At 71.3% G+C, this 55875-nt stretch carries 54 protein-coding genes (2 of these 54 running past the window's edge); 35 read left to right on the top strand and 19 right to left on the bottom strand.

What is annotated here, in order from left to right; genetic code table 11:
- Positions 1-577, top strand: partial view of a TetR/AcrR family transcriptional regulator gene (locus OG507_RS07725; protein ID WP_327366393.1) — the 3' portion only. 56 nt of this gene lie to the left of the window's left edge; 577 of the gene's 633 nt are visible here — the last part of the coding sequence; the start codon falls outside the window, past its left edge; its stop codon occupies positions 575-577.
- Positions 578-648: 71 nt separating this feature from the next.
- On the opposite strand, the gene OG507_RS07720 is transcribed toward OG507_RS07725, so the two are convergent.
- The 4 genes from OG507_RS07720 to OG507_RS07705 all read right to left on the bottom strand — a co-directional run bounded on the left by OG507_RS07720 (position 649) and on the right by OG507_RS07705 (position 5413).
- On the bottom strand, positions 649-1092 hold the full coding sequence (locus OG507_RS07720) for an SPW repeat protein (protein WP_327366392.1): 444 nt from the start codon (positions 1090-1092) through the stop codon (positions 649-651).
- 87 nt (positions 1093-1179) lie between these two features.
- Entirely contained in the window at positions 1180-2172 is a 993-nt protein-coding gene (locus OG507_RS07715) for an ADP-ribosylglycohydrolase family protein (protein ID WP_442810954.1), read from the bottom strand.
- A gap of 4 nt (positions 2173-2176) precedes the next feature.
- On the bottom strand, positions 2177-3715 hold the full coding sequence (locus OG507_RS07710; RefSeq protein WP_327366391.1) for an amino acid permease: 1539 nt from the start codon (positions 3713-3715) through the stop codon (positions 2177-2179).
- A 165-nt stretch (positions 3716-3880) separates the two neighbouring features.
- A complete protein-coding gene (locus OG507_RS07705; protein ID WP_327371893.1) occupies positions 3881-5413 on the bottom strand; it encodes a molybdopterin-dependent oxidoreductase in 1533 nt (510 codons plus the stop codon).
- Positions 5414-5713: 300 nt separating this feature from the next.
- On the opposite strand from OG507_RS07705, the gene OG507_RS07700 reads away from it, so the two are divergent.
- From OG507_RS07700 to OG507_RS07690, 3 genes are all read left to right on the top strand, one after another.
- Complete coding sequence (locus OG507_RS07700; protein WP_327371892.1) at positions 5714-6376, top strand: PadR family transcriptional regulator; 663 nt, start codon at positions 5714-5716, stop codon at positions 6374-6376.
- Between the two features lie 215 nt (positions 6377-6591).
- Positions 6592-7605, top strand: coding sequence for an ATP-binding cassette domain-containing protein (locus OG507_RS07695; protein WP_327366390.1), 1014 nt, complete (start codon positions 6592-6594; stop codon positions 7603-7605).
- The gene (locus OG507_RS07690; RefSeq protein WP_327366389.1) at positions 7602-8381 is read left to right on the top strand and encodes an ABC transporter permease; all 780 of its coding nucleotides are present in this window, start codon (positions 7602-7604) and stop codon (positions 8379-8381) included. Before OG507_RS07695 ends, OG507_RS07690 begins: the two co-directional genes overlap by 4 nt.
- Before the next feature lie 9 nt (positions 8382-8390).
- Here OG507_RS07690 and OG507_RS07685 read toward each other — a convergent pair whose 3' ends face one another.
- Together OG507_RS07685 and OG507_RS07680 are read right to left on the bottom strand one after the other, a co-directional pair.
- Positions 8391-8861 (bottom strand): ABA4-like family protein, encoded by a 471-nt coding sequence (locus tag OG507_RS07685; protein WP_327366388.1) that lies wholly within the window; start codon positions 8859-8861, stop codon positions 8391-8393.
- A complete protein-coding gene (locus tag OG507_RS07680) occupies positions 8858-9823 on the bottom strand; it encodes a hypothetical protein (RefSeq protein ID WP_327366387.1) in 966 nt (321 codons plus the stop codon). Before OG507_RS07680 ends, OG507_RS07685 begins: the two co-directional genes overlap by 4 nt.
- Before the next feature lie 173 nt (positions 9824-9996).
- Here OG507_RS07680 and OG507_RS07675 point away from each other — a divergent pair, with 173 nt between their 5' ends.
- Entirely contained in the window at positions 9997-10698 is a 702-nt protein-coding gene (locus OG507_RS07675; protein WP_327366386.1) for a MerR family transcriptional regulator, read from the top strand.
- Positions 10699-10784: 86 nt separating this feature from the next.
- Here the strand turns inward: OG507_RS07675 and OG507_RS07670 are convergent, their stop codons facing one another.
- Together OG507_RS07670 and OG507_RS07665 are read right to left on the bottom strand one after the other, a co-directional pair.
- Complete coding sequence (locus tag OG507_RS07670) at positions 10785-11627, bottom strand: siderophore-interacting protein (RefSeq protein ID WP_327366385.1); 843 nt, start codon at positions 11625-11627, stop codon at positions 10785-10787.
- A 46-nt stretch (positions 11628-11673) separates the two neighbouring features.
- Positions 11674-12582 carry a 5'-3' exonuclease gene (locus tag OG507_RS07665; RefSeq protein ID WP_327371891.1) on the bottom strand — a complete coding sequence of 303 codons (909 nt, stop codon included), beginning with the start codon at positions 12580-12582 and terminating at the stop codon, positions 11674-11676.
- Between the two features lie 330 nt (positions 12583-12912).
- Here OG507_RS07665 and OG507_RS07660 point away from each other — a divergent pair, with 330 nt between their 5' ends.
- The 4 genes from OG507_RS07660 (at position 12913) to OG507_RS07645 (ending at position 18039) form a co-directional block, all read left to right on the top strand.
- Positions 12913-13977 carry a quaternary amine ABC transporter ATP-binding protein gene (locus tag OG507_RS07660; protein ID WP_327366384.1) on the top strand — a complete coding sequence of 355 codons (1065 nt, stop codon included), beginning with the start codon at positions 12913-12915 and terminating at the stop codon, positions 13975-13977.
- Positions 13970-16609, top strand: a complete 2640-nt coding sequence (locus OG507_RS07655) for an ABC transporter permease/substrate binding protein (RefSeq protein WP_327366383.1) — start codon at positions 13970-13972, stop codon at positions 16607-16609. Before OG507_RS07660 ends, OG507_RS07655 begins: the two co-directional genes overlap by 8 nt.
- A 159-nt stretch (positions 16610-16768) precedes the next feature.
- Positions 16769-17314, top strand: coding sequence for a helix-turn-helix domain-containing protein (locus OG507_RS07650; RefSeq protein WP_327366382.1), 546 nt, complete (start codon positions 16769-16771; stop codon positions 17312-17314).
- Between the two features lie 17 nt (positions 17315-17331).
- Positions 17332-18039 carry a helical backbone metal receptor gene (locus tag OG507_RS07645; protein WP_327366381.1) on the top strand — a complete coding sequence of 236 codons (708 nt, stop codon included), beginning with the start codon at positions 17332-17334 and terminating at the stop codon, positions 18037-18039.
- On the opposite strand, the gene OG507_RS07640 is transcribed toward OG507_RS07645, so the two are convergent.
- Complete coding sequence (locus OG507_RS07640) at positions 17978-19129, bottom strand: TDT family transporter (protein WP_327366380.1); 1152 nt, start codon at positions 19127-19129, stop codon at positions 17978-17980. The two genes, OG507_RS07645 and OG507_RS07640, sit on opposite strands and share 62 nt — an antisense overlap.
- Positions 19130-19199: 70 nt before the next feature.
- On the opposite strand from OG507_RS07640, the gene OG507_RS07635 reads away from it, so the two are divergent.
- Both OG507_RS07635 and OG507_RS07630 read left to right on the top strand, forming a co-directional pair.
- Entirely contained in the window at positions 19200-20123 is a 924-nt protein-coding gene (locus OG507_RS07635; protein WP_327366379.1) for a LysR family transcriptional regulator, read from the top strand.
- 106 nt (positions 20124-20229) lie between these two features.
- The gene (locus OG507_RS07630; RefSeq protein ID WP_327366378.1) at positions 20230-20568 is read left to right on the top strand and encodes a hypothetical protein; all 339 of its coding nucleotides are present in this window, start codon (positions 20230-20232) and stop codon (positions 20566-20568) included.
- Here the strand turns inward: OG507_RS07630 and OG507_RS07625 are convergent.
- Together OG507_RS07625 and OG507_RS07620 are read right to left on the bottom strand one after the other, a co-directional pair.
- A complete protein-coding gene (locus OG507_RS07625; RefSeq protein WP_327366377.1) occupies positions 20519-21268 on the bottom strand; it encodes a gamma-glutamyl-gamma-aminobutyrate hydrolase family protein in 750 nt (249 codons plus the stop codon). The two genes, OG507_RS07630 and OG507_RS07625, sit on opposite strands and share 50 nt — an antisense overlap.
- Positions 21269-21421: 153 nt before the next feature.
- The gene (locus tag OG507_RS07620) at positions 21422-22117 is read right to left on the bottom strand and encodes a FadR/GntR family transcriptional regulator (protein WP_327371890.1); all 696 of its coding nucleotides are present in this window, start codon (positions 22115-22117) and stop codon (positions 21422-21424) included.
- 118 nt (positions 22118-22235) lie between these two features.
- Here OG507_RS07620 and OG507_RS07615 point away from each other — a divergent pair, with 118 nt between their 5' ends.
- From OG507_RS07615 to OG507_RS07600, 4 genes are read left to right on the top strand one after another with little or no spacing between them, the layout of a single operon-like run.
- Positions 22236-23603: a glutamine synthetase family protein gene (locus OG507_RS07615; protein ID WP_327366376.1), complete on the top strand. Its 1368-nt coding sequence runs from the start codon at positions 22236-22238 to the stop codon at positions 23601-23603.
- 8 nt (positions 23604-23611) lie between these two features.
- Entirely contained in the window at positions 23612-24991 is a 1380-nt protein-coding gene (locus OG507_RS07610; protein ID WP_327366375.1) for an aldehyde dehydrogenase family protein, read from the top strand.
- 6 nt (positions 24992-24997) lie between these two features.
- Entirely contained in the window at positions 24998-25783 is a 786-nt protein-coding gene (locus tag OG507_RS07605; protein WP_327366374.1) for a 3-oxoacyl-ACP reductase, read from the top strand.
- 9 nt (positions 25784-25792) lie between these two features.
- A complete protein-coding gene (locus OG507_RS07600) occupies positions 25793-26728 on the top strand; it encodes a DUF2510 domain-containing protein (RefSeq protein WP_327366373.1) in 936 nt (311 codons plus the stop codon).
- A 2-nt stretch (positions 26729-26730) separates the two neighbouring features.
- Here the strand turns inward: OG507_RS07600 and OG507_RS07595 are convergent, their stop codons facing one another.
- Positions 26731-27933 carry an amino acid deaminase/aldolase gene (locus OG507_RS07595; protein ID WP_327366372.1) on the bottom strand — a complete coding sequence of 401 codons (1203 nt, stop codon included), beginning with the start codon at positions 27931-27933 and terminating at the stop codon, positions 26731-26733.
- Between the two features lie 469 nt (positions 27934-28402).
- Here OG507_RS07595 and OG507_RS07590 point away from each other — a divergent pair, with 469 nt between their 5' ends.
- Both OG507_RS07590 and mycP read left to right on the top strand, forming a co-directional pair.
- Positions 28403-29299 (top strand): hypothetical protein, encoded by an 897-nt coding sequence (locus OG507_RS07590; RefSeq protein ID WP_327371889.1) that lies wholly within the window; start codon positions 28403-28405, stop codon positions 29297-29299.
- Positions 29296-30495 (top strand): type VII secretion-associated serine protease mycosin, encoded by a 1200-nt coding sequence (gene mycP / locus OG507_RS07585; RefSeq protein ID WP_327366371.1) that lies wholly within the window; start codon positions 29296-29298, stop codon positions 30493-30495. The genes OG507_RS07590 and mycP overlap by 4 nt, the downstream gene beginning before the upstream one ends.
- A 39-nt stretch (positions 30496-30534) precedes the next feature.
- Here mycP and OG507_RS07580 read toward each other — a convergent pair whose 3' ends face one another.
- Positions 30535-31443: a serine hydrolase gene (locus tag OG507_RS07580; RefSeq protein ID WP_327366370.1), complete on the bottom strand. Its 909-nt coding sequence runs from the start codon at positions 31441-31443 to the stop codon at positions 30535-30537.
- Positions 31444-31528: 85 nt separating this feature from the next.
- On the opposite strand from OG507_RS07580, the gene OG507_RS07575 reads away from it, so the two are divergent.
- Positions 31529-32284: an SseB family protein gene (locus OG507_RS07575; protein ID WP_327366369.1), complete on the top strand. Its 756-nt coding sequence runs from the start codon at positions 31529-31531 to the stop codon at positions 32282-32284.
- Positions 32285-32409: 125 nt separating this feature from the next.
- On the opposite strand, the gene OG507_RS07570 is transcribed toward OG507_RS07575, so the two are convergent.
- Positions 32410-32772: a DUF1844 domain-containing protein gene (locus OG507_RS07570; protein WP_327366368.1), complete on the bottom strand. Its 363-nt coding sequence runs from the start codon at positions 32770-32772 to the stop codon at positions 32410-32412.
- Between the two features lie 304 nt (positions 32773-33076).
- Between OG507_RS07570 and infC the strand changes: the two genes are divergently transcribed.
- The 9 genes from infC (at position 33077) to OG507_RS07525 (ending at position 42953) form a co-directional block, all read left to right on the top strand.
- The gene (gene infC, locus OG507_RS07565; protein ID WP_442810953.1) at positions 33077-33814 is read left to right on the top strand and encodes a translation initiation factor IF-3; all 738 of its coding nucleotides are present in this window, start codon (positions 33077-33079) and stop codon (positions 33812-33814) included.
- 122 nt (positions 33815-33936) lie between these two features.
- Positions 33937-34131 (top strand): 50S ribosomal protein L35, encoded by a 195-nt coding sequence (gene rpmI / locus OG507_RS07560; protein WP_114243588.1) that lies wholly within the window; start codon positions 33937-33939, stop codon positions 34129-34131.
- Positions 34132-34240: 109 nt separating this feature from the next.
- Positions 34241-34624 (top strand): 50S ribosomal protein L20, encoded by a 384-nt coding sequence (rplT, locus tag OG507_RS07555; RefSeq protein ID WP_143625552.1) that lies wholly within the window; start codon positions 34241-34243, stop codon positions 34622-34624.
- 108 nt (positions 34625-34732) lie between these two features.
- Positions 34733-35566, top strand: a complete 834-nt coding sequence (locus tag OG507_RS07550) for a TrmH family RNA methyltransferase (RefSeq protein ID WP_327371888.1) — start codon at positions 34733-34735, stop codon at positions 35564-35566.
- Positions 35567-35655: 89 nt separating this feature from the next.
- Complete coding sequence (locus OG507_RS07545) at positions 35656-36825, top strand: sensor histidine kinase (RefSeq protein ID WP_327366365.1); 1170 nt, start codon at positions 35656-35658, stop codon at positions 36823-36825.
- A gap of 145 nt (positions 36826-36970) precedes the next feature.
- The gene (gene pheS / locus OG507_RS07540; RefSeq protein WP_327366364.1) at positions 36971-38098 is read left to right on the top strand and encodes a phenylalanine--tRNA ligase subunit alpha; all 1128 of its coding nucleotides are present in this window, start codon (positions 36971-36973) and stop codon (positions 38096-38098) included.
- Positions 38098-40611 carry a phenylalanine--tRNA ligase subunit beta gene (gene pheT / locus OG507_RS07535; RefSeq protein WP_327366363.1) on the top strand — a complete coding sequence of 838 codons (2514 nt, stop codon included), beginning with the start codon at positions 38098-38100 and terminating at the stop codon, positions 40609-40611. Before pheS ends, pheT begins: the two co-directional genes overlap by 1 nt.
- Positions 40612-40962: 351 nt before the next feature.
- On the top strand, positions 40963-42303 hold the full coding sequence (locus tag OG507_RS07530; RefSeq protein ID WP_327366362.1) for a transcriptional regulator: 1341 nt from the start codon (positions 40963-40965) through the stop codon (positions 42301-42303).
- Positions 42304-42422: 119 nt separating this feature from the next.
- A complete protein-coding gene (locus OG507_RS07525) occupies positions 42423-42953 on the top strand; it encodes an NUDIX domain-containing protein (protein ID WP_327366361.1) in 531 nt (176 codons plus the stop codon).
- 70 nt (positions 42954-43023) lie between these two features.
- On the opposite strand, the gene OG507_RS07520 is transcribed toward OG507_RS07525, so the two are convergent.
- A complete protein-coding gene (locus tag OG507_RS07520) occupies positions 43024-43884 on the bottom strand; it encodes a 3-hydroxybutyryl-CoA dehydrogenase (RefSeq protein WP_327366360.1) in 861 nt (286 codons plus the stop codon).
- A 189-nt stretch (positions 43885-44073) separates the two neighbouring features.
- On the opposite strand from OG507_RS07520, the gene OG507_RS07515 reads away from it, so the two are divergent.
- The gene (locus tag OG507_RS07515) at positions 44074-45369 is read left to right on the top strand and encodes a glycoside hydrolase family 10 protein (RefSeq protein ID WP_327366359.1); all 1296 of its coding nucleotides are present in this window, start codon (positions 44074-44076) and stop codon (positions 45367-45369) included.
- A gap of 108 nt (positions 45370-45477) precedes the next feature.
- Here OG507_RS07515 and OG507_RS07510 read toward each other — a convergent pair whose 3' ends face one another.
- Both OG507_RS07510 and OG507_RS07505 read right to left on the bottom strand, forming a co-directional pair.
- A complete protein-coding gene (locus tag OG507_RS07510) occupies positions 45478-45690 on the bottom strand; it encodes a DUF1918 domain-containing protein (protein WP_093896107.1) in 213 nt (70 codons plus the stop codon).
- Between the two features lie 86 nt (positions 45691-45776).
- Positions 45777-46715 carry a DMT family transporter gene (locus OG507_RS07505; protein ID WP_327366358.1) on the bottom strand — a complete coding sequence of 313 codons (939 nt, stop codon included), beginning with the start codon at positions 46713-46715 and terminating at the stop codon, positions 45777-45779.
- Between OG507_RS07505 and OG507_RS07500 the strand changes: the two genes are divergently transcribed.
- The 4 genes from OG507_RS07500 to OG507_RS07485 all read left to right on the top strand — a co-directional run bounded on the left by OG507_RS07500 (position 46714) and on the right by OG507_RS07485 (position 50508).
- Positions 46714-48186, top strand: a complete 1473-nt coding sequence (locus OG507_RS07500; protein WP_327366357.1) for an aminotransferase-like domain-containing protein — start codon at positions 46714-46716, stop codon at positions 48184-48186. The genes OG507_RS07505 and OG507_RS07500 overlap by 2 nt on opposite strands.
- Positions 48183-48617: a GNAT family N-acetyltransferase gene (locus OG507_RS07495; protein WP_327366356.1), complete on the top strand. Its 435-nt coding sequence runs from the start codon at positions 48183-48185 to the stop codon at positions 48615-48617. Before OG507_RS07500 ends, OG507_RS07495 begins: the two co-directional genes overlap by 4 nt.
- Before the next feature lie 62 nt (positions 48618-48679).
- A complete protein-coding gene (locus OG507_RS07490) occupies positions 48680-49255 on the top strand; it encodes a histidine phosphatase family protein (protein WP_327366355.1) in 576 nt (191 codons plus the stop codon).
- 101 nt (positions 49256-49356) lie between these two features.
- Positions 49357-50508, top strand: a complete 1152-nt coding sequence (locus OG507_RS07485; protein ID WP_327366354.1) for a serine hydrolase domain-containing protein — start codon at positions 49357-49359, stop codon at positions 50506-50508.
- Between the two features lie 93 nt (positions 50509-50601).
- Here the strand turns inward: OG507_RS07485 and OG507_RS07480 are convergent, their stop codons facing one another.
- Both OG507_RS07480 and OG507_RS07475 read right to left on the bottom strand, forming a co-directional pair.
- Positions 50602-51345 carry a Clp protease N-terminal domain-containing protein gene (locus OG507_RS07480; RefSeq protein ID WP_327366353.1) on the bottom strand — a complete coding sequence of 248 codons (744 nt, stop codon included), beginning with the start codon at positions 51343-51345 and terminating at the stop codon, positions 50602-50604.
- 332 nt (positions 51346-51677) lie between these two features.
- The gene (locus tag OG507_RS07475; RefSeq protein WP_327366352.1) at positions 51678-52175 is read right to left on the bottom strand and encodes a peptidylprolyl isomerase; all 498 of its coding nucleotides are present in this window, start codon (positions 52173-52175) and stop codon (positions 51678-51680) included.
- Between the two features lie 134 nt (positions 52176-52309).
- Here OG507_RS07475 and OG507_RS07470 point away from each other — a divergent pair, with 134 nt between their 5' ends.
- The 3 genes from OG507_RS07470 to argJ form a co-directional block, all read left to right on the top strand.
- Positions 52310-54178 (top strand): glycoside hydrolase family 15 protein, encoded by a 1869-nt coding sequence (locus tag OG507_RS07470; protein WP_327366351.1) that lies wholly within the window; start codon positions 52310-52312, stop codon positions 54176-54178.
- A gap of 93 nt (positions 54179-54271) precedes the next feature.
- On the top strand, positions 54272-55300 hold the full coding sequence (gene argC / locus OG507_RS07465; RefSeq protein ID WP_327366350.1) for an N-acetyl-gamma-glutamyl-phosphate reductase: 1029 nt from the start codon (positions 54272-54274) through the stop codon (positions 55298-55300).
- Positions 55297-55875 carry the 5' portion of a bifunctional glutamate N-acetyltransferase/amino-acid acetyltransferase ArgJ gene (gene argJ / locus OG507_RS07460; RefSeq protein WP_327366349.1) on the top strand. It continues 576 nt past the right edge of the window, so the window shows 579 of its 1155 coding nt (coding positions 1-579); the start codon lies at positions 55297-55299; its stop codon lies off the right edge, out of view. Before argC ends, argJ begins: the two co-directional genes overlap by 4 nt.

Raw genomic sequence — 55875 nt, 5'->3', positions numbered from 1 at the left:
CGGGCTGACCGCGCGCGACGAACTGCTCACCGCGGCCGCCGAGTTGTTCACCACGCGCGGATACGCCGCGACCACCACCCGGGCCGTCGCCGAGCGGGCGGGTATGCGTCAGGCGACGATGTACCACTACGTGGCGGGCAAGGAGGATCTGCTGGCCGAGCTGCTGGAGTCCACGGTCAGGCCGTCGCTGGCACTGGCGAGGCGGCTGCTCGCTGACGGGGCGACGGACGCGGAGGACCGGCTGTGGGAGCTGTGCCGCTCGGACGTGGCGCTGCTGTGCGGCGGTCCGCACAACCTCGGAGCGCTGTATGTGCTGCCCGAGGTGCGGGCCGAGCGGTTCGCGGACTTCCACCGCGTCCGGGCCGAACTGAAGCAGGCGTACGGGCAGTTGCTGGCGGCCACGGAGGCGGGCGCGGCCCTCGGCGAGGACGAGGCGTCACTCCGCACGGACCTGGTGTTCGGGCTGATCGAGGGCGTGATCCTGGTCCACCGGTCCGGTCCGGAGCGTGCGGTCGGCGCGTTCGCGGCGGCCACGGCGGATGCGGCGCTGCGGATCGTGGGCGTGGGGAAGGGCTGAGGTTCGGCGCAGGGGCGGGGCAACGGCCGTCGGCCGGTCCGCTCCATGCGGACCGGCCGACGGGCCTTGGCTCAGGTCGGGTGCTTGCCGCTCTTCATCGACACCCCTACGCAGGCCAACCCCAGCAGCACGGTCAGTCCGCCGATGATGACGTTGTTGAGGATGACGCCGAGGTCCGGGCTGCTGCCGACGACCCACGTCGAGATGATCATCCAGGCGCCTATGGCGCAGATGGCCCAGCTCAGGCCGTACATCCGCTCCGGCATCACGGTGAACCCGAGGCCCAGCGCCGCGATCGCGATACCCATGATCAGGTTGTGCGTCGAGAGCGCGGGCTGGCTCGTCGTGAAGTTGACCACCCAGGGCGAGATGGCGCAGTAGAGGCCGATGAGGAACACCGGTGCATCCACGAGGGCCACGTCACGGCCACCGAGTACGCGGTTGTAGCGATCGCGCATTTCGGAAACATCGGGGTGACTGGCGATGTCGCGGCCGGTGTGCGAGAGGTTTGACATGGGTTCGTCTCCTTCGCTCCTGCAGACCTGGTTGCCGTTTTTGTGCGATTTTCGGCCTGCTAAGCCCATTCTGCCCTTATCTCACCCTTATGTGTAGTTGCAGGGCGTGTGAATGTCCGCGGGAATCACATCACGCGAGGCACGGTCCAAGCGGCGGGCCAAACCCACCAGGTCGGACGTCCGCAGCACGCGGCCCCCGTATCCCGGCAGCGGCACGTGCAGGGGGTCTGTCCACCGCGGCGGAATCGCGTCGAAGCCGTACACCGCTCCTGCCAGACCGCCGGTCACCGCCGCGACGGTGTCCGTGTCCCCACCCACGTCGACCGCCGCGGCCAGTGCGTTCTCGTACGTACCTGTGGTGCGCAGCGCCCACAGTGCGGTGCCCAGACACGGCCACACCGCGCCGTTGAACTCCGTCGCCGCGTCGGGATGCCAGCCGGGCGCGAGGACGGCGGCCCAGCGCTTGCGGTGATTCTCGTGCACGCGGTCCAGGGCATCAGGGAGGGCGGCGAACGGATCGCCACCCTCCAGCGCCACCCGGATCAGCTCGTGGAACACGGCGGTGCCCTCCCAGGCGGCCCGGTCGCCATGCGTCAGCGCGGCGATGCGGCGGGCGGCGCCCATCGTCGCTGCCTGCCCCGCCCGTGCGAAGTACACGGCAGGCGCGGCGGCCCGCATCAGCGAACCGTTGCCCGCCGCACGCCCGTTGATCTGGAAGTGCAGCGCCGCCGCGAGGTCCCAGGGGTCACCGCTCGTCAAAACGGCCTCGGTCTGCAGCCCGATGTCCTTCGGTTCACCCGCCGCCCATCGGCGAAACCGTCCGAACATGTCGGGGAGGTCCAGGCCGCCCTGCTCCAGCAGGGACTCCGCGACCAGAACGGCCATCTGGGTGTCGTCCGTGGCCTCGCCCGGATCCCAGCCGCCGCCCCCGCACATCGTGCCGACGCCGTCCGGGAAGCGGGCCGCGTACACGCCGGCGGGACCGAACTCGAACGGCGCCCCCAGCGCGTCGCCGATCGCCGATCCGATGACGGCACCTGCCACCCGGTTCTGCCGGTCCATGACGCCTGGACGGTTCATCGGGTCAGCGTACGGAGCGCGATCTCCTCCCGTACACGCGATAGACCGCACCGAGCAGCACCGTCGCACCCAGGAACAGCACCGTGAACCACTGGAAGTACCAGTGGCCGCCCGCCGGGTCGTACACCGCGGCCCGTGGCCAGGCCAGATTGACCGTCATTGCCGTTCCGTACAGGAAGGCCAGGGCGTTGACCGGAAGTCCCAGGCGGCCCAGCGAGAACAGGGGGTGGCCCGACTCGTCGTGGGTCGTGGCGTCGGTGTCCGGGGCGAGTGGGATGCCGCGCAGGCGGCGCAGGAGCATGGGGCCCGTGACCATCGCGTAGGCCAGGTAGAGCATCGCGATACACGTGGTGCCGATCGCGAGGAACGCCTCCGGGGACGCCAGGTTGAGCAGTCCGAGAGCCGCTGCCGCCGCGCCCACCAGAAGCGCGGGGGCGGCCGGCATTCCGGTGCGCGGGGAGACCTTCGCCAGCCGGGTGGAGCAGGGCAGGACCCCGTCGCGGGCCATCGAGAACAGCATCCGGGAACCGGCGGTCTGGATGGCGAGCGTGGCCACGGCGACGGCGACCGCCACATCGGCGAGCAGCAGCCGTCCCACCCCGTCGCCCAGGCTGCTGGTCAGCACGTACGAGAGGCCCTCCGTGGCCAGTCGCCCGTCGGTGAGGCTCGGCGCGGCCAGCACTCCGCCCAGCACCAGCAGCCCGCCCAGCACCCCGGCCGAGGCGAGCGCCAGCAGGATCGTGCGGGGCGCGGTGCGGCGTGGGCTGCGGGTCTCCTCGCTCATCTCGCCCGCGCTGTCGAACCCGATCAGGACGTACGCCGCCGTGAACGAACCGACGAGGAGCGCTCCGATCGCGCCGCCCTGTCCCCCGGTGTGCAGGGTGACACCGGTGCCGCGCTCGACGTGCGTGAACAGGAGCACCACGATGAGTACGGCACCGATGATCTCCGCCGTGACACCGATCCGGTTCACGGCCGACATGACCCGGTTGTCGAGCAGATTCACCGTCGTGGTGAGTGCCAGCAGCACCACCGCGAGCAGCGCCGCGTTGCCCGCGCCCGTCGGCGTGGTCGGCGCCGGGTCACCGCCCAGCAGCTGGAAGCCCGACCAGACCGCGGGAAGCACCACCTGGAGCGCGAGCGCTGCCGCGGCGACCACCACGATCTGCCCGATCACCATGATCCAGCCCGCGAACCAGCCGAAGGCGGGCGTGCTCAGCCGGGTCGACCACTGGTAGATCGCCCCCGACAGCGGGTAGCGGGCGGCGAGTTCGGCGAAGCACGCGGCCACCAGCAGCTGGCCGAGCAGCACCGCGGGCCAGGTCCAGAAGAAGGCGGCACCGCCGAACGAGAAGCCGAAGGCGAAGAATTGAAAGACGGTCGTGAGGACGGAGATGAAGGAGAACCCGGCCGCGAACGAGGCGTACCGCCCCATGGACCGGCGCAGCTCCTGCCGGTAGCCGAAACCGGCCAGGGCTTCGCGGTCGGTCCGGCCGGGCTCGGGCGGGTCCGGTCGTACGTCGGTTGGTGCGGTGGCGGTCATGTCAGCCCCTGTCGCCGATTTCCTGTCGGGCGACAGAAATTAGGGACGGGCTGTTTCAGCTGAATGACGCATCCGTGTCCGTGCGGGGCCGAAGTGCTCACGTGGGGGATGGACGGACTCGCGCCGGGGGGGGCGGCTCGGGTGCCGTGCGGGCCGGGACCGGGGTCAGGGGACCTCGACCTCCACCGAGTGCCAGCCCGTCGCGCCGTTCGGCAGCGTGCCGGACTGCCGGCCGGTCTGGGTGGCGCCCGTGCCGTCGGTCGCGCGGACTTCGAGGGTGTGACGGCCCTTGGTGGCCGGCCACTCCCACACCCACTGGCGCCAGGTGTCGCGGCCGTCCTCGGCCGCCAGCCGGGCCTCGTGCCACGGGCCGCCGTCCACCCGGACCTCCACCCGCGAGATGCCCCGGCGCTGGGCCCAGGCGACCCCGGCCACCGGCACGGTGCCGGGCTTCGGGGAGGCGAACGGGCGGGGGGTGTCGATCCGCGACTCGGTCTTGATCACCGCCTGCTGTGACCAGCCCTGCCTGACCCAGTAGGCGTCGTACGCGCCGAACGTCGTCAGTTCGATGTCCTTGATCCATTTGCAGGCCGACACGTACCCGTACAGGCCGGGTACGACCATCCGGACCGGAAACCCGTGCGTGAACGGCAGCGGCTCGCCGTTCATGCCGAGCGCCAGCATCGCGTCGCGCCCGTCCATGACCGCCTCGACCGGTGTGCCGATCGTCATGCCCTCCACGGAACGCGCCACGATCTGGTCGGCGGGTCCGCCCTCCGACGGCGGACGCACCCCGGCCTCGCGCAGCAGATCGGCCAGTCGTACGCCGATCCAGCGCGCGTTGCCGATGTACGGGCCGCCGACCTCGTTGGACACACAGGCCAGCGTGATGTCGCGCTCGATGATCTCCCGGCGCAGCAGGTCGTGGAAGCCGACCGTGACGGGCCGCGTCACACCCCTGCCGTGGATCCTCAGCCGCCACTCGTCGGCATCGAGCTGGGGCACGACCAGGGCCGTGTCCACCCGGTAGAAGTCCTTGTTCGGGGTGATGAAGGGACTCAGCCCCGGAATCCTGAGTTCGGCACCGGCCGGTACGGCGGGCGCGGCGGAATCGGGTACCGGGAGGACCAGGTCGCGGCGTGAGGCGGAGGCTCCGGCCTGGATGGAGGAGGTGAGCCGCCGTCCCAGGTATCCCGCGCCGGCCGAGGCGGCCGCCGCCGTGGTCGCCGCGATCACAAAGCCGCGCCGGTCGAAGGTTTCGCAGGGCTCCCCGGCGGCCTCGGAGACGGGAGACGGGCGGGGAACCGGCGCGAGCCGTCCGGCCAGGAGATGCAGCACTCCCGCGCCCACCACGGCACCCACCACCGCGGGCAGCGCATCGGCGGGACCGCCCTCCGGTCGCCCCACCGCCGCCGCTGCCCCGACCGCCCCGAAGACCAGCACGGCCGCTGAGCCGGTCCGCCGGTGGTGCAGTGCCAGCACCCCGACAGCCAGGGCGAAGATCGCCAGCAGCACCACGATGCCCAGCTGCAGCGCCAGCTTGTCGTCGGTGCCGAAGTGCCGTACGGCGAACTCCTTGAGGGCCGGGGGGCTGCGGTCGATGACCGCCCCGCCGACCGCCGCGACCGGGCCCGCCTCGGGGCGTACGACGGCCGCTACCAGTTCGGCCACGGCCAGGGCGCAGAACCCGGCGATCAGACCGCCGAGCGCGGCCAGGGCGGTGCGGACCCGGCGCGATCGCCCGGCTCCTCCTGAGGCCCCGAGCCGCCGGTGATCGCCCCGCCCGTCGTCCCGGCCGCCGTACCGGTCCTCGCCCCTGTCCTCGTTCCGTTCCTCGTTCACTCGGCTCGCTCCCCGGTCGCACACATCCCTGCCTGCAGTGCGCGAGATCCTTCCACTCCTTCCGGAATTCGCGATACATCGTGGTTGACGCGTACAGGTGAACGCGATATGTTCGGCCACGAGTATTCGACGGCGAAGTGAAGGGCGGTGGAGGATGTGGCCAAGCGGCGCAAGCTCAGCAATCCGCTGGCGCTGACGGTCATGGTGCTGCTCGCCGAGCGCTCCATGCATCCGTACGAGATCGCCCAGACGCTCCGTCGGCGCGGCAAGGAACACAGCGTCAAGATCAATTTCGGCTCGTTGTACACCGTCGTCCAGAACCTGGAGAAGCACGGGTACGTCGAGGTCGCGGGGGTCCAGCGGCAGGGCAACCGCCCCGAGCGCACGCTCTACGGCATCACCGGGGCCGGGCGCACGGAGATGGTCGACTGGCTCTCCGATCTGCTCGCCGTCCCGGCCGCCGAGTACCCGGTCTTCGAGACGGCGCTCTCGCTCCTGCCGGTGCTGCCGCCGCAGGACGTGGCGGAGCTGATGGAGACCCGGGAGTCGGCGCTGACGGTCAAGGCCGCGGCGCTGCGGGGGATCCTCGGCCAGCTGGGCGAGAAACCGCCCCGCGTCTTTGTCGTCGAGACCGAATATCAGCTCCACATGATCGATGCGCAGCTGGAGTGGATCAAGAACTTCCACCAGGAACTCACCGACGCCACCATCAGCGGCATCGAGGAGTGGAAGTCCTTCCACGAGACAGGCGAAGTCCCGCAGGACTGGCAGGACCTGGACGAGCAGGAGATCGTCCTGGACCCGGAGCGGAAGGCGTAACGCAGGACCGATGAGAGCGAAAGACCCCGGTGGGAGCTGTTGGAGCAGCGGCCTCCGGGGTCTCGAACCCCGGACCGGCCATGCCGTGAAGGCGAGCCGGGCGATCGAGGTGCGGCACACCCAGGATAGCCCGGCGCTCTTCACGCGGATCGGCTCGGCATGCCCGAGTGCTCGGTGTACCCGAGCACCCCGCTGAATCACAGGAGAGCTCTGTCATGAGCACCCGTGCGCCCGCAGTGGCGGCGCGACAACTGATCAAGACCTATCCCGGCGATGTCACCGCACTGAACGGCATGGACCTCGACGTCGACGCCGGCACGGTCTTCGGACTCCTCGGCCCCAACGGCGCCGGAAAGTCCACCACCGTCAAGATCCTCACCACCCTGGCCCGCCCCGACTCCGGCACCGCGACCGTCGCCGGACACGATGTCCTGCGCCACCCCGACCGGGTCCGCCGCGCCATCGGTGTCGTCGCCCAGAAGTCAGGCGCCGACCCGGTCGCCACCGGCCGCGAGAACCTCCTGCTCCAGGGCAGGCTGTACGGGATGCGGGGCGCGGCCGTCCAGCGCCGGGCCGACGAGCTGCTCGACCGCTTCGACCTGGCCGGCGCCGCGAAACGCCAGGTGAAGGGGTACTCCGGCGGAATGCAGCGACGCCTGGACGTGGCGCTCGGGCTGGTCCACCGCCCCGAGGTGCTCTTCCTCGACGAACCCACCACCGGACTCGACCCGGAGGCCCGAACGGCCATGTGGGACGAGATCTCCCGGCTGGCCGGTGACGAGGGCCTGACCATCGTCCTCACGACGCACTATCTGGAGGAGGCCGACCGGCTCGCCGAGCGCATCGCGATCGTCGACCGCGGCCGGATCGTCGTCGAGGGCACACCCGACGCGCTCAAGGGCGAACTCCGGGGCGACGCCGTCCACATGGAGCTGCGCGCCGAGGGCGACACCGTGGCGGTCACCGCCGCGCTCACCGGACTGCCCGGTGTGTACGAGGTGCTGGTCGAGGGCCGCCGGGTGAGCGTCCGTGCCGAGGACGGCGCCGCGGCCGTCCCCGTCCTGCTCACCGCCCTGGAGCGGGCCGGTGCGGCGGTCGCCGCCGCCACCGTGGCCCGCCCCTCCCTCGACGACGTCTATCTGCGCTATGCCGGACGCCGCTTCTCCGAGGCCGAAGCCGCCGCCGCACGGCGGATCCCTGCCCCCACCCCTGCGGGAGCCACCCGATGAGCAGTCACGTTCTCGCCCAGACCTGGTACATGACCCAGCGGCAGCTCATGGCGATCATCCGGCAGCCGGTCTTCCTGGCGATCTCCCTGATCCAGCCGGTGATCTGGCTGTTCCTCTTCGGCAACCTCTTCAAGAAGGTCGTCGAGCTGGGCGGCTTCGGCACCACGTCCTATCTGGACTACCTGATCCCGGGCATCGTGGTGATGAGCGCCCTCGGATCGAGCATGTGGGCCGGAATGGGCACCCTTGAGGAGATCGAGCGGGGCACGCTCAACCGCTTCCTGACGACGCCGGTCAGCCGCAACGCGCTGATGAACGCCAACGTCGTACAGAACGGCATCAGCACCGCCGTGCAGTCGGTGATCATCGTGCTGCTCGGCTGGGCCGCCGGTGCCACCTACCCGGGCGGCGCGGGCGGGCTGCTGATCCTCCTCGTCGCCTCGATCCTGCTCGGTACGGTCTTCGGCGCGCTCTCCAACGCCCTGGGTATGCTGGTGCGCCAGCGCGAGTCCATCATCGGCATCAACACCTTTCTGCTGCTGCCGCTGACCTTCCTCTCCTCCTCCTTCATGGCCCCGAGCCAGATGCCGTCCTGGATGCGGCAGATCGCCGATTTCAACCCGGTCAACTGGGCGATGGTGGCGGGCCGTTCGGCGCTGAGCGCCGATCCCGACTGGGGTGTGGTGCTCGGCCGCGGGGGAGCCCTTCTGGTCCTTGCGGTGGCGGCGGTCTGGCTGTCGACCCGCACGTTCCGCTCGTACCAGAAGTCCGTCTGACGAGTGCGCCTACCGCGGTGACGCGTGGCCGGCCCGGTCCGGGAATCCGTCCCCGGACCGGGCCCTCGGCTTCAGCGCCGCCCGCAGTGCGAGGAAGACGAGCAGCCCGAACGGCGACAGCAGAATCGTCAGCACCAGCAACGGTCCCATCACCAGCGGGGAGATTCCCAGCCGGCGCCCCTCCAGGAACATCCACTGGCCCAGCAGCAGATCCCAGGCGATGACCTGCGCCCAGATCGCCCCCGCCCCGTTCGCCAGGGCGGCCAGATCGCGGAAGGTGTCGATGTCGGGGCTGCGCACCGCGTCCCAGAGTTCGGGGAAGACCGGCACGGCCATGACCAGATAGACCGCCAGCACCGGCAGGACGGTGAGCGGGGACGCGGCGATCCGCGCCGTGGGACGCCAGTTCGGCGCGAGGATCATGAGCAGCCAGAACGGGGCTGCCAGGAAGAACGAGATCTCGAAAAGTGCGCCGGTCATGCCACAAGCTCCTCGTCGCCGGAGTCGGATTCTCCGTGTTCTTCGTGTTCTTCGTGCTCTTCGTGCTCTTCGTGGGTGGTCGCCCTCTCCGGTACGGGAGCCGGCCTCAGTGCCCCATAGCCGCAGACGGCGGTCGCCACCACGATCAGGGCGGCGGCGCCGAGCGTCGCACCGTCCGGGTGGATCAGCGGCTGACCGCGCAGCGCCTGCCAGGTGAACAGCGCGAAGACCGCCGCGTACGCACCGGAAGCGACCAGTACCAGCCGCAGCCGGACCCGCGGGTCGCGCAGCCGGGGGAGGCGTGGGGCCAGGGCGACCAGCGCGAGCAGGAAGAGCGGCAGCAACTGGAGCGCGTGCATGCCGACGAAGTGCGGTACGCGCAGATCGCCGCCCGTCGTCGACCAGCCGGTGAGCGGCATCGACGGGCCCCCGTCCGGTACGCCGACGGAGTGGGCGCCGACCACATCGGCGGTGTCCAGGTTCCCGGCCGCCCGCTGCTCGGGCGTGGGCTGTGTCATCAGAAAGCCGAGTCCGGCACCCGCCAGGGCTGTCAGCACACCTGAGCGGATCGCCAACGCCGCTGCGCGGTCGGCTATCCGGGCCCGCAGCAGCAGGACGGCTATGACCAGCGTGCCGGCCCAGAGCACGACGATGGTGATGCCCATCGCGGCGAACAGCGCCTCGTCGAACGGGGTGGCGTGGTTGAAGTGGCTGCGCTTCCCGCGGATCACCTGACCGGTGATGATCACCATCTCGCCCAGGCCGGACAGCGTGACCACCGTCCCGGCCCACCAGCCGACCCGCCGGCCGCGGGTGACCAGCGTCAGCATCCAGGCCAGCGCGAGTGCGTACACGACGAGTGAGACCGAGAACTTGAACGGCTTGAACCAGATCGGCGCGCCCACCAGCTCCCGGTCGTCGACCACCAGTCCCACTGCGGAGACGACCGCCAGGACGGCCATCGCGGCCGCGAAGAGGACCAGTGGACGGTGCCAGGCACCTAATGGACGGTGCCAGGAACGCCATGACGACATGAGAACCCCTTGGTTATGGATAGCGGAACTCTCCACTATCCGATAGTGGAACTATCTATGATGGGGTCGGGGGTTGGCAAGCACGGAAGGGTGAACACGCGGTGCGCATTGGTGAGTTGAGCCGCAGGTCCGGGGTTCCGGTACCGACGATCAAGTTCTATGTACGTGAAGGGCTGCTGGCCGCAGGGCAGTTGACCAGTCCGAACCAGGCGAGTTACGACTCCGGCCATGAGCGCAGGCTGCGGCTGATCCGCGCCCTGCTCGAAGTCGGCGGGCTCTCGCTCGCGGCCATCGGCGATGTGCTCTTGGCGGTCGAGGACCCGGAACAGCCGGTGCACAAGGTGCTGGGCGTCACGACGGAGCGTCTCGCCTCGCCCCACCGGAGCGAGGCGGGGCCCGAGTTGGACGACGCCCGCGAGGAGGTGGCGGAGCTGCTGGAGCGGCGCGGCTGGCGGGCCGAGGCGCACGGGGTGGCCGGTGAGCGCCTGGCCGGGGTGATCGTCGCGCTGCGGCGGGCCGGGCACGGCGCGTATCTCGAACTGCTCGACGACTATGCGGCGGCCGTCGAACCGATCGCGCGGGCCGACCTCGACTATGTGGGGCGGCGGGTGGCGCGCGAGGACCTGGTGGAGAGCGTGGTCGTCGGCACGGTACTGGGAGAGGCGATGTTCAGCGCACTGCGACGGATCGCGCACGAGGACGCGTCCGCCCGTGTGTACGAGAGCGACGGTGACGGGCCGGGTGCGGACGGCGACGCGCCGGGCGCGGGTGGCGGGGCGGTGGTGCGGGCCGCCGGTGAGTGAGCCGGCGCCCGGGAGCGACTGCGCCCGGGAACGCGTACGCCCCGGTCGGGGACCGGGGCGAACGTAGGTGCATGTGTGGGCGGGTGCTATGCGGCGTTCTCCTGCTCGCGCTCCACCTGTTCGTTCCACTCGCGCTTGACCGAGCGCCAGGCGTCGTCGTTCTGGCCGAGCCGCCAGTAGCCGGAGATGGACAGCTGCGGGAGCGGGATCTTGCGGTCCAGGCGCAGATGGCGGCGGATCTCCTTCACGAAGCCCGCCTCGCCGTGGACGAACGCCCGGACCTCGCCCGCCGGGAACTCCAGCTCCGTAACAGCGGCCGTCAGCGCCTCGCCTACCGGGCGCTCCCCGCGGTGCAGCCAGGTCACCTCGACGCCGTCGGGCGTCACGATCTTCTGCTCCTCCGAGGCGTCCGCCACCTCGACGAACGCGTGCACCACCGCGCCCGTCGGCATCTGCTCCAGGGCGGCGGCGATGGCCGGCAGGGCGCTCTCGTCGCCCGCCAGGAGGTGCCAGTCCGCCGAGGCGTCCGGTCCGTAACCCCCGCCGGGGCCGAGGAAGGTCACCTGATCACCCGGGACCGCCCGCATCGCCCAGGGCCCGGCGAGGCCCTCGTCGCCGTGCACCACGAAGTCGATCGCCAGCTCCCGGGCGACCGGGTCCCAGGAGCGCACCGTGTAGGTGCGGGTGGTGGGCCACAGCTCCCGCGGCTGCTCCTCACGGATACGGGCCATGTCGAACGGGTGCGTGTACTGCGCTCCCTCGGGGGCGAAGCAGAGCTTGACGTAGTGGTCGGTGAAGCCGGAGAGCCCGAAGTCGGCGAGGCCGTCACCGCCGAGCACCACGCGCACCATGTGCGGGGTGAGCTGCTCGGTGCGCAGCACGTGGGCCCCCTGCGCCTTGGGTGCCTGCCGCGCCGGTCGTTCTGCCACGAGGTTCTCCCTGCTCCGATTGCTTAGGCTTACCTAAGCTAGCACTTCAGTCGCGGAGTGTGGAGAGCAGGCGCTGCAGGGCGCCGCCCAGTCCCCACTGCTTCGCAAGTGCTTCCAGGGCTGCGGGATCGCGGGGCCCGGTGGGCAGCGCGGGGTCGAACTCCGGCAGCGGTACGTCACCGGCGACGCGGACCACCGTCGGTGCGACGGCCACGTAGTCCCTGGCCCCGTCGAGCCGCTTGCGCTGCGAGGGCGTCAGTGCGGCGGAGGGATCGTCGACCGCGGCCATGATTCCGGCCAGATCGCCGAAGGCGTCCAGCAGTTTCGCGGCTGTCTTCTCGCCGATGCCCGGGACGCCCGGCAGCCCGTCGCTCGGGTCACCGCGCAGCAGCGCCAGATCGACATAGCCGGAGCCGTCCACCCCGTACTTCTCCCTCAGCCATGCCTCATCCGTCAGCTGGAGCGAGCCGACCCCCTTCAGCGGGTAGAGCACCCGCACCCCGCGGGCGTCGTCGACCAGCTGATATAGGTCCCGGTCGCCGGTGACGATGTCGACGGGGCCGGTGGCCAGGGCGGTGAGCGTGCCGATCACATCGTCCGCCTCGTACTGCGCGACGCCGACCCGGGCGATACCGAGTGCGTCGAGCACGTCCTCGATGATCGGCACCTGCGGGGCCAGGGTGTCGGGGGTCTCCTCCTCGTCCGGCAGGCCCTCGGCGGTCTCCACCGCGACGCGGTGCGCCTTGTACGAAGGGATCAGCTCCACCCGCCAGTGCGGCCGCCAGTCCGCGTCCATGCAGGCGACCAGATCGTCCGGCCGGTGGTCCTGCACCAGGCGCCCGATGAAGTCGAGCAGCCCGCGCGCGGCGTTGACCGGCGTCCCGTCCGGGGCGCGTACCGAATCGGGGATCCCGAAGTAGGCGCGGTAGTAGAGGGAAGCGGTGTCGAGGAGCATCAGGCGTCGCGTCACACCCCGATGATGCCGCACACCACTGACACCGGCTGTCGCGGACACCGCGACGAGGGGCGGGCCCCGACCGCGGCCGCTCATGCGTGAGCTGGGTCACTCCTGTGTTTGGCCTGTTCGCGCCGGGGCAGGCGCGCAGCCGGAGCGGATCACGTACCGGTTTCAACTGGTGTACGTGCCATGCGGACCGAATCCGCGCTGCTCCACGGTCTGCCGGAGGGGTGGCAGACCGTTTTCGGTTCAACCCGCGAGGTATATGTGTCAAGGCTGCAAGCCGAGCATTTGTACAAAGTGTTCGGCAGACGACCCGATCAAGCCGTGCAGAAGCTCGAAGGCGGCGCCGACCGCGACGAGCTGCGCGCCGACGGAACGACCGCAGCGGTGATCGACGCCTCGTTCACCGTCGAACCGGGGCAGATCTTCGTCGTGATGGGTCTGTCCGGGTCCGGAAAGTCCACGCTGCTGCGCATGCTCAACGGACTTCTGGAGCCCACAGCCGGACGCGTGCTGTTCGACGGCCAGGACCTGACCGCCCTGAGCCCCGCGGAACTGCGCCATGTCCGATCCTCCAAGATCAGCATGGTGTTCCAGCACTTCGCGCTCTTCCCCCACCGCAGCGTCCTGGAGAACGCCGCGTACGGCCTGGAAGTACAGGGCGTGCCGCGCGCCGAGCGCGAGAAGCGCGCCGCCGAGGCGCTGGAGATGACCGGTCTCGCCGGCTGGGAGAAGTCCTGGCCCGACGAGCTGTCCGGCGGCATGCAACAGCGCGTCGGCCTGGCCCGCGCCCTGGCCACCGACGCCGACCTGCTGCTGATGGACGAGTCCTTCAGCGCGCTCGACCCGCTGATCCGCCGCGACATGCAGGACCAGCTGCTCGAACTGCAGAAGCGGCTGAAGAAGACCATCGTCTTCATCACCCACGACCTCAACGAGGCCATGCGCCTCGGCGACCGCATCGCCGTGATGCGCGACGGGAAGATCGTCCAGCTCGGCACCGCCGAGGACATCCTCGTCACCCCGGCCAACGACTACGTCGCCTCCTTCACCCAGGACGTCGACCGGACCCGGGTGCTGACCGCGGGCGCCATCATGGCCGAGCCGCACACCGTCCTGGGCACCAGCACGGACGACGGCAGGGAACTGCGTACCGAGGACGACGTCCTCGCGGCCGCCCCGGCCACCGTCACCGAGTCCACGCCGATCATCGAGCTCTTCACGCCCTGCTCACGGAGCGGGGTCGCGGTCGCGGTGACCGACGCCGGGGGCAAGCTCGTCGGCGTCGTACCGCGCGCCCGGCTGCTCGCCGTACTCGGCGAGCCGATGACGCCCGTCGAGCCCCCGCAGGACATCACGGCCACCGCGAAGAAGGTGGCCAGTGTTTAGGCTCCACCTCGGCGACTGGGTCGACTCCGCGGTCGACTGGCTCCAGACCCACCTGTCCTGGCTGTTCGACGCGATCAGCTCGGTCGTCAGCGGCATGTTCGACGGCATCGCCGCCGTCCTCTCCGCCCCCGCACCGCTCCTCTTCGCGGGCATCGTCGCCGTCATCGCCTGGTGGCTGCGCGGCCTGCTCGCGGGTGTGCTGGCCTTCGCGGGCTTCGCCCTGATCGACTCCGTCGAGCTGTGGGACGAAGCGATGGACACCCTCACCCTGGTGCTCGTCGCCACCATCATCGCGCTGGTGCTGGCCGTGCCGCTGGGCATCTGGGCGTCCCGCTCCAAGACCGTCAGCGCGGTGACCCGGCCGGTCCTGGACTTCATGCAGACCATGCCCGCCATGGTCTATCTGATCCCCGGCGTCATCTTCTTCGGCGTCGGCGTGGTCCCCGGCATCATCGCCACCATCATCTTCTCGCTGCCGCCGGGCGTCCGGATGACCGAACTCGGCATCCGCCAGGTCGACGGCGACCTCGTCGAGGCGGCCGAGGCGTTCGGCACCACCCGGCGCAACACCCTGCTGCGGGTGCAGCTGCCGCTCGCCCTGCCCACGATCATGGCGGGCATCAACCAGGTCATCATGCTGGGTCTGTCCATGGTGGTCATCGCGGGCATGGTCGGCGGCGGCGGCCTCGGCGGCGCCGTCTACCGGGCCATCGGCAACGTCGACGTCGGCCTCGGCTTCGAGGCGGGCATCTCCATCGTCATCGTGGCGATGTACCTGGACCGGATGACCGGCGCGCTCGGCCGCGAGGTCTCCCCGCTCGCCCGCCGCGCCCTCGCCAGGGCGCAGTCGCTGGCCGGCGGACTCAAGGTCTGGAACCACCGTCCGCAGCCCCTCGTCGCGGTCGTCGGTGTCGTCGTCCTCGCGCTCGTCGCGGGCGGCATGGGCCTCTTCGGCTCATCCGGCCGGGACGACGGCTCCGCCACCACCGCCGACGCCTCGAAGATCGGTGCGGGCAAGAAGATCAGCATGGGCTACATCCCGTGGGACGAGGGCATCGCCTCCACCTTCCTTTGGAAGGAGATGCTGGAGCGGCGCGGCTTCGAGGTCGACGTCAAGCAGTACGAGGCCGGTGCGCTCTACACCGGTATGGCCAATGGCCAGATCGACTTCGAGACCGACTCCTGGCTCCCGGTCACCCACGCCAGCTACTGGAAGAAGTACCAGGACCGCCTGGAGGACATGGGCTCCTGGTTCGGCCCCACCTCGCTGGAGCTGGCCGTCCCCTCGTACGTGAAGGACGTCCGGTCGCTGGACGACCTCAAGGGGAAGTCCTCGCAGTTCAAGGGACGGGTCGTCGGCATCGAGCCGAGCGCCGGTGAGACGGGCCTGCTCAAGGACAAGATCCTGCCGGGCTACGGCCTGGACAAGGAGTACAAGGTCGTCGACGGCTCCACGCCGTCGATGCTCGCCGAGCTGAAGCGCGCGTACGCCAAGAAGGAACCGATCGTCGTCCCGCTCTGGTCGCCGCACTGGGCGTACAACCAGTACGACCTGACCAAGCTCAAGGACCCCAAGAACCTCTGGGGCAAGGGCGACGGCATCCACACCCTGGCCCGCAAGGGCTTCTCCGCCGACAACCCCGAGGTCGGCACCTGGCTGAAGAACTTCCAGATGACCGAGGAGCAGCTCACCAGCCTTGAGGCGGGCATCCAGAAGGCCGGCTCCGGCAACGAGCAGGAGGCCGTCCGCACCTGGCTGAAGGCCAACCCGGGCGTCGCCGACAAGTGGACCCCCGTCGCCGGGACCGGCACGTCCAAGGGCGCGGGCGGCAAGGACGAGCGGGACCGCGCCGTCGAGATGGCCTGGTTCCCGTGGGAGGAGGACATCGCCGCCACGTACCTGTGGAAGGCGGTCCTGGAGGAGCGCGGCTACAGGATCAACCTCAAGCAGTTCGAGGTCGGTCCGATGTACACCGCGATGTCCCGCGGCCAGATCGATGTGCAGTTCGACGGCTGGCTGCCGTACACCCAGAAGAACTACTGGGAGAAGTACGGCTCGCAGCTGACCGACATCGGTTCGTGGTACGGCCCGACGTCGATCGAGGTCGCGGTGCCCTCGTACGTGAAGGACGTCCGGTCCCTCGCCGACCTCAAGGGCAAGTCCTCCCAGTTCAAGGGCCGGATCATCGGCATCGAGCCGGGCACCGCCACGATGGAGAACCTCAAGACGAACGTGCTGCCGGCCTACGGCCTGGACAAGGAGTACGAGGTCGTCGACTCCTCGACGCCCGGGATGCTCGCCGAGCTGAAGCGCGCGTACGCCAAGAAGGAGCCGATCGCCGTGCTGCTCTGGACGCCGCACTGGGCGTACAGCGAGTACGGCATGACCAAGCTGAAGGACCCCGAGAAGGCCTTCGGCAACGGCGACCGGCTGCACACCATCGCCAGCAAGGACTTCCCCAGGACGTACCCGCAGCTGACGAAGTGGTTCAAGGACTTCGAGCTGAGCGAGAACCAGCTCGCCGGCCTGGAGAACCAGATCCAGAAGCACGGTACGGGCCACGAGGAAGAAGCCGTGAAGGCCTGGATGGAGAAGAACCCGGGCATCGCGGACACGATGGCCCCGCAGTAGGGCTCCGGGCAGGCCCGGAGCACGGGAAGGGGTGGGTGCCGCCGTCGGCGGACCCGCCCCTTCCGGCTGTCCGGACGTTCACGAACCGGCCGACCTTGCGCAATCGTGTGCGTAATGTGCTGCCAGCCGGAAGGATGACGAGTCGGGAGGGAGCCGGACATGGACGACAAGGAATCACTCCGCGTGGGCGCCGCGGTACGCCGGCGGCGCAGATCCCTGGGGCTCACACTGGCCGCGGTCGCGAGCCGCAGCGGTCTGTCCGTGCCGTTCCTCAGCCAGATCGAGAACGAGCGAGCCCGGCCCAGCGCCCGGTCCCTGGACCGCGTCGCCGACGCCCTGGAGACCACCACGGCACGGCTGCGCGCCGCCGCCGACTCGGCGCGCAGTGTCGAAGTGGTCCGGGCGGGCGAGGGGGACGGAGTCCGCAGGGTGGTGCGCGGACGCCACCAGCTCAGCGCCCTGGAGTTCACCGGTGAACTCGACCTCGGGCGCGAGTTCCAGCACCGCAACGACGAAGTGATGTACGTGGTGCAGGGCGCCGCGGAGGTGGAGGCCGAGGGACAGGCGTACCGGCTGGAGCAGGGCGACACCCTGTTCCTGTCCGGCGGGGTGCGACACCGCTGGCGGGCCACGATGCCCGGTACGAGACTGCTGGTCGTCGCGGTCGCCGAGCACGTGGACGCCACCTTCGACCCGCGTCGCTGAGAGAGGGGCTTTCCGCCGTGCGCGTCGTCTCCCTGGTTCCCTCGCTCACCGAGGCCGTCGCCGTCACCGCCCCCGGCCTGCTGGTCGGCGCCACCGACTGGTGCACCCACCCGGCCGGTCTGACCGTCGCCCGGATCGGCGGCACCAAGAACCCCGACGTGCCCGCGGTCCTCGCGCTCCGGCCCGATCTCGTCGTCGCCAACGAGGAGGAGAACCGCGCCCCCGACCTCGCGGCGATCGAGGCCGCCGGGATCGAGGTGCTCGTCACCGAGATCCGCACCCTCGACCAGGCCTTCGAGGAACTGGAGCGGGTGCTGGTCACCGCCTGCGGACGGACCAGGCCGCGCTGGCTGGACGAGGCCGAGGCCGCCTGGGTGGCGCTTGCGCGGCCCAGGGCCCCGCGCCGCGCGGTCGTGCCGATCTGGCGCAGGCCCTGGATGGTGCTGGGCCGCAACACCTTCGCCGGAGATCTGCTGGCCAGGCTCGGCGTCGACAACGTCTACGCGGACCACGCCGAGCGCTATCCCCGTATCCCGCTCGACGCACTCAACACGGCGGGCGCCGACCTGGTCGTGCTGCCCGACGAGCCGTACCGCTTCACCGCCGACGACGGACCCGAGGCGTTTCCCGCGCTGCCCGCCGCACTCGTCGACGGGCGGTTCCTCACGTGGTACGGGCCGTCACTGGCACAGGCACCGGCGGCGCTGCGAGCAGCACTCCGCTGAACAGCCCGCGCAGCGTCCGCAGCCCGGCCACCGCCCAGGCCGTCACCAGCAGCGCGTACAGCGCCACGGCCAGCCAGGTGTACGCCGTGAGACCGGTGTGCCGGGCCAGGCCCGCGGCGCCCGTGACACACGTGCCGACCGGGAAGGTGAAGCCCCACCACGTCATGCCGAACGTCATGCCGTTGCGTACGGCCCGCACCACCAGCGCGGCGGCCAGCGCCAGCCACAGCAGCGCGAAACCCATCACCGGCACCCCGTACAGCACGGCGAACACCCCGAGCCCCGAGACGTACGGCGCCCCGATCGCCCCCGGCGCCACATCGGCGAGCTGATTGACCGCGGTCGTCGACTGGCCCAGCGGGCCGAGGACCAGGAACAGCGTGGGCGTCAGCGCCAGAGGCAGCGGGCCCCGGTGTACGAGCCGGGCGAAGATCAGCGGCAGCATCACCAGCGTGGCCAGCAGACTCAGACCGAACATCGCGTAGCAGGCCAGCAGCAGCGCCTCGCGCCACTGACCGGCGGGCAGCTCCGGCACCAGCAGCGGACCGAGCGCCGCGGAGACCATCGGGGCCACCACCGGCAGCAGCCACACCGGCGACGCGGAGCCCGGCTCCACCCGGTGGCGTACGACCATCAGATACGGAATCGCGACCGCGCAGGCCAGACCGGTCACCGTGCCCGCCGAGTACAGCACCGCATCCAGGGCAAGGGCCGCCCGATGCCCGATGACATCCCGGCCGACCACCATCGACGAGCCGCCGACCGCCAGCAGCGCCATCGAGAGGCAGCCGTAGAACGGAGCCACGGCAGGATCCAGCAGATGGCTGCGGGCCTGGTCGCGATGGGCGATCCAGTGACCGGCACGGGCCGTGAGCACCGTGGCGAGCAGGACCGTCGCGAGCATCCACACCACCGTGCAGGCGGCCCTCAGTCCCGGGACGTGCACGGGCAGGGCGACACCCGCGCTGGCGACGATCGCGGTGCCCATGACGGTCGCGTACCAGTTGGGGCCGATGTACCGCAGATACGGGAGGCGCAGAGGAGCCGGGAAGGGGGCGGGGAACTGCTGCGTCCGCGGAAGGATGGCCATTGCACGATTCTCGGGTCGCGGTCCGGCCCCCACCAGGGACTTCGTATCTATGAGGTCATAAGGTGGCTTTATGACCGGTGAAGAACATGTTCCCCTCTCCCACCGGGTCCCCGACCTCGGTGCGCTGGAGCTGCTGCTCGCCGTCGCCCGGCACGGCAGCCTGGGGCGCGCGGCACGGGACGTCGGCGTCACCCAGCCCGCCGCCAGCAGCCGCATCCGGTCGATGGAGCGGCAGCTCGGCGTGGCCCTGCTGGACCGCTCGCCGCGCGGCTCCCGGCTCACCGACGCGGGCGCGCTCGTCACCGACTGGGCCCGCAGGATCGTCGAGGCGGCCGAGGCCTTCGACGCGGGCGCGCAGGCGCTGCGCGACCGGCGGGACTCCCGGCTGCGGGTCGCCGCCTCCATGACCATCGCCGAATACCTGCTGCCGGGCTGGCTGATAGCGCTGCGCGCCGAACGGCCGGACACCGCGGTCTCCCTGCTCGCCGGGAACTCGGCGGCGGTCGCGGAGCGGCTCCTCATCGGCGAGGCCGACCTCGGATTCGTCGAGGGCCTGTCCGTGCCGGAAGGACTCGACGGTACGGTCGTCGCCCACGACCGCCTGGTCGTCGTGGTCGCCCCGTCCCACGCCTGGGCCCGCCGCCTCACCCCGCTGACCCCGCAGGAACTCGCCGTGACCCCGCTGATCCTGCGCGAGCGCGGCTCCGGCACCCGCCAGGTCCTGGACGCGGCCCTGGCCGTGCACGGCGGCCTCGCCCAGCCCCTGCTCGAACTCTCCTCGACGACCGCGGTGAAGGGAGCGGCACAGAGCGGGGCGGGACCGTGTGTGCTGAGCGAACTGGCGCTGGGCGAGGAGCTGTCCTCCCGGCGCCTGGTCAAGATCCCGATCGCCGGGGTGCGGCTGCGGCGCCAACTGCGCGCGGTGTGGCCCGCGGGCCACCGTCCGGCGGGCCCGGCCCGCGATCTGCTGTCACTGACGGGGCGGGGCGCGTAGCGGGGGACCGGCGCGCCGAGGGTTTCGGACCGGTGCCGCGCGATGCCCGGGTGTGGCGAGAAGCCGCCAAGTCGCGAAGCCGACAGCGTGAGCCATTGATGCGCCGGTGAGCGTCGCACTGTATCGACGCGCATGTACAGATACTCGATATCGGCAGCGGCTGCCCTCGTGCTGCTCGCGTCCGCCGTTCCCGGGCACGCCGCCGCGGACCTTCGTCGACGCGGCCGCAGCCGCCGGCATCGGGCTGTCAGTGGAAGAGCGCTACCGCAACGTCGTCAACGGCCTTCCCGTGAAGCTGCCCGCCGACCAGGCCCGCCGGCCGGCCGCGCAGGTGAAGGTCTCGGCGCGCACCGTGCAGCGCCGCATCCAGGCCCTGATGGTCAAGGCGGGGGCCACTACGCGCATCCAGCTGGGGTGGTACGCCCGGCACCGCGGCTGGGTGTGACCCGGCGGCCGGCCTTCGACGCCGCCACCAGCGCCCGCGTCAGCCGTGGGTCCTCGCCCATCTCCGGATGCCACTGCACCCCCAGCACCCACTGAGGTCCCGGCAGTTCGACCGCCTCGACCGTGCCGTCCGCCGCGTGGGCCGAGGCCACCAGACCGGGCGCGAGCCGCAGCACGCACTGGTGGTGGTACGTCGGAACGGCGGACTCCGCAGGCACGATCGACGCGCAGAGCGTCCCCGGCACGGGCTTCACCGGGTGCGCGCCGAGGACTCCGCTCGTGTCCAGCGGCCCGGCGTGCCCGTCGAGGTGCTGGGTCAGGGTTCCGCCGAGCGCCACATTGAGCAGCTGCATGCCACGGCAGATGCCGAGCAGTGGGGTGCCGGACTCCAGTGCGGCCCCGATCAGCGCCAGTTCCCAGGCGTCGCGCTCCTGCGCGGGGGGACCGGTCCTGAAGTCGCGCTCCGCGCCGTACAGTCCGGGTTCCACATCGGCGCCGCCCGCGATGACGAGGCCGTCCAGCCGGGCCACCACGGCCGCGGCCCGGGCCGGGTCGTCCGGCGGGAGCAGCGCGGCCAGGCCGCCGGACCGCTGGATCATGCGCGGGTACGCGGCCGGGAGGAGGGCGGCGGGCAGCTCCCAGACGCCCCAGCGGGCCACGGGCTCCAGATAGGTGGAGACGCCGATGAGAGGTTCGGACACGGGGCGGTCCCTCCGGTCGGCCGCCTGGGCGGGCGGGCTCGGTTCCATGGTGCCAATGGTGGCAGAGAATACCTTTACGTTTCCGGCGCTCGGCACAGAAACGGAATCAACGGCCCCGCTCAGACCAGGAATCCGCTCAGACCAGGAATCCGCTCAGACCAGGAATCCGCGCAACAGCGCGGCCGTACCCGCACAGTGCTCGCGCATCACCGCACGCGCGGCCTCCGCGTCCCCGTCGAGAACCGCCTCGACGAGACTCGCGTGCTGATGCTGCGAATGCTCCAGGTTCCGCACGAGCAATGGTATGCAGTCCAGCAGATCGTTCACGGTGGCCCGGACGGCCGCGTACTGCGCGGTCAGGGACGCGGAGCCGGAGAGCTCGGCCAGGGTCAGATGGAACAGGGTGTCGCGCCTGCGGTACTCGGGCAGAGGTGCTTCGTGAGTCGCCGTCAGAGCCGTACGCAGCCGGTCGGCCCCCTCGTCCGTCAGCCCCTGCGCGGCGCACAGCTCCGCCGCCCCGGCCTCCAGTACCTCGCGGAAGCGCAGCACGTCCTCGATGTCGACGGACTCCACCCTCCGGCGCAGCTCGTCCTCGCCGGGGCTGCCGGTGCGGGGCAGCACGAACGTGCCGCCGTACCGGCCGCGCCTGCTCTCCACCAGGCCCTGGTCCTGCAGCACCTTCAGTACCTCGCGCAGCGTGACCCGGCTGATCCCCAGCAGCTCGGCCAGCTCGCGCTCGGCCGGCAGCCGCCCGCCACCGGGCACGAGCCCGAGCCTGACCACCTGGAGGATCTGCTCCAGCGCCTCCTCGAAGCCGTTCCCCGCCCGGACGGGGCGCAGAACGGGCATCAGACGGTCGATGAACTCGCTTTCCCCGACTTCCCCGGCCACGTCCCGATGTCCCTTCACAATTAATGGTTCTCTCGCATACCTTAAGCCTTCCGGCTGACCGAAGGAGGAGCATCCCGTGGCAGACCGCACACCACCGCTCGGGATCGAGGAGCTGCGCGTCCTCGTCAGAAGCGGTGAGATCGACACCGTCGTCCTCGCCTTCCCCGACATGCAGGGACGGCTGCAGGGCAAACGGTTCGCCGCCCGCCACTTCCTCGACGAGGTGGTGGAGCACGGCACCGAGGCCTGCAACTATCTGCTCGCCGTCGACACCGACATGAACACCGTCGACGGATTCGAGATGTCCTCCTGGGAGCGCGGCTACGGCGACTTCGCCCTGCACGCCGACCTCTCCACCCTGCGCCCGGTGCCCTGGAACGAGGGCACGGCCATGGTCATGGCCGACCTCACCCAGGAGGACGGCTCGCCCGTCACCGCCGCACCCCGCCGGATCCTGAGCCGCCAGCTGGAGCGTCTCGCCGAGCACGGCTACACCGCCCATGTCGGCACCGAGCTCGAATTCATCGTCTTCAAGGACACCTACGAGCAGGCCTGGGACCGCAACTACCGCGATCTGACCCCGGTCAATCAGTACAACGTCGACTACTCCGTCCTCGGCACCGGCCGCGTCGAACCGCTGCTGCGCCGCATCCGCAACGAGATGACCGCCGCGGGCCTGACCGTCGAGTCCGCGAAGGGCGAGTGCAACCCCGGCCAGCACGAGATCGTGTTCCGTTACGACGAGGCCCTGGTCACCTGTGACCAGCACGCCGTCTACAAGACCGGCGCCAAGGAGATCGCCGCCCAGGAGGGCGTCGCGCTAACCTTCATGGCCAAGTTCAACGAGCGCGAGGGCAACTCCTGCCACATCCACCTCTCGCTCCGGTCCACCGACGGGACCGGACGCAACGTCATGGCGGACGAGGACGGCGGCATGTCCCAGGTGATGCGCCACTTCCTCGCCGGACAGCTGGCCGCCCTGCGCGATTTCTCCCTCCTCTACGCACCCAACATCAACTCCTACAAACGCTTCCAGCCGGGCTCCTTCGCCCCGACCGCCGTCGCCTGGGGCCACGACAACCGCACCTGCTCGCTCCGCGTCGTCGGCCACGGCCGCTCGATGCGCTTCGAGAACCGGCTGCCCGGCGGGGACGTCAACCCGTACCTCGCCGTCGCCGGACTGGTCGCGGCAGGCATCCACGGCATCGAGAAGGGCCTCGAACTCCCCGAGCCGTGCGAGAGCAACGCCTACGCCGCCGACTACGACCACGTCCCCACCACGCTGCGCGAAGCCGCCGGACTCTGGGAGAGGAGCGAGATCGCCAGGGCGGCCTTCGGCGAGGACGTCGTCGCGCACTACCGCAACATGGCCCGCGTCGAACTCGAAGCCTTCGACGCCGCAGTGACCGACTGGGAGCTCCGCCGCTCCTTCGAACGCCTGTGAGGCACCCCGTGACCACGCACGACCACCCGGTGGAACACCAGGTGCTCAACCCGGCGACGGAAGAACTCCTCGCCACCGTCCCCTCCACCACCGCCGCCGAGGTCGACGCGGCCGTCGCCCGGGCCGCGGCCGCCCAGCGCACCTGGGCCGCCCTCGCCCCCGCCGACCGCGCCCGGCTGCTGCGCCGCTTCGCCACCGCCGTCGACGGCGAAGCCGAACAACTGGCCCGTCTTGAGGTCCAGGAGGCCGGCCACACCCTGGGCAACGCCCGCTGGGAAGCGGCCAACGTCCGCGATCTGCTCGACTACGCAGCCGGGGGAGTGGAACGCCTCTCCGGCCGTCAGATCCCGGTCCCCGGCGGACTCGACATCACCCTGCTCGAACCCCTCGGCGTCATCGGCGTGATCGCACCGTGGAACTTCCCCATGCCGATCGCCGCCTGGGGCCTCGCCCCCGCCCTCGCCGCGGGCAACGCCGTACTCCTCAAGCCCGCCGAGACCACCCCGCTGACCGCCCTGCGGCTGGCCGGGATCGCCCTCGACGCGGGGCTTCCCGAACACCTCCTCCAGGTGCTGCCGGGCGCGGGCGCGGTGACCGGCAACGCCCTGGTCGAACACCCCGGCGTCGCCAAGATCGTCTTCACCGGCTCCACCCGGGTCGGCAAACAGATCATGGCCAAGTGCGCCGACCGCGTGAAGCGGCTCACCCTCGAACTCGGCGGCAAGAGCCCCAACATCGTCTTCGCCGACGCCGACATCGAGGCCGCCGCGGCCGCCGCACCCATGGCGTTCCTGGACAACGCGGGCCAGGACTGCTGCGCCCGCACCCGCATCCTGGTCCAGCGATCCGCGTACGACCGCTTCCTGGAACTCCTGGCCCCCGCGGTCGAATCGGTCGTCGTGGGCGACCCGTCCGACGAGAACACCCAGATGGGCCCGCTGATCTCGCGGACACAACTGGAACGGGTGCGCGGTTACGTCCCCGAGGGCGCGACCGCCCTCCGCGGCAAGGCACCCGAAGGGCCCGGCTTCTGGTTCCCGCCGACCGTCCTCACCGACGCCCGCCCGGACGCGCCCGTCGCCACCGAGGAGGTCTTCGGGCCGGTCGCCGTCGTCCTGCCCTTCGAGGACGAGGCCGACGCCGTCCGGCTCGCCAACGCGACCGAGTACGGCCTCGCCGGCTCGATCTGGACCCGTGACGTGGGCCGCGCACTGCGCGCCTCGCAGGCGGTCCGGGCCGGGAACCTGTCGGTCAACTCCCACTCCAGCGTCCGCTACTGGACCCCGTTCGGCGGCTACAAACAGTCCGGTCTCGGCCGCGAACTCGGCCCCGACGCGCTCACCGCATTCACCGAGACCAAGAACGTCTTCCTCAGCACGGAGGCCTGAGCCACCATGACCACCACCGACAACATCTGCCGCCGCCTGGTCGGCCGCACCGCCGTCATCACCGGAGCCGCCAGCGGCATCGGCCTCGCCACCGCCCGCCGCCTGGCGTCCGAGGGCGCCCACGTCGTCTGCGCGGACATCGACGAGACCGCGGGCAAGGCCGCCGCCGAGGAGGCCGACGGCATCTTCGTACGCACCGATGTCACCGATCCCGAACAGGTCGAGGCGCTCTTCAAGGCCGCGTACGACACCTACGGCTCCGTCGACATCGCCTTCAACAACGCGGGTATCTCCCCGCCCGACGACGACTCCATCCTCACCACAGGACTGGAGGCCTGGAAGCGCGTCCAGGACGTCAACCTCACCTCCGTCTACCTCTGCTGCAAGGCCGCCCTGCCCTATATGCGCCGCCAGCGCCGCGGCTCGATCATCAACACCGCCTCCTTCGTCGCGATCATGGGCGCGGCCACCAGCCAGATCTCGTACACCGCGTCCAAGGGCGGCGTCCTCGCCATGTCCCGCGAACTCGGCGTGCAGTTCGCCCGCGAAGGCATCCGGGTCAACGCGCTGTGCCCGGGACCGGTCAACACCCCGCTGCTCCAGGAGCTGTTCGCCAAGGACCCGGAACGCGCGGCCCGCAGGCTCGTCCACATCCCGGTCGGCCGGTTCGCCGAAGCGACGGAGATCGCGGCGGCCGTAGCCTTCCTCGCGAGCGACGACTCCTCGTTCGTCAACGCCACCGACTTCCTCGTCGACGGAGGGATCTCGGGGGCGTACGTCACCCCGCTCTAGAGTGGCGGGATGAGCAACACGACACCGCCCGGCTGGTATCCGGACGCCGCGACACCGGGCGCCGAACGGTGGTGGGACGGGACGGCATGGACCGCGCACACCCGCCCGGTCCCGTCCATACCCCAGCAGTTCGGGCCGCCCGAGCCGGTCGGGTACGCACAGGGCAGCGGCAGCGCGGCGACCAGCGGTGGCAGCACCCGGATCGTCGCGCTCGCCGTGGCCGGACTCGTCGTCATCGGCGCGGCCGTCGCCGGAGCCGTCCTGCTGGGCAGGGACGGCGACGGCGGTACGCGGCCGAAGGCCGGGCCCAGCAGCTCCGCACCGCTCCCCACCACCGGCGACACCCCGTCACCGGGCCCGTCGGCGGCCGAGGACGACCCCAAGGTCCTCGTCGACCAGCTCAACGGCATCACCCTGCCGATCCCCGACGGCTGGGAGAAGCCCGAGAGGACCGTCGAAGAGGCCCTCACCATGCGCACGGCCGACTCCTACACCTGCCCCGGCGACTCCTCGGACTTCTGCTACCACGGCACGGTGACCAGCAGCACCGCGAGCGGCACGGACATCACCTCCGCCGAAGAACTCGCCGAGCAGGACATCACCGCCGCCGCCGGCAGCGCCTACGAGGAGAACATCGTCGGCGACCGCATCCACGGCGGCATCACGTCCCACAGGCAACTCGCCTCCGAGTCCGTGAGCGTCGCCGGGCGCACCGGCCATCAGGTGCGCTGGCGGGTCTCCACCGCCAAGGGGCCCGGCGGTTACGTGCAGCCGCTCGTCTTCCCCTCGACGGTCGGCAGCGAGTCACTGATCATCGTGCGCTACGCCTTCGACGCCGGTCCCGACGGCCCGCCGCTCTCCCTCATGGACACCATCACCAAGGCGATCCGGCCGATCGACGACAGCGCGGCGAGCGGCGGCGTCGGCAGCTCGGTCGCCCCCTGACCTCAGAGGAACGCAAGCCCCTCGCCCCGGTACGTCGGCACGGTCGCCGTCACCCGGTCGCCCTCGATCAGCCGCAACTCATCGAAGCGCTCGCACAGTTCACCGGCCTTCGCGTGCCGGAACCACACCTTGTCGCCGATCATCAGGTCGTCGGCCGGGGCGCCGAGCAGCGGCGTCTGTACCTCGCCCGGCCCCTCCTGCGGGTCGTAGCGCAGTCCCTCCGGCAGATACGGCACGGGCAGCCGGTCCGCACCCGCGGCCCCGGACGCCGGATAGCCGCCGCCGAGGACCGTCACGACGCCCACTCCCGGCCGGCGCACCACCGGCTGGGCGAACAGCGCCGCCGGACGCGCCGTGAACGACGTGTAGTTGTCGAACAGCCGCGGTACGTAGAGCCCCGAACCGGCCGCTATCTCGGTCACCGCGTGCTCCGCAGCCGTGTGCTGCACACTGCCGGTGCCACCGCCGTTCACGAACTCCAGGTCCGGTGCCACCGCCCGTACCGCCCGCACCACCTCGGCGCGCCGGGCGGCCAGCTCCTTGCGGCCCGCGGCCTGCATCAGCCGGATCGCCCGGGAACGCAGCGGCCGCCCCGCGACCGAGTCCCCGACCCCGGCGATATGCCCCTCGTACGCCATCAGACCCACCAGCCGGAAGCCGGGCCTGCGCGCCACCGAGCGTGCCAGTTCGGCGAGTTGGGCGGGGGAGCGCAGCGGGGAACGCAGCGCGCCGATCCTGACCCGGCCGCCGAGCAGCCGCAGCGAGGTGTCCAGCTCCAGACAGACCCGGATCTCCTCGCGGCCACCGGCCCGCGCCGCGTCGATCAGCTCCAGCTGCGCGTGGTCGTCCACTATCACCGTCACGGCGGCGGCCAGTTTCGGATCTGCGGCCAGCTCCGCGAAGGCGGCCCGGTCGGCCGACGGATAGGCCAGCAGTACGTCGTCGAAACCGGCCCGCGCCAGCCACAGCGACTCGGCCAGCGTGAACGACATGATCCCGGCGAACCCGGGCCGCGCGAGTACCCGCTCCAGCAGCGCCCGGCAGCGCACCGACTTGCTCGCCACCCGGATCGGCTTTCCCGCGGCCCGGCGGACCAGGTCGTCGGCGTTGGCATCGAACGCATCGAGATCGACGATGGCGATCGGGGCGTCCAGATGGGCGGTGGCCCGGTCGTAACGGGTCCGGTCAGCGGCGCGGACAGTCATGGCCGCAGCTTGCCAGACGTCCGTACCGCTGGGTAGGGGGATGATCTGCGCAGTTCGTCCAGGGGCTGGACGTCCCGCTCCCACCGGGGCCGTTCCACCCCGTAGAGTGACGGGCACGCGGCAACCAACGGGCCTGCCTGTGACGTCGATCCGCGCGCGGTACGGAACGGAACCAGGGGGGCGGATGAGTACCGAGGCGCAGCGCGCTCCTGTCCCGCCCCGGCCGACGGCCCCGCCCCCGATGCCGGGACCTGCCGCGAACGCACCCGTTCCCCCGCGCCCACAGACACCACCGTCCGTGGCCCCGGCCGCCCCGGTCCCCGCACCGCAGCGGCGAGCCCCGGACCGGCATCCGCAGCCGACGCCCGCACCCCCGCCCGAAGTCCCGCCCGTGGAGACCACCACGCGGCTCCGGCCGGTACCCCCCGCGCAGCCGCCCGCCGGGACCCGTCGGCGATCCGTCGGCGCCGTGGACCTCACCCCGCGCCCGGGAACGCCCCCGCCACCGCCGGGACAGGCGTACGCTCCGCACGCGTACCAGCCCCCGTACCACTATCCGCACCCCGAGACACCCGCCGAGACCACCACCCGGCTGCGCCCCATCCGCACCCGCCACCCCGCCAGGACCGCGACCGCCGCGGCCTGTGTCGTGCTCGGGCTCGGACTGATCGGCGGCGCGGCCACCGGCGCCTGGCTCACCAGCGACTCCTCCGCCGACCCCGCCGCCCACAGCGCCTACACCGTCGGCCGCTCCGCCTGGCACAGCGTCCCCGTGGACACCCTCTTCCCGCGCACCCTGAACGGCAACGGAGCCGGACCCGGCGGCGCCGACCGCGTCTGGACCCGTATCGCCGTCGCCCCGGACAGCGGCTGCAGGGCAGCCCTGGACCCGCTGCTGGCCAGGACGCTCGGCCCGGTCGGCTGCGCGCGCATGCTCCGCGCCACCTATACCGACGCCACCAGCAGCAGCGTCACCACGGTCGGGGTGATCTTCACCGAGGGCGACACCGAGGCCATGAGGGCGCTGAGCACCCGCTTCACCGACCAGCACCTCGACCGGCGCACCGACCTGATGCCCCGCACGTACCCCGCCAAGGGCACGGTCGCCGCCGGGTTCGGCGACCGGCAGCGCGCCAGCTGGAGCGTCCACATACTGACCGAGGCGCCCGTCATCGTGTTCGCCGTCTCCGGATTCGCCGACGGGCGCACGGTCACCGATCCGCAGCCCGTCAGCAAGGCCACGGCCGTGAACGCCACCACGGCCGCCGCCCAGGCCGGACTCGGCCACGAGGCCAAGGGAATCTCCGACCGGATAGAACGCGGGCTGCGCCGGACTATCACCGACCTCACGGAGAAGCCGGAATGAGCCGCCGCGCCCGCCGCCACCGCCGCGCCCTGGGCGCGGTCTGCGCCGCCACCGCGTTCGCGCTCCTGCCCGCGGCACCGGCCAGGGCCGATGCCATACGGGACCAGCAGTGGGGCCTGCAGGCGCTCCACACCGATCAGGCCTGGCGGACCACCAAGGGCAGGGGCATCACCGTCGCCGTCGTCGACACCGGGGTCGACGGCAGCCTCCCCGACCTGGCGGGCCAGGTACTGCCCGGCAAGGACATGATCGGCTTCGGCGCCGGCCGCGGCGACCGGTCCTGGGCCCGGCACGGCACCGCGATGGCCGGGATCATCGCGGGCCGCGGCCACGGCGTCGGCGGCGCCGACGGAGTGCTCGGCATCGCCCCCGAGGCGAAGATCCTCCCGGTCCGGGTGATCCTCGAAGCCTCCGACCCGGCCCGCACCAAGGCCCGGGAGTCCCGCGGCACGGCCCTCGCCGACGGCATCCGCTGGGCCGCCGACCACGGCGCCGACGTCATCAACCTCTCGCTCGGCGACGACAGCGAGTCGGCGCACCCCGAACCGGGCGAGGACGCCGCCATCCAGTACGCGCTGAAAAAGGGGGCCGTCCTCGTCGCCTCGTCGGGCAACGGAGGCGAGAAGGGCGACCACATCTCGTACCCCGCCGCCTACCCCGGCGTGATCGCGGTCGCCGCCGTCGACCGGTACGGCACCCATGCCGCGTTCTCCACCCGCCGCTGGTACGCCACCGTCAGCGCCCCCGGGGTCGACATCGTCGTCGCCGCCCCCGACCATCAGTACTACGTGGAGTGGGGCACCTCCGCCGCCTCCGCGTTCGTCTCGGGCGCCGTCGCGCTGGTCCGCGCCGCGCATCCGGGGCTGACGCCCGCCCAGATCAAGCAGCTGCTCATGGACACGGCCCGCAGCGCTCCGGCATCCGGCCGGGACGACGCCCGGGGCTACGGCATCGTCGACCCGGCTGCGGCGATCAAGGCCGGAGCCGCGCTCCGCCCCGCCGGCCTGCGCGCCGACTCCGCCGAGGCCGGTTACCGGAAGCGGTATTTCGGCCCCGGCCCCACCCCCGAGCACCACGACGGCACCCCCACAGGCTGGCTGGCCCCCGCCGCAGGCGGCCTGGGAGCGGCCTTGCTCGCACTGGCCGTGGTCCTGTGGCGCGGCAGACCCAGCAAACCACCCACTACGCGACGCTGACCACGCCTGCCGACTCACCCCGCGGCACCAACCACCCATTCATCCCGCGGCACCGAGCACGCCCACCGCCGCCTTCGCCGCCGACTCGACGCGTGCGATCCCCGTCTCCTTCGTCCGGTGTCCGCCCGAGAGCACCGCCACCAGATAGACGCGGCCGCCCGACCTCACCCGGCCGATGCTGTTGATGTCCCACAGCCCGGTCGTCGTCCGGGGCATCCAGCCGTTCTTCAGGGCCCAGCTGCTGCCCGCCGCCGACACCCCCCACTGCTGGTCGGCCTCCACCTGGCCCATCAGCCCCTGCAGATACGTACGGGAAGCCTCGCTCAGCTCCGATTCCGTACCGAACACCGCCTTCAGCAGCGTGAGCTGATCCGCCGCCGTGGTCCGGGTCAGCCCCCAGGCGTGCGCCGCCGCCGTCCCGGTCAGGCCCAGGCGTTCATTGGCCGCGTCGAGTGCCTCCGGCCCGCCGATCGCCCGCAGCAGCGCGGTGGCGGAGGCGTTGTCGCTCCGCTCGATCATGGCGGTCGCGTAGCCGCGCTCGACGGCGGTGAGCGCGCGCTTGTCGTCCTGCGCCCCGAGCAGCAGGGCCGCGAGTATGTCGACCTTGACGATGCTGGCGGTGTCGAACGCCCCGTCCCCGTAGACCGCCCGCGCCCCGCTCCCGGTGTCCAGCACCGCGACGGACAGCTCCGCGTCACCCGCGTCGGCCAGCAGCGGTTCCACCGCCGCCGCCAGCGCCGCGTCGAGATCCACCTTCGGCTCCTCACTCGTCGTCGCCGGGACCGGAGCGGCCCCTGCTGTCCGCATCGACGGTACGGACGATACGGAGGCCGAGGCGCGGGGAGAGTGATCGCCGGACCGGCCGGCCGAACCCGTCAGCAGGATCACGGCCGCCACGGCCGTCACGGACGCGGACAGGGCGGAGCCGCGGAATCTGTTTCGGGACATGCCCGGACGCTAGGAACGGCACCTGAGAACCGGCTGAGCCCGACCTGTTGCCAGGCTGAGAAACCCCAGGGACTACGCTCGCCCCGTGGCGCTGAAGAACATTCCGGACCCCGGTTACTCCGACGACGACGGCACGGCCGACCCGTCCCTGGCCGCGGCACTCGCCGCCTGGGCCGAGGACCGCAAGGCCGTCGGCCCGGTGCTCGAAGCACTCAAGGGCGCCCGGCTCCTGGTCCCCGTCGTCGCCGTGCTCGGCGAAGTGGAGGAGGTCGCTCAGGAGGGGCACGAAGCTCATCGCAAGGGCGGGCTGCGCCGCGAGAAGACCAGCGACATGGCCGTGCCCACCCTCCAGGCCGGGGACCGCCGCGCCCTGCCCGCCTTCACCTCGACCGCCTCGCTGGCCCGCTGGGACCCGCAGGCCCGCCCCGTCGCCGTACCCCTGCACCAGGCGCTGCAGGCCGCCGCGCACGAGAAGGCGGACACGGTCGTCCTCGATCTCGCAGGACCGGTCGCGTTCGAGCTGACCGGCTCCGCACTGCTCGCCCTCGCCGAGGGCCGCACCAGCGCCGACCCGCTGGACGACCCGGCGGTCACCGGGGCCGTACGGGACGCGGTCGCCGCCGAGCCCGCGGTGGTGCGCGCCCACCTCGGCCCCGGCCGGGCGGACGGCACCCTCGCCCTCGTCCTGGCACCCGGCGCGGACCCCGCCCACGCGGCCCGCCGGGTCGCGGAACGGCTGGCGGCCGATGAGGTCCTGCGCGCCCGCCTGGTGCGCGGCCTGGACCTGGCGCTGCTCCCGGCCGGTGCGGCCACGCCGGGCGAGGCCCTGTTCACGCGCTGATCGCCCGACGACATGAGCCCCCTGCCCACGAAGGGCAGGGGGCTCAGTTCTTGTACGAGGCAATTACGAGGCAATTACGAGGCAATAAGGGGCAGGGGGTAGAAGGGCAGGCGCGCGGCGCGGGCTCAGCCGAAGACGGGGCCGGTGTACTTCTCGCCCGGGCCCTGGCCGGGCTCGTCCGGTACGAGCGACGCCTCGCGGAACGCCAGCTGCAGGGACTTCAGGCCGTCACGCAGCGGAGCCGCGTGGAAGGAGCTGATCTCGGTGGTGCTGGCGTCCAGCAGACCGGCCAGCGCGTGCACCAGCTTGCGGGCCTCGTCGAGGTCCTTGTGCTTGTCGCCGTCCTCGGTGAGTCCGAGCTTCACGGCGGCGGCGCTCATCAGATTGACCGCGACCGTCACGATCACCTCGACCGCGGGGACCTCCGCGATGTCGCGGGTCATGTCGTCGAAGCCGGGGGAATCGTTGGTGGGGGTCGCGTCACTCATGCGCCATACGATAGGCCCACCCCGACGCCGCCCCGTCTGCGGGAGCGGTGCACGACGGCCGGTTAGCGTACGCCCGGGGGAGCTGCTAACCTTGTGTAACGACCGGCTGGGCAGCTATGTGCCCGGCCCACAAGTGGAGGCTCCGATCTCCCACCTGGCTGTCCTTTCGGACGGCGGGTCACCGGTCAGGTGGCGCCCATCGTTCCGTACGGACGATGGAGCCGCCCGATGCGCCCCGCGGTTGACCGCGGCGGTGTTCCGGTTTGCCAGGAGCCCCGCCTGTGTCCCGTCCGGGGCATTTTTGATGTGCTGGTGCGGTTGGTCTCAGGAAAACAGACGTTACGTGGCTGTCTGCCAGGCGGCCGCGTGGTGCTACCGAGGAGGATCCATCAGCGCCGAGCCCCGCATCAACGACCGGATTCGCGTTCCCGAGGTGCGACTTGTCGGTCCCAGCGGCGAGCAGGTCGGGATTGTTCCGCTTGCCAAAGCCCTGGAACTCGCACAGGAGTACGACCTCGACCTGGTCGAGGTGGCGGCGACCGCCCGTCCGCCCGTGTGCAAGCTCATGGACTACGGGAAGTTCAAGTACGAGTCGGCCATGAAGGCCCGTGAGGCGCGCAAGAACCAGGCGCACACGGTCATCAAGGAGATGAAGCTCCGGCCGAAGATCGACCCGCACGACTATGACACCAAGAAGGGTCACGTCGTCCGGTTCCTCAAGCAGGGCGACAAGGTCAAGATCACGATCATGTTCCGTGGTCGTGAGCAGTCACGCCCCGAGCTGGGCTTCCGACTGCTCCAGCGTCTCGCTTCGGACGTGGAGGAACTCGGCTTCATCGAGTCCAACCCGAAGCAGGACGGCCGGAACATGATCATGGTTCTGGGCCCGCACAAGAAGAAGACCGAAGCCATGGCCGAGGCCCGCGAGGCCCAGGCCGCCCGCAAGGCGGAGCGTCAGGGTTCCACCCCCGACGCCGACGCCGCGGACCAGGCCGCCGAAACGCAGCCCGAGGCTCCGGCCGATACACCTTCCGAGGCCTGACCTCAAGGGGGCCGCCATCCAGGCGGCCCCGGGTCTCCCCGGAATTCCCACCAAGATCTGACGCCCCTGCTGTCCGGTGCCCGCACCGAGAGGGGCGCCACTGACGAGGAGAGAACGGCGCGATGCCGAAGAACAAGACGCACAGCGGTGCCAGCAAGCGCTTCAAGATCACCGGCTCCGGCAAGGTGCTCCGTGAGCGCGCCGGCAAGCGCCACCTTCTTGAGCACAAGTCGTCCAAGAAGACCCGCTCGCTGACCGGCACGGTCGAGCTGGCCCCGGCCGACGCCAAGAAGGTCAAGAAGCTTCTCGGCAAGTGAGTCGGCGGCCCTCGGAGCATCCGGGGGCGGCGACCTCGACTCAGACCGGGACCAATTCGTTTCCGGGCCGTGTGAGTCCAACCACGGCCCCGCTACAAGGAGTTAAAAAGTGGCACGCGTCAAGCGGGCAGTAAACGCTCACAAGAAGCGCCGGGCAATCCTCGAGCAGGCCAGCGGTTACCGGGGCCAGCGCTCCCGCCTGTACCGCAAGGCGAAGGAGCAGGTCACCCACTCCCTCGTCTACAACTACAACGACCGCAAGAAGCGCAAGGGCGACTTCCGTCAGCTGTGGATCCAGCGCATCAACGCCGCTGCCCGCCAGAACGGCATGACGTACAACCGCCTCATCCAGGGTCTGAAGGCCGCCAACGTCGAGGTGGACCGCAAGATCCTGGCCGAGCTCGCGGTCAACGACGCCAACGCGTTCGCCGCCCTCGTCGAGGTCGCCCAGAAGGCCCTCCCGAGCGACGTCAACGCCCCGAAGGCCGCCTGATCCAGGTCGCACTTCTCGGTTTCTGAGCCGGACCCGCAGGCGCTCGCCGTCTGCGGGTCCGGTGCGTTGCACGACATGTTCCGTACGCAGAGAGGCTCGCCGCCGACCATGGGCACCCCCGAACTGATCTCCCCGCGATCGCCGCGCGTCACCGCCGCCCGGCGGCTGGCAAAGCGCAACTTCCGCGGCAAGGAGCGCAGGTTCATCGCCGAGGGGCCGCAGGCCGTGCGCGAGGCCGCCGAGCACCGCGGCAGCGACGGCGAACCGACGCTGATCGAGCTGTTCGCCACCGTCGAGGCGGCCGAGCGGTACGCCGACATCGTCGACGCCGCCCATGCGGCCGGCGCCCGGGTCCACCTCGCGGACGGCGATGTCCTCGCCGATGTGTCGCAGACCGTCACCCCGCAGGGACTGATCGGTGTCTGCCGTTTTCTCGACTCGCCGTTCGACGCCATCCTCGCCGCGCGGCCGAAGCTGGTCGCCGTCCTCGCTCACGTACGCGACCCCGGGAACGCCGGTACGGTGCTGCGCTGCGCCGACGCCGCGGGAGCCGATGCCGTCGTGCTCACCGACGCCTCGGTGGACCTCTACAACCCCAAGTCCGTCCGGGCCTCCGTCGGCTCGCTCTTCCATCTGCCGGTCGCCGTCGGCGTCCCGGTCGAGCGGGCCGTGCAGGGGCTGAGGGAGGCGGGCGTACGGATTCTCGCCGCCGACGGCGCGGGCGACGACGACCTCGACGACGAGCTCGACGCCGGGACCATGGGCGGGCCGACCGCCTGGGTCTTCGGCAACGAGGCCTGGGGCCTGCCGGAGGAGACCCGGGCACTGGCCGACGCCGTCGTCAGGGTGCCGATCCACGGCAAGGCGGAGAGCCTCAATCTGGCCACGGCCGCGGCCGTCTGTCTGTACGCCTCCGCACGGGCCCAGCGCACCCGCCGCTGAGGCCGTCGCCCGCAGGGTGTCGCTCCGTCACCGACGACTAGTAGGGTGACGAACTCGGGGGCCCACTGCACCGGTTCGAGAGGTGGGACATGGCTGTCGGCATGAGCAGGCCGCGCGGGACACACGCGGCCGTCGTGCGCGCCTGCGAGAGCCCGGACACGGAGGGCGAACCGGCCGACGGCCGGGACATCGGGCCCGTCGACGCGACCGTCGACCCCGACGACCTCCCCGACGGCCTGGTCATCGCCGACGAGAACGGCCGGGTCGTCTGCTTCAACTCCGCGGCCTCCCGGATCACCGCCGTGCCCCGCGCCGCCGCCCTCGGCCACCCCCTGGAGCACGCGCTGCCGCTGGAGGACCTCAAGGGCCGCCGCTGGTGGGCCCTGACCGATCCGTACGGCGGCCTCGCCACCCGCGTCGGCCAGCCGGAGCGCAATCTGCTGCTGCCCGGCGGCCGCGAGGTCCTGGTCTCCGCACGGTACGTACGCGAGCGCCCGACCGGTCCCGTGCGCCGCCTGGTGATCTCGCTGCGTGGCACCGAGGCCCGCCGCCGCACCGAACGCAGCCACGCCGAGCTGATCGCGACGGTCGCACACGAGCTGCGCTCCCCGCTGACCTCCGTCAAGGGCTTCACCGCGACCCTCCTCGCCAAGTGGGAGCGGTTCACCGACGACCAGAAACGCCTGATGCTGGAGACCGTCGACGCCGACGCGGGCCGGGTCACCCGGCTCATCGCCGAACTGCTGGACATCTCCCGGATCGACTCCGGCCGGCTGGAGCTGCGGCGGCAGCCCGTGGACCTCTCCGCCGCCGTCGAGCGCCACGTCCAGGCCCTCACCGCGAACGGCCAGACCCCCGACCGCTTCCTCGTGCGCACCTGCCAGCCGCTGCCCGTGGTCTGGGCCGACCCGGACAAGGTCGACCAGGTGCTGGGCAATCTGCTGGAAAACGCGGTGCGCCACGGCGAGGGAACCGTCACCATTGCAGTCGCACCCGCATCCGTACCCGCGAAGAGCGACGAGAAGGGAACGGCCGTCACCGTGAGCGACGAAGGCCCCGGCATCCCCGAGGAGTCGATGGGCCGTGTCTTCACCCGCTTCTGGCGGGGGAGCAAGCGCGGCGGCACGGGCCTGGGCCTCTACATCGTCAAGGGCATCGTCGAGGCGCACGGCGGCACGATCACGGTCGGCCGCGGCCCCGGCGGCGGCGCGGAGTTCCGATTTATTCTGCCCGTGAGCACGCCGGCCTACCTGGTCTGAGCAGCCCACGGGCCTCCCACACATCCCATGACCCTTAGACTCGACCTTTGGCACCTTTGCGTCCTCCAGTCGTCGAGCGGGGCCATGGGGGTCCCGGGTATGCCCCGGTAAGCGCAGTTCCAGCCAATCGGAAGCACGGGAAGAGATGTCGGCACCGAACAAGTCGTACGACCCAGTAGAGGTCGAGGCACTGAAACCGGAAGAGATCGAGCGCATGCGGGACGAGGCGTTCGCCGCCTTCGCCGCCGCCGGTGACCTCGACGCGCTCGCCCAGGCGAAGACCGCGCACACCGGTGGTACCTCGCCCCTGTCGCTCGCCAACCGGGAGATCGGCGCTCTGCCGCCGCAGGCCAAGGCCGAGGCGGGCAAGCGCGTGGGCCAGGCCCGCGGCGCCGTGAGCAAGGCCCTCGCCGCCCGCCAGACGGAGCTGGAGGCCGAGCGGGACGCCCGCGTGCTGGTCGAGGAGGCGGTGGATGTCACGCTGCCCCACGACCGCATCCCGGCCGGGGCCCGCCACCCGCTGACGACCTTCATGGAGCGCGTCGCGGACGTCTTCGTGGCCATGGGCTACGAGGTCGCCGAGGGCCCCGAGGTCGAGGCGGAGTGGTTCAACTTCGACGCCCTGAACTTCGTGCCCGACCACCCGGCCCGGCAGATGCAGGACACCTTCTTCGTCCAGGGCGCCGACGGTGCCAGGAACGACGAGTCCGGTGTCGTCCTGCGTACGCACACCTCGCCGGTCCAGGCCCGCACCCTGCTCGACCGCGAGCCCCCCGTCTACGTCGTCTGCCCCGGCCGCGTCTACCGCACCGACGAGCTCGACGCGACCCACACCCCGGTCTTCCACCAGATCGAGCTGCTCGCCGTCGACGAGGGCCTCACCATGGCCGACCTCAAGGGCACCCTCGACCACATGGTCCAGGCGCTCTTCGGCCCGGACATGAAGACCCGGCTCCGGCCGAACTTCTTCCCGTTCACCGAGCCGTCCGCCGAGATGGACATGGTCTGCTACGTCTGCCGCGGCGCCTCCGTCGGCAACCCGGACCGCCCCTGCCGCACCTGCGGCAGCGAGGGCTGGATCGAGCTCGGCGGCTGCGGCATGGTCAACCCCAAGGTGCTCATCGCCTGTGGTGTCGACCCCCAGAAGTACAGCGGATTCGCCTTCGGGTTCGGCATCGAACGGATGCTGATGTTCCGCCACAACGTCGAAGACATGCGAGACATGGTCGAGGGTGACGTCCGGTTCACCCGGCCGTTCGGGATGGAGATCTGATGCGCGTCCCGCTTTCCTGGCTGCGGGAGTACGTCGACCTGCCGGCGACGGAGACCGGCCGAGACGTACAGGCCAAGCTCGTCGCCGTGGGCCTGGAGGTCGAGACCGTCGAGCAGCTCGGCGCCGGCCTCAAGGGCCCCCTGGTCGTCGGACAGGTATTGACCATCGAGGAGCTGGAGGGCTTCAAGAAGCCCATCCGCTTCTGCACGGTCGACGTCGGCAACGCCAACGGCACCGGCGAGCCGCAGGAGATCGTCTGCGGCGCCCGTAACTTCTCCGTCGGCGACAAGGTCGTCGTGGTCCTCCCGGGCGCCGTCCTGCCCGGCGACTTCGCGATCGCCGCACGCAAGACGTACGGCAAGACCTCGCACGGCATGATCTGCTCCACCGACGAGCTCGGCATGGGCGACGACGGCACCCACGGCATCATCGTGCTGCCGCCGGAGCACGAGGCGGGCTCCGACGCGATCGAGCTGCTCCAGCTCGTCGACGAGGTCCTCGACATCGCCGTCACGCCGGATCGCGGCTACTGCCTGTCCATGCGTGGCGTCGCGCGCGAGACCGCCATCGCGTACGGGCTGCCGCTGCGCGACCCGGCGCTCCTCGACGTGCCCGCGCCGAACGCGTTCGGCTACCCGGTCAAGGTCGCCGACCCGATCGGCTGCGACAAGTTCACCGCGCGCACCGTCGTCGGCCTGCAGCCCGAGGCCCGCTCCCCGATCTGGCTGCAGCGCAGGCTGCAGAAGGCCGGGATGCGCCCGATCTCGCTCGCCGTCGACATCACCAACTACGTGATGCTGGAGCTCGGCCAGCCGCTGCACGCCTACGACCGCACCCGCATCGACGGGCCGATCGGGGTGCGCCGCGCCCAGCAGGGCGAGAAGCTCACCACTCTCGACGGCACGGTCCGCGTCCTGGACGCCGAGGACCTGGTCATCACCGACAACCGCGGGCCGATCGGCCTCGCCGGCGTCATGGGCGGTGCCAACACGGAGATCGCGGACGTCCAGGAAGGTGCGCACAGCACCACCGAGGTCGTCATCGAGGCCGCGCACTTCGACGCGATCTCGATCGCCAGGACCGCACGCCGCCACAAGCTGTCCTCCGAGGCGTCCAAGCGCTTCGAGCGCGGCGCCGACCCGCAGGCCGCGGCCGCCGCCGCACAGCGCACCGTCGACCTGCTGGTGCTGCTCGCCGGCGGCACCGCCGAGGCCGGGGTCACCGAGGTCACCGCCCCGTCCGCGCCCCACACCATCGCGATGCCCGCCGACCACCCCGACCGGGTGGCGGGTGTCGGCTACGGCCGCGAGGCCGTCGTACGCCGCCTCCAGCAGGTCGGCTGCGACGTCTACGGACAGGACGAGCTGCTCGTCACCGTGCCGTCCTGGCGGCCCGACCTGCGCGAGCCGAACGACCTCGCCGAAGAGGTCATCCGGCTGGAGGGCTACGAGAACCTCCCCTCCACCCTCCCGACGCCGCCGTCCGGCCGCGGGCTCACCGACCGCCAGCGGCTGCGGCGCAAGGTCGGCCGGGCGCTCGCCGGAGCCGGCTACGTCGAGGCGCTGAACTACCCGTTCATCGGCGACGCCGTGCTCGACCAGCTCGGGATCGACGCCGACGACGCCCGCCGCCGTACGGTCCAGCTCGTCAACCCGCTCTCCGACGAGGAGCCGGCGCTGCGCACCACGCTGCTGCCGGGCCTGCTCGGCGCACTGCGGCGCAACGACGGCCGCGGCAGCCACGACCTCGCGCTCTTCGAGACCGGCCTGGTCTTCAGGCCGACCGGCACCGAGACGAAGGCCGCACGGCTGCCCGTCGACCGCCGTCCCACCGACGAGGAGATCGCCGGGCTCAACGCCACGCTGCCGCGTCAGCCGCGCCGCGCCGCCGTCGTCCTCGCGGGCGCCCGCGAGCAGGCCGGCTGGTGGGGCAAGGGCCGCCCGGCCGACTGGGCGGACTCCATCGAGGCCGCCCGTACGATCGCCCGCGAGGCCGGTGTCGAGGTGACCGTCCGCAGCGACCAGCACGCGCCGTGGCACCCGGGCCGCTGCGCCGCGCTCTACCTCACGGTGAACGGCGAGGAGACCCTCTTCGGACACGCCGGTGAGCTGCACCCGCGTGTCATCAAGGAGCTCCACCTGCCGGAGCGCACCTGCGCCATGGAGGTCGAGCTCGACCTCCTGGAGCAGGCCGCCGACGGCGCGCTCCGGGCGCCCCGGATCTCCGCCTTCCCGGTGGCGACCCAGGACGTCGCGCTGGTCGTCGCCGAGGGCGTTCCCGCCGCCGAGGTCGAGCAGGCGCTGCGTGCCGGTGCGGGTGAACTCCTCGAATCGCTGCGGCTGTTCGACGTCTTCACCGGCGATCAGATCGGTGCGGGCCGCAAATCCCTGGCGTACGCGCTGCGTTTCCGCGCGGCGGACCGCACGCTGACGGTCGACGAGGCCTCGGCCGCGCGCGATGCCGCGGTGGCCCTGGCCGCCGAGCGGACGGGCGCGGTGCTGCGGGGCGCATGACGCGCCGCACATCATGAAGGAGGGGCGTATCCGACGACCGGATACGCCCCTTCCGTGCTCGCCGTGCGGCACAGAACCGCACCCGGGCGATCCCCGCACCGTCCGCGCCGCCACGGAGTGTCGGGCAGGTCGGCGGAACGGACGGTGCGAGTGCGGGTCGTCGACTGTACGAGGGGGAGCGGACGACCCGGCCGCCTCTTGCGAGAGGACTGATTCAACCGATCCGTGCACCGGCGCGACAGAGCGCGCGGCGGGACGGTTCGGGCATTCCGTTCACACCCCGTGTGAATCGTGCTCCACTGGTGCGACACGCCTCGGCGTGCCGAACCACCGGAGGGGCACATGGGGGCAATGGAGCCCAACATTCTGCTGGCGTCCCTGATCGAGGAGGCGGGCGTCTCCCGGGCGGGCCTTGCCGCGCACATCAACCGGGCCGGCCGCTCCCGCGGACTGTGCCTGCGCTACGAACACACCGCGGTGTCCCGCTGGCTGAAGGGGCAGCGTCCGCGCGGCCAGGTGCCGGACCTGATCTGCGAAGTGCTCGGAAACCGGCTGAACAGGCCTCTTTCGCTGGACGACATCGGCATGGCGACCGCGGGCCCCGGCGTGCCCGCGCCCGCGTCCACGCTCGGCGGATTCGTCGAGCGGGCCACCGCGCTGTGGCGCTCCGACGATCAGAAGCACCCGCACATCCTCGCCTCGCCCGCCGTCACGGGCACCACGGCGGTGATGCCGGTCTGGGAGTGGGAGAACCCGCCCGAGGACACCGATGTCTCCCGCAGCGGCACGACCCGGGTCGGCATGGCCGACATCGTGACCCTGCGGGCGGCCCGTGCCCACTACGAACTGATGTACCGCAGGGCAGGCGGAATCGCGACCCGTTCCCGCATCGTCGGCTTCCTCAACGCCGAGACCGCCCCGCTTCTGCGCGGTGGCTACAGCGATGCGATGGGGCGCCAACTGCACCGGGCGACGGGCGGGTTGGTCGCGGTCGCGGGCATCTGTGCCTACGACTCCGATGCGCACGGGCTCGCCCAGCGCTACTTCCACCAGGCGCTGCGGCTGGCCAAGGCGAGCGGGGACCGGGGGCTCGGCGGCTATGTGATCGCCCTGTTGGTCAACCAGTCGCTGTTCCTCGCCGACTACCGGCAGTCGGTGGCCTTCGCACAGGCGGCGCTGCGGGCCGCCGGCCGGCACATCACTCCCGCGCTGGCCGCCGACCTGTACGCGATGCAGGCCAAGGCGTACGCCCGCATCGGCGACTCGGCAAGCGCCCTGGAGTGCATCCGGCGCGCCGAGGCGCAGGCCGAACGCATCCGGCCGGGCCATGAACCGGACGAGACGGGGTACGTCCAGCCGGGCCTGGTCGATGTGCAGGTGGCCGAGGCCCTGCTAGCCCTCGGAGATCTGCCGGGGGCCAGGGAGCACGCGGCGACGGCCGTACGGACCCCGGCGCACGACCGGGGCCGGGTGCACCGGCTGGCCATGCTGACCCATATCGAGCTGCGCCAGGGCGAGGCGGACCGGGCGGCGGCCACGGCCGTGGAGATGGCGGAGCGGGCCAGGGGGATGGAGTCGCAGCGGCTGCGCGACCGGCTGCGTGCGGTGCGCGAGGATCTGATCGCGAGCGGCTGCGCGGATGCGGGGCGGGCCGCCGAACTGATCGACGGGGCGCTGCGCGTACCGCTGTGATCCCGTACCGCTGTGACTCCGTACCGCTGTGATCTCGCACCCGCGGGTATCGGTATGTTCCCCTCCGGTCCCACTCCTGCTGCGATGTTGCCACCTACTTGTCGGAAGGTGGCAGAACTGTGCAATGGGCGAATCTGAACGAACAAACCGTGTATGAAAACCGCTGGTTCCGGGTCAATCTGGCGGATGTGCTCATCCCCGACGGCCGCCGTCTCGACCACTACCTCATCCGGCTCCGCCCCGTCGCGGCGGCCACCGTCGTCAACGAGGCCAACGAGGTGCTGCTGCTGTGGCGCCACCGGTTCATCACCGACAGCTGGGGCTGGGAACTCGCCGCGGGCGTCGTCGAGGACGGCGAGGACATCGCGGCCGCGGCCGCCCGGGAGATGGAGGAGGAGACCGGCTGGCGCCCCGGCCCGCTGCGTCCGCTGCTGACCGTGGAGCCGTCGAACGGCCTGACTGACGCCCGGCACCACTTCTACTGGTCCGAGGAGGCCACCTGGACCGGCCACCCGAGCGACGACTTCGAGTCCTCGCGCCGCGAGTGGATACCGCTCAAGCTGGTGCCCGACATGATCGCCCGCGGCGAGGTCCCGGCCGCGGGCATGGTGGCCGGGCTGATGATGCTCCATCACTTACGGCTGGGCTGAGGCGACTCGGAACGCGTACGGGGCCGGTCGGGGGTTGCCCGGCCGGCCCCGTACGGGCACGAGCGACGGATCAGGAGTACGGGTAGAAGCCCGAGCCCGTCTTGCGGCCGAGCCTGCCCGCGTCCACCATCCGCTGGAGCAGCGGGGGAGCGGCGTACAGCGGCTCCTTGAACTCCGCGTACATCGAGTCGGCGACCGAGGCCACGGTGTCCAGGCCGATCAGGTCGGAGAGCTTGAGCGGGCCCATCGGGTGGGCGCAGCCGAGCTCCATGCCGTTGTCGATGTCCTCACGGCTGGCGATCCCCGACTCGAACATCCGGATCGCGGAGAGCAGATACGGAATCAGCAGTGCGTTGACGACGAAGCCGGAGCGGTCCTGGGCGCGGATCGGGTGCTTGCCGAGCACGTCCTGCACCAGGGCCTCGGCGCGCTTCACCGTCTCGTCGGACGTCGTCAGCGCGGGGATGAGCTCGACGAGCTTCTGCACCGGCGCCGGGTTGAAGAAGTGGATGCCGATGACCTGGTCCGGTCGAGAGGTGGCCACGGCCAGCTTCACCAGCGGGATGGAGGAGGTGTTCGAGGCGAGGATCGCGTCCTGCCGGGTCACCACCTGGTCGAGCACCTGGAAGATCTCGGTCTTGACCTGCTCGTTCTCCACGACGGCCTCGATGACGAGATCGCGGTCGGCGAACTCCCCGAGGTCGGTGGTGAAGCTCAGACGAGCCAGCGTCTCGTCGCGCTCCTGCGGAGTGATTTTGCCGCGTTCGGCGGCCTTCGAGAGGGAGTTGTGCAGCCGGGTGCGGCCGATCTCCAGCGCCTCGCCTGTGGTCTCGGCGACCCTGACCTCAAGACCGCTGCGGGCGCACACCTCCGCGATCCCCGCGCCCATCTGGCCACAGCCCACCACTCCGACGCGTGCAATGTCGGCCATAGAGTCCGTCACCTCGTGCCTTTCGCTGTTCTCCGTGTCGCAGGTTCCCGTCTGATTCCGGTGCCCGCCCCGACCCCCCGACGTTACTCCGCGACATGCGGGTCATCGTGGGCCGGGGCGGGCATGCTCTGCGTTACGCCCTGATACCGGGGCGACGGACGAGGGCAGAGAGACGGCAGGTGCAACGAAATGCGGCAAATGGCCAGAAGAGGCTTCGTGGTGGGTGCGGCCGGGGTGGTCGCCGGGGTGGTGGGCACCCTCACCACGGCCGGTGAAGCCGTCGCCGCCCCGTCCCGGCAGGCCGGTTCCGGGCGGGCGGGCGCATTGCCGCGCAGGGGCGGCGGTCACGCGGTGGCGCGGCGCGAGCTGCGCGGCATGTGGGTCGCCACCGTCGCCAACATCGACTGGCCCTCGGCGCCCGGTCTGACGGCGGCCGCGCAGAAGGCCGAGCTGATCGCGTACCTCGACGAGGCCGTCGACCGGCGGCTGAACGTCGTCATCCTCCAGGTCCGGCCGACCGCCGACGCGCTGTGGCCCTCGCCCTACGAGCCATGGGCCCAGTACCTCACCGGCGTCCAGGGCAAGGACCCCGGCTGGGACCCGCTGGGCACCGCCGTCCGCGAGGCGCACCGCCGCGGCCTGGAACTGCACGCGTGGTTCAACCCGTACCGGGTCGCCAACCACACCGACCCGTCCCGGCTGGTCGCCACCCACCCCGCCAGGCTGCACCCGGACTGGGTCCTGCCGTACGGCGGGAAGCTGTACTACAACCCAGGAATCCCCGAGGTCCGCCGCTTCGTCCAGGACGCGATGCTCGACGCTGTCCGCCGCTACGACATCGACGCCGTGCACTGGGACGACTACTTCTACCCGTACCCGGTGGCCGGGCAGGTCTTCGACGACGACGCCACATACGCGAAATACGGCGCGGGCTTTCCCGACAAGGCCGCCTGGCGGCGGGACAACACCGACAAGCTGGTGCGCGAGACCGCCGAGCGGATCAAGAAGATCAAGAGGGACGTCCAGTTCGGGATCAGCCCGTTCGGTGTGTGGCGCAATGCCGCGACGGATCCGCTCGGCTCCGACACGAAGGCGGGTGTGCAGACCTACGACGATCTGTACGCGGACACCCGCGGCTGGGTCCAGAAGGGCTGGATCGACTACATCTGCCCGCAGATCTACTGGAACATCGGCTTCGCCGCCGCCGACTACGCCAAGCTGCTGCCCTGGTGGGACGGGGTCGTACGGGGCACGGGCGTCGATCTGTTCGTGGGCGAGGCGCTCTACAAGGCCGGTGACCCCGCCCAGCCCGCCGCCTGGCAGGACCCTGCCGAACTCTCCCGCCACATCGACTTCGCCGCCGCCTACGACCAGGTGCGCGGCCATGTCTACTTCTCCGGCAAGGACGTGGTCACGGACCGGATCGGAACCATGGACCGGCTGGTGGCCGACCACTACCGCAACAGGGTGCGCCCACCCCGCTGACAGAAGAAGCGGAGTGGACGCACCGGGTGTTGTCGGCGGGCCGCCGGGAATCCGCCGGCCCGCCCAGGGCCCGGGGGAGCGAAGAGCAGTGCCGTCCGCCGGAGGCCGCTACGGGGTCTCCGGTGCCTGCTTCCGGACGACGGTGTGCTGTACGACGCTGTCGGGACCGGGCGAAATCAGGTGTTCGTGTCCGTCCTCGAAGCGGACGCGGTACGGGGGAGTGCCCCCGGCCCCGAGCACTTCGACGATCTCTGCGACCCGGTCGTGCTGTCCCACGGTCCTGCCGTGCGTCAGCAGCCGGTCGCCCGCGTGTGCCTCCATCGGGAGTGACCTCCTCACGGGTGGCGGTCCATGTCGACAAGTCTATGACCGAAAGCCGACTTCGCCCGGTGAGAAGGTGCGGGTCCTCATCCCGGGCGCCGGGCACGCCCCGCCCGCTGGGTGGCCGCGATGCAGACGAGCACCGCGATCGCCGCCACCGGGGCCGCCGCCGAGACCTCCTCGCCGAGCAGGAAGAACGACCACACCAGAGTCAGCAACGGCTGCGCGAGCTGGAGCTGGCTGGCCCTCGGCACCCCGATCTCCGCCATCCCGCGGTACCAGACGTACAGACCGAGGAAGGTGGACCCGGCCGCCACCCAGACCAGACCGATCACTCCGTGCACGGTCGGCCGCACCGGCTCCAGCGGCAGCGCGATCGCCGCCCCCGCCACCGCGAGCGGCAGGGAGAGGATCAGCGCCCAGCCGACCACCTGCCAGCCCGGCATGACGTCGGCGAGCCTGCCGCCCTCGGTGTACCCCGCCGCACACACCAGCAGCGCACCGAACAGATACAGATCACCGCCGGACAGCACACCACCGCTCTCCCGCACGGTGAACACGATCACCACCGCCGCCCCGGCGAGCGCCGCGGCCCAGAAGGCACGGGACGGCCTCGCCCCGGTCCGCAGCGAGGAGAACACCGCGGTGGTCAGCGGCAGCAGCCCCACCACCACGGCCGCGTGCGAGGTCGTCGACGTCTGCAGCGCCAGCGTCGTCAGCAACGGAAAGCCGGCCACCACGCCCGCGGCGACGACGACGAGCCCGGCCCGGTGCCGGCGGTCGGGCAGCGGTACGCGCCCCGCCAGCAGTGCGCCGCCCGCGATCGCGGCGGCGAGCAGGGTGCGCAGCGCCACCAGTGACCAGGGGCCGAAGCTCTCCAGCCCCCAGGCGGTGGACGGGAACGTCAGCGAGAAGGCGAGGACACCGAGCCCGGCGAGGACCACGCCACGCCGGCTCGCCGTACCGCCTGCTGCCCTGTCGACCGCTATCGCGCTGCCGTGAGTAGCGCTATCCTTGACTCTCATGCAAGAGCGTAGCAGTGTTACTGAACTCGTCGAATCCCTCCGCGGCGAGTTGAACCGCTACTCACCGGGTGGAAAGCTGCCGTCCAGCCGGGCTCTCGTGGAGCGCTTCCGGGTCAGCCCCGTCACCGTCTCCCGGGCCATCGCCCAGCTCGCCGCCGAGGGCCTGGTCGTCACCAGGCCGGGCTCCGGCGCCTTCCGGGCGCAGCCGCGCAGCGATGTGCCCGCGCCCGGCGACACCTCCTGGCAGGAGGTCTCCCTCAGCGGCGACGGCGGCCCCGAAGCGGTGCCCCGCACCGTCGACGCCTCCGGTGTCCTGGTCACACTCGCCGCACCGCCGCCCGGCGTCATCGAGCTCAACGGCGGTTACCTCCACTCCTCGCTCCAGCCCGAGCGGGCGCTCGCCGCCGCCCTCGCCAGGGCCGGCCGCCGCCCCGGTGCCTGGGACCGCCCGCCCACCGACGGTCTCACCGAACTGCGGGCCTGGTTCGCCCGGGAGATCGGGCTCGCGCTCACCGCCGCCGACGTACTGATCACCGCGGGCGGCCAGAGTGCCCTGGCCACCGCACTGCGCGCCCTCGCCCCGCCCGGCGCCCCGGTCCTGGTCGAATCGCCCACCTACCCCGGCATGCTGGCCGCCGCCCGCGCCACCGGACTGCGGCCCGTGCCGGTACCCGTCGACTCCGACGGCGTACGGCCGGAACTGCTCGCCGCCGCATTCCGGGCCACCGGCGCCCGGGTCTTCGTCTGCCAGCCGCTCTTCCAGAACCCGACGGGCGCGGTCCTCGCCCCCGAACGGCGCGGCGAGGTCATCCGGATCGCCCGCGCGGCGGGAGCCTTCGTCATCGAGGACGACTTCGCCCGCCGCCTCGTCCACGACGATGCCGGGCCGTTGCCCGCACCCCTGGCCGCCGACGACCCCGACGGCGTCGTCGTTCATGTCTGCTCCCTCACCAAGATCACCTCACCCAGCCTGCGGGTGGGCGCGCTCGCCGCCCGCGGTCCGGTGCTGGGACGGCTGCGGGCCATCCAGATCGTCGACAGCTTCTTCGTCCCCCGGCCGCTCCAGGAGGCCGCGCTCGAACTGGTCGGCTCCCCGGCCTGGGGCCACCATCTGCGATCCGTGTCGACGGAACTGAGGAACCGGCGCACCGCCATGACGACAGCCCTGCGCCAGGAGCTGCCCGCCCTCACACTTGCGCACATCCCCGCGGGCGGCGGCAGCCTGTGGCTGCGCCTGCCCGACACGGAAGGCGGCACGGACGAGTCCGCGGTGGTCTCGGCGGCCCTGCGCGCGGGCGTGGCCATCGCACCCGGCCGCCCGTACTTCTGCGCCGAACCCCCCTCCCCCCAGGTCCGGCTGAGCTTCGCCGCGGTCGCCGGGGCGGCTGAGATCGCCGAAGGGGTCCGCCGCCTGCGCACCGCCTGCGACGAAGTCCTGACCGGCGGCGTGGAGAGTAACCTCCGGCCATGAACGACGACATGCCCCAGCGGCGTTACGAGATATCGTCCGACCCCGCCCGCCTGGACGCGGCCCGCATCCACCACTGGCTGTCGACGGATGCCTACTGGGCCCTCGGGCGCACCCGTGAGCACCAGGACCGGGCCATCGCCGGATCGCTCAACTTCGGTGCCTACGACGTCATCTCGGGCGAGCAGGTGGGCTGCGCGCGGGTGGTGACCGACCACGCCACCTTCGCCTGGCTCTGCGATGTGTACGTCGACCGCTCGGCCCGCGGTCACGGCATCGCCACACGGATGGCCGCCGCCGCGCGCGACCACCTGGCTCCCACCGGCATCCGCAGGTTCCTTCTCGCCACCGACGACGCCCACGGGGTCTACGAGAAGGTGGGCTTCGAGCCGCTGAAGGACCCGCACAAGTGGATGTCGCTCCAACTCGGCTGAGCCCGGCAGCGCCGGCCAAGGCCCTCTTGACCCGCGCGGCGCCGGGACCCACGATCACGGCCATGACTGTTCGAGTCTCGCTCGTCGCCGCGGCGCGCAGCTCTGCCCTGCTTGCCGAGCGCTTCGACGACGACCGGCCGCTCGACCACGCCGGCTGGCACGAGGTGCAGCTCGCCGCGAACGCCCTGGTCCCCCTGGGCGCCGCCGAGCTGCGCTACTGCTCGCCGACCCCACGCAGCCGCGCCACCGGCGAGGCGCTCGGCTACGCCCCGCTCGTCCAGCCCGCCCTGCGCGACTGCGACATGGGCCGCTGGCGCGGCCACACCCTCGCCGAGGTCGCCGCGGCCGAACCCGCGGCCGTCGACGCCTGGCTCGCGGACCCGCGCTCCGCACCGCACGGCGGCGAACCGCTGCTCGCCTTCATCTCCCGCATAGGGGGCTGGCTGGACACCCGTCCCGCGTACGACGGCGCCATCGTCGCCGTCGCCGAACCGGCGGTCGTCCGGGCGGCCCTCGTCTATGCGCTCAAGGCCCCGCCGTCGACATACTGGAACGTCGACGTCCGGCCGCTGTCCACGGTCACGCTCACGGGCCTGCCCGGCCGCTGGAGCCTCCGGCTCGAAGCGGGAGTCCGCTGAACGGGTGCGGGGTCTTCCCGCCGGTCCGACCAGTCGGTACGTTGCGTACTGATCGAGTTCCACCGAGTCCCACCGGCGCGTCCCGGGCGAGGGAGGCCAACATGCCACAGATCCACGGCCACTGCGACGACCGATTCTCCGCGGTACGCACCGCGTTCGAGGCGAACTTCCGGGAGCGCGACGAACTGGGCGCGGCCGTGACGGTGCTGATCGGCGGGGAACCGGTCGTCGACCTCTGGGGCGGCTGGGCCGACCGCGCCCGCACCCGCCCATGGGAGCGCGAGACCCTGGTCAACGTCTGGTCCACGACCAAGGGGCCGACCGCCCTCTGCGCCCACATCCTGGCCGACCGGGGCCTGCTCGACCTCGACGCGCCGGTCGCCGCGTACTGGCCGGAGTTCGCCGCGGCGGGCAAGGAGGCCGTGCTGGTACGCCATCTGCTCTCGCACCGCGCGGGGCTGGCGGGGCTGCGCGAGCCGCACGCCCTGTCCGAACTCTACGACTGGGATCTGACCACCGCCCGTCTGGCGGCGACCGAGCCCTGGTGGGAGCCCGGCACGCAGTCCGGCTACCACGCCCTGACGTACGGCTTCCTGGTCGGTGAGGTGATCCGGCGGATCAGCGGTCTGCTGCCGGGGGAGTTCCTCCAGCGGGAGGTGACCGGCCCGCTCGGGATCGACTTCACGGTGGGGCTCCCCGAGAAGGAGGCGGGCCGCGTCGCCGAACTCGTCGTCGCGAGTGCCGACGCGCGTCAACAGGCGGAGATCTTCGCGCAGATGGACCCCCTGGCCGTCGCCGCGCTCCTCAACCCGCCGACGGGCGCCTCTGCCGCCAACACCCCGCAGTGGCGGGCGGCGGAGATCCCCGCGGCCAACGGCCATGGCACCGCCCGCGCCGTTGCCGCGCTGTACGGGATCTTCGCCGGACGGGGCAGGTCGGGCGAGCGCCGGATCCTCTCCGAGGAGGCCGCCGAGCTCGTCCGCGAGGGACAGGGCTCCTGCCGCGACCTGGTGCTCGGCGCGGGCATCGGCCATGACACGGAGATCGCGCTGGGCCTGTGGCTGAGCGGCCCGGACGGTTCGTACGGCCCCAACCCGCGCGCCTTCGGCCACGACGGCGCAGGCGGTTCCTGCGGCCTGGCCGACCCGGAGGCCGACCTGGCACTGGGTTACGTGATGAACCGGATGGGCCCCGGCATCTGTGACGACCCGCGGAAGATGACGCTGATCGAGGCGGTGTACGAGGCACTGTGACGGGCGGGCGGGCGCGCGGGCCGGCCGGCGTGACCGGCGCCGGATGGCCGGCCTTTGCCGCCCACGCATCCCCGGCCGGGGATGCAGCCCGCCTCATGCCTCCTTGTTCGCGGCCGCGGCGATGAGTGTGACGGCCTCGGCGATGCCCGTCTCCGCGGTTGCCTTGTCGATGCCGAGTCCGGTCAGTACGCCCTCGCCGTCCTCCTGCTCCAGCAGGGCGAGCAGGATGTGCTCGGTGCCGATGTAGTTGTGGCCCATCCTCAGGGCCTCCCTGAACGTCAGCTCCAGCGCCTTGCGGGCCCCGGCGTCGAACGGGATGAGGTCTGGCAGTTCGTCGACCGCGGCCGGCAGCGCTTCGGTCGCGGCCTGGCGGACGGCTTCCAGCGTGATGCCCTGGGCCTTGATGAACGCGGGGCCGAGCGCCTCCGGCTCGGCGAGCAGCCCCAGGACCAGATGCTCGGTGCGCACCTCTGCGTTGCCTGCCGCGCGGGCCTCGTTCTGTGAGGTCATCACGACGTTCCTGGCTCGCTCGGTGAAGCGGCCGAAGCCCTGGCTGGGGTCGAGGTCCGACGGCTCGCCGGGGTCCTTGGTGACGAACCGCTTCTGGGCCGCCTGCCTGGTCACCCCCATGCTCTTCCCGATCTCCGTCCAGGAGGCGCCCGAGCGCCGGGCCTGGTCCACGAAGTGCCCGATCAGATGGTCGGCCACATCGCCGAGGTGGTCCGCGGCGATGACCGCGTCGGAGAGCTGGTCGAGGGCGTCGGTGTGGACCTTCTTGATGGCCTCGATCAGGTCGTCGAGGCGTACGGGATTGGTTGGGCGTACAGGATTCACCATGTGTCAACCTTAGGTTGACAGTCGGGGCGTGTCAACCATCAGTTGACAGTGCGGATCGCTGGAGCCCGTACAGAAGACGCATCCCTCCCAGTGCACCGGCGCGCGCAGAACGCGGTGCCGTACGCACGAGGCCATCGCGGCCTCCTCCGGGCCGGGAAAGGGGAGACCATCACTTCGCCCCCGGGTGCCGGCCGGATCGAACACCTCGACCAGTCGATGTCCTCCAGACCGAACCCGACCGCCCCGCGCCCCAACTGATTCAGGTACGACGGAGCGCGCCGCCCGACACGGTCCGTCGGGCGGCGCGCTCGTTCAGCGGTTCGGTGTGCGGGTCAGAGGACGCCGCTGTCCGCGATGGTGATCTTCGCCGAGGGACGGCCGCTCTGCGAGCCGAGCGCCTCGATCTTCCTGACCAGGTCCATGCTTTCCTGGTCGTCGACCTCACCGAACACCACGTGCTTGCCGTCCAGCCACGACGTCACGATCGTCGTGATGAAGAACTGGGAGCCGTTGGAGTTGGGTCCGCTGTTGGCCATGGAGAGCTGGCCCGGCTTGGTGTGCGCGAGCTTGAAGTTCTCGTCCGCGAACTTCGCCCCGTAGATGCTCTTGCCGCCCGTGCCGTCGCCCCGGGTGAAGTCGCCGCCCTGGAGCATGAAGTCGGGGATGATCCGGTGGAAGGACGATCCCTTGTAGCCGAATCCCTTCTCGCCGGTCGCCAGCGCGCGGAAGTTCTCCGCGGTCCTGGGAACGACGTCGTCGAACAGTTTGAACGTGATCCGCCCAGCGGGCTCGTCATTGATGGTGATGTCGAAGTAAACCTTGCTCGTCATGGAACCATCCTGACATCGGCACGCCCGGAGCCGACGGGCGGGAGGCCCCGGCGCGTCCGCTCCCGCTGTCCCGTACGCCGAGGACTGGTTAGCCTGAGGTGTGGGTGCGGCGGCTCAGGGAGGTCGGATGTGCCATGGATGCCAATGCGAGCGCCGGGGTGCTGCGTGATCCGGGCGTGTCCCCGGACGTCGGGGCGATCCGCTATCCGCCGATCGCCGAACACGGTCTGATCGGCGATCTGCGCAGCGCGGCGCTGGTGGACACCCACGGCACCATCGACTGGTACTGCTGCCCGCGCTTCGACGCGCCCAGCATCTTCGCCTCGATCCTCGATGCGGACCGGGGCGGGTTCTTCGAGCTCGCCGCAGATGCCCCGACACGCACCAAACAGTTCTACTTCCCCGACACCAACGTGCTGATCACCCGCTTCTTCGCGGACGACGGCGTCGGTGAGGTCCAGGACTTCATGCCGATACTCGACGATTCGCGCGAGGCGGACCGGCACCGGCTGATCCGCCGCGTGGTCTGCGTCCGCGGGTCGCTGCCGTTTCGCGCGCGTGTGGCCCCCCGCTTCGAGTACGGGACCCAGCCGCACACCGTGCACGTCCAGCACGGCCAGGCGATCTTCGCCACGCCCGCACTCACCCTCGCCCTGACATCGAGTGTGCCGATCGAGGTCGACGGCCAGGACGTCTGGTCGCTGTTCAAGCTGCACGAGGGCGAGTCCGCCGTCTTCGCCCTGGACCGGGTCGGCGGCGACGTGGCCCCCCGCTTCTGCCCGCTGTCCGAGGCGGAGCAGCAGTTCAACGCCACCGTCGGGTACTGGCGGCGGTGGCTGTCCCGGTCGCGGTACCGCGGTCGTTGGCGGGAGATGGTGCACCGCTCCGCCCTCACCCTGAAGCTGCTCACCTATGTCCCGACCGGCGCGATCATCGCCGCGCCGACCACCAGCCTGCCCGAACGCATCGGTGGCGAGCGCAACTGGGACTACCGCTACGTATGGATCCGCGACGCGGCGTTCTGTGTGTACGCCCTGCTCAGGCTCGGCTTCACCGAGGAGGCCGAGGCCTTCATGGGCTTCCTCTCCGAGCATGTCCGCCTCGATACGGACTCGCCGGACCGTTCCACCGGCCCGCTGCAGATCATGTACGGCATCGACGGGTGCCGTGACCTGCCCGAACGCAAGCTGACCCATCTGGAGGGCTACCGGTGCTCGGCCCCCGTACGCGTCGGCAACGGCGCCGTCGGCCAGTTGCAGCTGGACATCTACGGGGCGCTCATCGACGCCCTCTATCTCTACGACAAGTGGGGGCAGCCCATCTCCAGTGCGCACTGGGACAGCATCAGCGAGCTGGTGGACTGGGTGTGCGACCACTGGGACCAGCCGGACCAGGGGATCTGGGAGACCCGCAGCGGACGCAAGAACTTCCTCTACTCGCGATTGATGTGCTGGGTGGCCATCGAGCGCGCCATGCGGCTGGCCCGGCATCGTGGCCTGCCCGTCGACATCGTGCGGTGGGGGCGGGCCCGGGACGCGATCTACCGCCGGATCATGCGCCATGGCTGGTCCGAAGAGCGGCACGCCTTCGTCCAGTACGAGGACGGCCACGTCCTCGACGCGTCCCTGCTGATGATGCCGCTGGCGAAGTTCGTCTCCCCGACCGATCCGAAGTGGCTCTCCACGCTGGACGCGCTGGGCGAGGACCTGGTCTCCGACTCGCTGGTCTACCGCTACGACCCGCAGGCCAGCCCGGACGGACTGCGGGGCGACGAGGGCACGTTCTCGATCTGCTCGTTCTGGTACGTCGAGGCGCTGACCCGGGCCGGCCGCCTGGACGAGGCCCGGCTCGCGTTCGAGAAGATGCTCACCTACGCCAACCACCTGGGCCTGTACGCCGAGGAGATCGGCCACACCGGGGAGCAGAGCGGAAACTTCCCGCAGGCCTTCACTCATCTGGCGCTGATCAGCGCGGCCTTCAACCTCGACCGGGCGCTGGGTTAGCCGGCGTGCGCGGACGGTCCTGACGGCACGCCCGGGTCTTTGCATAAAAGTGCATAGTTGCGTATAGTCATGCCATCGACGAGGAGGATTTCGATGGTGGTACGTGCAGCAGTGGCAGGGGCGAGCGGATACGCCGGCGGGGAGCTGCTCCGCCTCCTGCTCGTCCACCCCGAGGTCGAGATCGGGGCCCTCACCGCCAACTCCAACGCGGGGCAGACGCTCGGTGCGCTGCAGCCGCATCTGCGGCCGCTCGCCGGCCGGGTGCTCCTGCCGACCACGCCCGAGGCCCTCGCCGGGCACGACGTGGTCTTCCTCGCCCTTCCGCACGGGCAGTCCGCCGCCGTCGCCGAGCAGCTCGGTGAGCAGGTGCTGGTCGTCGACATGGGCGCCGACTTCCGGCTCAGGGACGCGGCGGACTGGGAGAAGTTCTACGGCTCGCCGCACGCCGGGACCTGGCCCTACGGTCTGCCCGAACTGCCGGGCGGGCGCTCGGCGTTGACCGGTTCCAAGCGTATCGCGGTGCCCGGCTGCTACCCGACCGCCGTCTCCCTCGCGCTCTTCCCGGCGTACGCGGCCCGGCTGGCCGAGCCCGAGGCCGTGATCGTCGCCGCGTCCGGCACCTCCGGGGCGGGCAAGGCGGCCAAGCCGCATCTGCTCGGCTCCGAGGTGATGGGCAACATGACCCCGTACGGCGTCGGCGGGGTCCACCGGCACACCCCGGAGATGATCCAGAACCTCAGCGCCGCGGCCGGTGAACCGGTCACCGTCTCCTTCACGCCGACCCTCGCGCCGATGCCGCGCGGCATCCTCGCCACGTGCAGCGCGAAGGCGAAGCCGGGCGTGAGCGCCGAGTCCGTCCGTACCGCGTACGAGAAGGCGTTCGTCGACGAGCCGTTCGTCGACCTGCTCCCCGAGGGACAGTGGCCCGCCACCGCGTCCGTGTACGGCTCCAACGCCGTACAGATCCAGGTCGCGTACGACGAGGCGGCGAGCCGGATCGTCGTCATCAGCGCCATCGACAACCTCGCCAAGGGCACCGCCGGCGGCGCCCTGCAGAGCATGAACATCGCCCTCGGACTTCCCGAGGACACAGGTCTTTCCACGATCGGAGTCGCACCGTGAGCGTCACGGCAGCACAGGGGTTCTCGGCGGCGGGCATCGCCGCGGGAATCAAGGAGAGCGGCAACCCGGACCTGGCCCTCGTGGTCAACCACGGTCCGCGTCGCGCCGCCGCGGGCGTCTTCACCTCCAACCGCGTCAAGGCCGCTCCCGTCCTCTGGTCGGAGCAGGTGCTCAGGGGCGGCGAGGTCAGCGCCGTCGTGCTCAACTCCGGTGGTGCCAACGCCTGTACGGGTCCGAAGGGCTTCCAGGACACCCACGCCACCGCCGAGAAGGCCGCCGAGGTCCTCACCGGTCACAGCGCGGGCGAGATCGCGGTCGCGTCGACCGGACTGATCGGCACGCTGCTCCCGATGGACAAGCTGCTGCCGGGCATCGAGAAGGCGGCAGCCGCCCTCAGCGAGCACGGCGGCGAGAAGGCCGCCATCGCGATCAAGACCACCGACACCGTCCACAAGACCGCCGTCGCGGGCGGCGAGGGCTGGACCGTCGGCGGGATGGCCAAGGGCGCGGGCATGCTCGCCCCGGGCCTCGCCACCATGCTGGTCGTCCTCACCACCGACGCCGACGTGGACGCG

Source organism: Streptomyces sp. NBC_01217 (assembly GCF_035994185.1).
In the GTDB taxonomy this organism is placed as follows: Bacteria; Actinomycetota; Actinomycetes; order Streptomycetales; family Streptomycetaceae; genus Streptomyces.
Note: the sequence above shows the minus strand (reverse complement) of the source record. Positions and strands in the feature narration are given on the sequence as shown.

What these genes read in the sequence shown, in the direction of transcription:
- OG507_RS07595 (WP_327366372.1), bottom strand. Translation starts at nt 27,933, where the DNA reads ATGACTGTCCGCGCCGCTGACCGGACCCGTTACGACCGGGCCACCGCC.
- OG507_RS07680 (WP_327366387.1), bottom strand. Translation starts at nt 9,823, where the DNA reads ATGGCCGTCCTGGCGGTCGTCTCCGCAGTGGGACTGGTGGTCGACGAC.
- OG507_RS07715 (WP_442810954.1), bottom strand. Translation starts at nt 2,172, where the DNA reads ATGAACCGTCCAGGCGTCATGGACCGGCAGAACCGGGTGGCAGGTGCC.
- OG507_RS07695 (WP_327366390.1), top strand. Translation starts at nt 6,592, where the DNA reads ATGAGCACCCGTGCGCCCGCAGTGGCGGCGCGACAACTGATCAAGACC.
- OG507_RS07545 (WP_327366365.1), top strand. Translation starts at nt 35,656, where the DNA reads ATGGCTGTCGGCATGAGCAGGCCGCGCGGGACACACGCGGCCGTCGTG.
- infC (WP_442810953.1), top strand. Translation starts at nt 33,077, where the DNA reads ATGTGCTGGTGCGGTTGGTCTCAGGAAAACAGACGTTACGTGGCTGTC.
- OG507_RS07470 (WP_327366351.1), top strand. Translation starts at nt 52,310, where the DNA reads ATGGATGCCAATGCGAGCGCCGGGGTGCTGCGTGATCCGGGCGTGTCC.
- OG507_RS07495 (WP_327366356.1), top strand. Translation starts at nt 48,183, where the DNA reads ATGAACGACGACATGCCCCAGCGGCGTTACGAGATATCGTCCGACCCC.
- OG507_RS07480 (WP_327366353.1), bottom strand. Translation starts at nt 51,345, where the DNA reads ATGGTGAATCCTGTACGCCCAACCAATCCCGTACGCCTCGACGACCTG.
- OG507_RS07640 (WP_327366380.1), bottom strand. Translation starts at nt 19,129, where the DNA reads ATGGCCATCCTTCCGCGGACGCAGCAGTTCCCCGCCCCCTTCCCGGCT.
- OG507_RS07485 (WP_327366354.1), top strand. Translation starts at nt 49,357, where the DNA reads ATGCCACAGATCCACGGCCACTGCGACGACCGATTCTCCGCGGTACGC.
- OG507_RS07530 (WP_327366362.1), top strand. Translation starts at nt 40,963, where the DNA reads ATGGAGCCCAACATTCTGCTGGCGTCCCTGATCGAGGAGGCGGGCGTC.
- OG507_RS07600 (WP_327366373.1), top strand. Translation starts at nt 25,793, where the DNA reads ATGAGCAACACGACACCGCCCGGCTGGTATCCGGACGCCGCGACACCG.
- OG507_RS07490 (WP_327366355.1), top strand. Translation starts at nt 48,680, where the DNA reads ATGACTGTTCGAGTCTCGCTCGTCGCCGCGGCGCGCAGCTCTGCCCTG.
- pheT (WP_327366363.1), top strand. Translation starts at nt 38,098, where the DNA reads ATGCGCGTCCCGCTTTCCTGGCTGCGGGAGTACGTCGACCTGCCGGCG.
- OG507_RS07505 (WP_327366358.1), bottom strand. Translation starts at nt 46,715, where the DNA reads ATGAGAGTCAAGGATAGCGCTACTCACGGCAGCGCGATAGCGGTCGAC.
- argC (WP_327366350.1), top strand. Translation starts at nt 54,272, where the DNA reads ATGGTGGTACGTGCAGCAGTGGCAGGGGCGAGCGGATACGCCGGCGGG.
- pheS (WP_327366364.1), top strand. Translation starts at nt 36,971, where the DNA reads ATGTCGGCACCGAACAAGTCGTACGACCCAGTAGAGGTCGAGGCACTG.
- OG507_RS07475 (WP_327366352.1), bottom strand. Translation starts at nt 52,175, where the DNA reads ATGACGAGCAAGGTTTACTTCGACATCACCATCAATGACGAGCCCGCT.
- mycP (WP_327366371.1), top strand. Translation starts at nt 29,296, where the DNA reads ATGAGCCGCCGCGCCCGCCGCCACCGCCGCGCCCTGGGCGCGGTCTGC.
- OG507_RS07515 (WP_327366359.1), top strand. Translation starts at nt 44,074, where the DNA reads ATGCGGCAAATGGCCAGAAGAGGCTTCGTGGTGGGTGCGGCCGGGGTG.
- OG507_RS07650 (WP_327366382.1), top strand. Translation starts at nt 16,769, where the DNA reads ATGGACGACAAGGAATCACTCCGCGTGGGCGCCGCGGTACGCCGGCGG.
- OG507_RS07550 (WP_327371888.1), top strand. Translation starts at nt 34,733, where the DNA reads ATGGGCACCCCCGAACTGATCTCCCCGCGATCGCCGCGCGTCACCGCC.
- OG507_RS07685 (WP_327366388.1), bottom strand. Translation starts at nt 8,861, where the DNA reads ATGACCGGCGCACTTTTCGAGATCTCGTTCTTCCTGGCAGCCCCGTTC.
- OG507_RS07520 (WP_327366360.1), bottom strand. Translation starts at nt 43,884, where the DNA reads ATGGCCGACATTGCACGCGTCGGAGTGGTGGGCTGTGGCCAGATGGGC.
- OG507_RS07665 (WP_327371891.1), bottom strand. Translation starts at nt 12,582, where the DNA reads ATGCTCCTCGACACCGCTTCCCTCTACTACCGCGCCTACTTCGGGATC.
- OG507_RS07580 (WP_327366370.1), bottom strand. Translation starts at nt 31,443, where the DNA reads ATGTCCCGAAACAGATTCCGCGGCTCCGCCCTGTCCGCGTCCGTGACG.
- OG507_RS07510 (WP_093896107.1), bottom strand. Translation starts at nt 45,690, where the DNA reads ATGGAGGCACACGCGGGCGACCGGCTGCTGACGCACGGCAGGACCGTG.
- OG507_RS07710 (WP_327366391.1), bottom strand. Translation starts at nt 3,715, where the DNA reads ATGACCGCCACCGCACCAACCGACGTACGACCGGACCCGCCCGAGCCC.
- OG507_RS07635 (WP_327366379.1), top strand. Translation starts at nt 19,200, where the DNA reads ATGACCGGTGAAGAACATGTTCCCCTCTCCCACCGGGTCCCCGACCTC.
- OG507_RS07690 (WP_327366389.1), top strand. Translation starts at nt 7,602, where the DNA reads ATGAGCAGTCACGTTCTCGCCCAGACCTGGTACATGACCCAGCGGCAG.
- OG507_RS07605 (WP_327366374.1), top strand. Translation starts at nt 24,998, where the DNA reads ATGACCACCACCGACAACATCTGCCGCCGCCTGGTCGGCCGCACCGCC.
- rpmI (WP_114243588.1), top strand. Translation starts at nt 33,937, where the DNA reads ATGCCGAAGAACAAGACGCACAGCGGTGCCAGCAAGCGCTTCAAGATC.
- OG507_RS07620 (WP_327371890.1), bottom strand. Translation starts at nt 22,117, where the DNA reads ATGCCCGTTCTGCGCCCCGTCCGGGCGGGGAACGGCTTCGAGGAGGCG.
- OG507_RS07500 (WP_327366357.1), top strand. Translation starts at nt 46,714, where the DNA reads ATGCAAGAGCGTAGCAGTGTTACTGAACTCGTCGAATCCCTCCGCGGC.
- OG507_RS07720 (WP_327366392.1), bottom strand. Translation starts at nt 1,092, where the DNA reads ATGTCAAACCTCTCGCACACCGGCCGCGACATCGCCAGTCACCCCGAT.
- OG507_RS07570 (WP_327366368.1), bottom strand. Translation starts at nt 32,772, where the DNA reads ATGAGTGACGCGACCCCCACCAACGATTCCCCCGGCTTCGACGACATG.